Genomic DNA, 56,867 nt, shown 5'->3' with positions numbered 1-56,867 from the left:
CGCCACAGCGCCGCGTGCTCGATCCCGGCGCGCGCCAGGATCTGCGGCATCTGCGCGATGTGGCCGAACATGTCCGGCAGATAGCCGATCGGCATCGCGCCGCCGAGCCGCTCGGCGGCCGCCCATCCCATCTGAAGGTTGCGGACGACGGTCTCGCCGGAGCAGAGGAACTCGTCGAGCAGGATCAGCCACGGCCCGACGGCCAGCCGGCCCTCGCGGACCAGGGCCGCGACCCGGTCACGGTTCTCCGGCCGCATCTCCAGGTAGTCCTCGACGGCGGCCATCTGACCGTCGACGGTGAACCGGAAGTCCGGGTCGGCCTCGGCCGTCTCCAGGACGGTGTCCAGGGCGGCGACGAGCCGGTGCCGGAACACCTGGAACGGCTCGTACCACTCCCGGTCCCAGTGGAAGTGGGGCACGAAGACAGCCGCGTCGGGCATGGTGGAGAACACCTTCTGTGCGTGGGTCACTTGAGGGAGCCGGCGGCGAGGCCGGTGCGCCAGAACCGCTGGAGGAGGACGAAGACGACGATCACCGGCAGGATCGACACCAGCGAGCCGGTGATGATGGACTCCTGGAGCAGCGGGGCGCGCGCCGTCTGGCCGTTCCACTCGTACAGGCCGAGGGTGATCGGGAAGAGGGACTCCTTCTGGAGCATCACCATCGGCAGGAAGAAGTTGTTCCAGATGGCCACGAACTGGAACAGGAAGATGGTCACCAGGGCCGGTGTCATCAGCCGGAACGCCACCGAGAAGAACGTGCGGAACTCCCCGGCCCCGTCCAGCCGCGCCGACTCGATCAGCTCCTGCGGCACGGAGGCGCCTGCGAAGATCCGCGCGAGATAGACGCCGAACGGGCTGACGATGCTGGGCAGGAACACCGCGAGGTAGGTGTTGACGAGCCCGGTCGCCGAGAACAGCAGGAACAGCGGCAGCGCGAGCGCGGTGGTCGGCACCAGGACGCCGCCGAGGATGACGGAGAAGAGGAAGTCCCGGCCGCGGAACCGGAACTTGGCGAGGGCGTAGCCGCACAGCGCGGAGATCAGGGTCCCGGTGGCCGCGCCCAGCACCGCGTAGAGGACGGTGTTGAGGGCCCAGCGGCCGAAGACGCCGTCGCTGCGGGTGAACAGGACACGGAGGTTCTCGAACAGGTCGAAGTGCGAGAAGACCAGCCCGTTGGTGGCGGCGAGGTCGCCCTGCGGCTTGGTCGCCGCGACGACCAGGAAGTACACCGGCAGCAGGAAGTACACGGCCAGGAGCAGCATCAGCCCCATGGCGGCGGTACGGCCGGCCCGGCTTTCGCGAGTGGTGGTCACGTTGCTCACAGTCCCGCCTTCTTCGAGGTCAGCCGCATGAACCCGAAGCTCAGGACGAACGTGATGACGGCGATGACGACGGAGATGGCCGCGGCCTGCTGGTAGTTGTTCCCGGAGGCCACCGTGTAGGCGAGCATGTTCGGGGTGAACGTGCTGGAGATGTTCGAGGAGATCTGCCGCAGCACGGCCGGCTCGGCGTACAGCTGAAGCGTGCCGATGATCGAGAAGACGGTGGTCAGGACGATCGACGGGGCGATGATCGGGACCTTGATCCGCCAGGCGATCGCCCAGTCGGAGGCGCCGTCGATCTTCGCGGCCTCGTAGAGCTCCTGCGGGATCGACTGCAGCGCCGAGAACATGATCAGCATGTTGTAGCCGGTCCACAGCCAGGTGGAGACGTTCGCGGCCGACCAGAGCACGGCACCCGGACCGAGGAAGTCGGGGTGCAGCCCGACGCCGTTCAGCAGGTCGACGACCGGGCTGAGCTGGGGCGAGTAGAGGTACGACCACATGATCGCGGCGATCACGCCGGGCACCGCGTACGGCATGAACGCGACGACACGGAAGAACCCCTTGGCCCGCAGCAGGGGCGTGTCGAGGAGCAGCGCGATGACCAGGGCCACGAACAGCATGACCGGCACCTGCACGATGCCGAACAGCCCGATGCGGCCGATGCTGGACCAGAACTCGGTGTTCCGCAGCACCTGCCCGTACTGCTCGAAGCCGCCGAAGGCCGTGTACGACGTGCCGTACTGGCCGCCGGAGCGGCGCACGACGCGGAAGCTCTGCCAGAGGGCGTAGCCGACCGGCACCAGGTAGAACAGCAGGAACGGCAGGAGGAACGGGGTCACGAAGGCGGCGACGGTGGCCGCCCGTGGGCCGCCGCCGTCGATGCGGCGACGGCGGCGGCCCACGGGCGTGGCTGCCACGCCGGCCGTGCGGGTTGCGAGGTCGGTCATCGAACGGTCACTTGCCCGCCGTCGCCGGGATCGCCTGGTCCTTCATCGACGTCAGCGCGGCGGACTGGGCGGTGGCGAGCGCGTCGGCGAGGGTGCCGTCGCCGGCCGCGGCCTTGGCCATCGCGTCCTGGAGGGCGAGGTTCACGGTCTTCTGCGTGGGGCCCCAGGCGAAGCCGGTGTCGATCTTCTTGGAGGCGTCGGCGAAGACGTCGAAGATCTTCTCGTCGGCGTAGTACGGCACGCCCTGCTTGAGCGCGGGCAGCTCCAGGCCGGCGGTGGCCGCCGGGTAGAGGCCGCCCAGCTTGTTCTCCATCGCCAGGGCGTCCGGGTCGGTGTTCAGCCAGGTGTCGAACTCCACCGACTCGTAGAGGTGCCTGCCGCCCTTCATGAACGCGACGGTCGAGCCGCCCCAGTCACCGGAGGAGCCGTTCGCACCCCACGTCGGCATGGGGACGATCGTCCACTTCCCGGCCTGCTCGGGCAGGTTGTCGCGGAACATGCTGTAACCCCAGGCGGCGCCGACGTAGGTGGCGAGCCGGTCCTTCTGGTACGCGGCGTACATCTGGGTCGAGCCGTGGGCGAGGTCGGTGCGCACGACCTTCTCGGAGATCAGCTTCTGCCAGTAGCCGGCGACCTGCCTGCTCTGCGCCGAGTCGACGGTGACCTGCCACTTGTCGCCGGAGTAGCCGTACATCCTGGCGTCGTTCTGCCAGAGGAGCCCGTTGAACCACTCGGCGTTGTTCGGGTCGAAGAACGTCATGTCCAGGTTCGGGTCCGCCTTGTGCAGCTTCTCGGCGGCCGTCGCGTACTCGTCCCAGGTCGTGGGGACGGCGACGCCGTACTTCTTGAAGAGGTCGCTGCGGACGTAGAGCGCCATCGGGCCGGTGTCCTGCGGGATCGCGAACACGCCGGTGCCGCCGAAGCTGGTCTGCGACCAGGTCCACGGCACGAACTTCGACTTGGCCGCGGTGGCCGCCGTGCAGGCGGAGGCGTCCACGAAGGCGCTCTGGGTGCGCAGGTTGGGCAGTTCGTCGTAGCCGACCTGGGCGAGGTCCGGGGCCTTGCCCGCCTTGAGGGCGTTGCCGAGGGTGCCGTACTGGTCGTTGGAGATGTTCTTCGTCTCGACCTGGACGTCCGGATGCCGCTTGTTCCACAGGGCGACGACCTTGTCCATGCCCGGAACGGTGTTCCAGTACTGGAGGGTGACCTTGCCCTTCGCGGGCTCGCAGGAGGATGCGGAGGCGTTGTCCGACGAGCCGGACGAGGAGCACCCGGCGAGTACGACGATGCCGGCCGTGGCCGCGGCGACGGCGACGCGGGTGCGCGTGACTGTGCTGCTCATATCTTCCGTTCCAGAGAACGCCTGGCGCGGGTGGACAGGCGGGTCGACGTTGACACCTGGAGGCGGCTGCCTGCTGGTTGGAATGAGGTTCCGTGAGCGGTACCGTGAGCGCTCACGGGAGCGGTAACGGGAAGCGATTGGGAGTGTGTGCTTCCGAACGCCGGAGTGTCAAGGTTTCTACGCATCGGGGCATACTCGGTGTCCCTGCGACGCTGCCGCGTCGGCAATTACGCGGAGGTGAGTGATGGCGTCGTCGGGGACCGGACCCCGCAGGGTCACGATCGACGATGTGGCCCAGGCCGCGGGCGTGTCCCGGCAGACCGTGTCACGGGCGCTGAACGACAAGGGCGAGATCGGCGTCGCCACCAAGCAGCGCGTGCTCGACACCGCCCTCGCGCTCGGCTACCGCCCCAGCCGGTTCGCCCGGGGGCTGGTCCGGCAGGACACGGTCAGCGTCGGACTGGTGATCCCCGACCTGCTCAACCCGTTCTTCACCGAGGTCGCCGCAGGCGCGCTGGAGGCGGCCCGGGACCGGAGCTGGCACGTCGTCGTGTACGACACCGGCGACCGGGCCGAGGAGGAGCGGGGCACCCTGGAGGTGATCGCCTCCCAGGTCGACGCCGTCGTGGGCTACCTCAGCCTGCCCGAGGACGAGATCGACAAGCTGACCCGGGGACTGCCCGTCGTGCTCATCGACCGCGAGCACCGCACCCAGCGGTTCAGCTCGATCCGGATCGACGGCGAGAGCGGCGTGCACGCGGCGATCAGGCATCTGGCCGAGGCGGGACACCGGCACATCGGCATGCTCGACCACGCCGAACGGTCCGAACCGAGCATCCGGCACCGGTGGTTCGACGCCGCGATGTCCGCGTGCGGACTGGACGCGAGCTCCATGGCCCGCGCCGACCAGAGTGTCGAGGGCGGCGAGAGCGCGCTCCAGGAACTCCTCGGCCGGTATCCCGGCATCACCGCCGTGTTCACGTTCAACGACATCATCGCCATCGGAGCCCTGCGCGCCGCCCGCCGGGCCGGCCGGCAGGTCCCCCGGGACCTCGCCGTGATCGGCTTCGACGGTCTGCGGCTGGGCACCCTCGTCGAACCCCCGCTGACCACGGTGGCCCTGGACACCCGCCGGCTCGGCGCGCTCGCCGTCGAACAGGCGGCCCGGCTGCTGACCGGCGGCGGCCCGCTGCACACCGACGAGCTGACGGTGGGGACGGAACTGCGGCTTCGCGAGTCGGCGTAGGGGATCGCGCGTCGGCGGCGCCCGAGGAGTCGGCGGCGCTCAAGGACAGGCAGGGAAACCCTTGAGCACCGTTGGACGTCCGGTCCTGCGCCGTGGGCGTTGTGGGCGCCGTGGGCGCCTGGGGTGGTCGTCCCGGGCGTGTCGGTGGTGTCGGTCGTGCCGGGCGTGCGTCCCCTCGTCCTGCGGGAATCTCACCTCCCGCACGCCCTGCTCATCCGTCGCCCCCGCCCACGCGCCCCGGTCGGGCGACGGCGCTCGCGCCGGGGCGCCCTGGCACTCCGGCCGCCGTTGTTGGCAGACTTGGGGCTCCGACGAGATGCCCACGGTGAACGCCGCGTTCGGCGACGCGGAGGCAGGGAAGCCGTTCGCCGGCGAACCGCGGTCCTGGAACGCGCCGGACGGCGGCCTGTCCCTCACCCCGGCCCGGACCCCCTGCTGGAAGGCAGCTGTCTGTGAACGCGTTCCTCTACGTGCTGACCGTGTTGATCTGGGGCTCCACCTGGCTGGCCATCAAGGGCCAGCTCGGGGACGTGCACCCCACGGCGTCGATCGCCTACCGGTTCGCCCTGGCGGCCGTGATCCTGCTCGCCTGGGCGCGGCTGCGCGGGCTGCCGCTGCGGTATCCGGCGCGGGTGCACGGGCAGTTCGTCCTCATGGGGGCGACGATGTTCTCCACGAACTTCGTCTGCTTCTACTTCGCCGAGCAGCATCTGGCCACCGGCCTCACCTCGATCATCTTCGCGATGTCCCTGGTGGTGAACATGGTGTTCGCCCGGCTGTTCTTCAAGCGCGTGATCGCCAGGAAGATGCTCGTCGGCGCGGCGATCGGGCTGCTCGGCATCGTCACCGTGTTCTGGCCCCAGTTCCGGGAGTTCAGCCTCACCTCCGGCTCGGGGCGGGGCATCGCGCTCTCGGCGCTCGGCACCCTGGTCTTCTGCCTGGGCAACGTGGTCTCCGCCAAGACGCAGGCCGCGGGGGTCCCGGTGGTCCAGGGAACCGGGTACTCGATGGCGTACGGGGTGCTGATCATGGCTCCGTTCGCGGCGACCCTCAGCCGTCATGACCTGTTCGACGCCACGCCGAAGTACGCCGGCTCGCTCCTCTATCTGGCGGTCTTCGGGTCGGTGATCGGGTTCGGGGCGTACCTGACCCTGCTGGGCCGGATCGGCGGGGAGCGGGCGGCCTACGCGATGGTGCTCTTCCCCGTCGTCGCGCTGCTGCTGTCCACCGTCTTCGAGGACTTCCACTGGACGGCGCGGGACCTGCTGGGCGTGGTCCTGATCCTGGCCGGCAACGCGGTCATGCTGACCAGCCCCGCCCTCCTGCGCCGCCTCACCGGCCGCGGCCCCGCCGCCCCCACGGAACCGACCGCCGACCACCCGAACCCGACCACCGAACCCGAAGCACGGCGCAGCGGCGGCTGAGCCCGCCGGCACTTCGCCAGGGGGCCGCCTGGACGACGTCATCCACACCGCCGCGCCCAACACCCCGCTCGTCTGATCGCCGGCACCGCGGCGGACGAACCGCACGGCGGCCGACAGCGGCCGGCCGGTACCACCGACATCGCCGACGCCGGCCCCCGCGCTCGTGGAACACCCGGGGCGGAGAACCTCCGGACCTGGTCCGAGGGCCGGCACCAAGTCTTGGCCATGGCCGAACTGTGCCATGCCGCACTGACAGCACCCCCGTTGAGCGTCGGTCAGCATGCCGGCCGCACCCGATGTCCGAGGGCGCTGTTACGTTCCCCCCATGACCGCACCAGACGATCTACTCCGCCGGATCGAGCAGGAGCCTTCCCTTGCCACCGCGCTCGCCTGGCCCGGCGACTTCGACGTCGAGCGCCGGGACCCCCTTGAGGACCTTGCCCTTCCCACCGGCATCCCCCTGCACCCGATAGCCGGCTGCGGCGCCGGCGGCACGTACTTCCTGTGCGGGGAAGCCGGGGCCCAGGAGAGGCCCGTCCTGTACGCCGACTCGGAGGGCCAGGCCACACTGATCGGCGCCGACCTCACAGAGGCCGTCACACTCGTCGTGGTGCTGCCCTTCTGGCGCGACCTGACGAAGGGCTTCGCGATCAGCGAGCTCGGCTCCGACCTCCGGGCCGACCACCCCGACTTCGACGCCGAGCGCGACCGCCTTCTGCACGCCCTCGGGCTTGCCCCCGTCTCCGAGGAGGAGGCTGCCGCTCGCCTGCTGGCGGTGGCCGCACGCACGGCCCCGGACTACCTGCCGCACGTACCGGACGACGAACACCTGCCCTACGAGCTTCTGTTTCCGAACGACCCCGCATAGCTCCGCGACCTGGCTCACGCCGACGTTCGCACCGGGCGAGCGGTTCGGGCCGACGGGGGAAGCAGGCGGCCGGCGCGACACGAGAGCGCGAGAGGAGCCCGCGAGGCCGGGTTCGCGCACGCCTCAGCAGGTGGGACCACCGCGGATTCCGCCGAGACCCGTACGGTTTCCTCGCGATCAGGACCAATCCGCGGCCGCACCGGGATCGGATTACGTCCGGAGATGTCCCAACAGCGGAGGCCCCCGTGAAAGAAGCCGTGCATATCGGCAGAAACCCGTCGGCGGAACCGGATCTTGAGCAGCTGATGGGCCGCGTGGCCCTGGGCGACGAGGACGCGTTCGCCTCCGTCTATGACGCCGTGGCCGGTTCCGTCCTGGGGGTCGCGCGTGCCGTGCTGCGTGATCAGGCGCAGTCGGAGGAGGTGGCGCAGGAGGTGCTGGTGGAGGTGTGGCGGACCGCCCCCCGCTATCGGCCCGACCGCGGGACAGCGGTGAACTGGATCCTCACCCTGGCGCACCGCCGGGCGGTGGACCGGGTCCGCTCCGTGGAGGCCGCGGCCGCCCGCGACCACAAGGCCGCCCTGCTGGAGCGGACACCCGAGTTCGACGAGGTGACCGAGCAGGTCGAGGCCCGGCTGGAGCGGGAACAGGTACGCCGGTGCCTGCGCACACTGACCGAGATCCAGCGCCAGGCCGTCACGCTCGCCTACTACCGCGGGCTGACCTACAGCCAGGTGGCCGAGGCGCTCACGCTTCCGCTGGGCACGGCCAAGACCCGGCTGCGGGACGGGCTCATCCGCCTGCGCGACTGCCTGGGGGTGGCCGCGTGACCGCCACCGCCGATCTGCACCGTATGACGGGGGCCTACGCCCTGCACGCCCTGTCCGACGACGAGCTCGTGATGTTCGAGCGCCACCTGGCGGGCTGCGAACCATGTGCGCAGGAGGCCGCCGAGCTGTCGGCCACCGCGGCCCGGCTGGGGCTGGCCGCCACCGTGGCACCTCCGGCGGCCATGCGCGAGCAGGTACTGCACCGCGTCTCGTCCGTCCGGCAGGAGTCGCCGGGCGGGTTGACGGCGGTGCGCACGGTGCGCACCGCACTGCGTGCCCGGCTGCTGTCCCGCTGGGCACTGGCCGCCTGCCTCGCCGCGGCAGCCGCACTCGGGGGTTCGACCGTCTGGCAGCATCAGCGGGCAGAGGACGCCCTGCGTCAGGCGCGCCGCGCACAGAGCAGCACCGAGGCGATCGCGGCCGTCCTGGCCTCGCCGGACGCCAGGACGCGCTCCGCCGCGCTGGGCGGCGGCGCCACCGGCACGGTCGTGGTCTCCCGGGACCGGGACAGGGCCGTGTTCCTGGTCTCCGGGATGGCCCGTCCCGCCGCGGGCAAGGTCTATCAGCTGTGGTTCGACGACGACGGCACCATGCGCTCCGCCGGTCTGATGGACCCCGGCCGCACCGATCAGGCCGTTCTTCTGCAGGGCTCTGTCGACGGGGCCTCGGGCGTGGGGGTCACCGTGGAACCGGCGAGCGGCTCGAAGAAGCCGACCTCCGCGCCGGTCGCCCTGCTGGGGTTCCCTGCCTGAGGGGGCGACGCAGCGTAGGGCCATGGGCGGCGCCCGGCCACGGCGGCCCATGCCCTCCCCTCCGCGCCGCCGCGACGGCACGACCGGGGCACGTGGCCGAGGTGTTCGGCGTGACGACGGCGGCCGTGCGGTCCTGGGAGGGGCGGCCCGCACAGGTCGTACCGGCGGCCTCGTCCGGGCCGGCGGCTGCCGAGGCGGGCCGCCCGGTGGGAGCCGGGCCGGATCCTGTCGCCCCGGCGCGCCGCCGCAGGCCGCGGGCCCCGGCCCTCGCGGCGGGTGGGTGGACCGTCCTCGTGCACCTCATGACGGCTGTGCCCGGGCCGCGCCCGTAGGCCACGGACAGCGGCTCAGACCTGACCGGTGATCGTCACCGTCACCCGGTTCCCTGGCCGGCCGGGGAACCGGCCGGCCAGGTGTGTGTCGACGGCGGAACGGACGGCACGGGCCACGTCCACCGCTCTGGCCCGGCGCACCGCGACCAGCTGGACGTCGACGTGCCAGCCGGCGGTGCCGTCCGGTCCGGGCGTCAGCCGCACTCCGGCGGTGGGCGCCCGGCCGGTGCCGGGATCCGGCCGGGACAACGCCGAGCGGAGCCGGGCGGCCAGTCCGGGCTTCAGGAAGGCGACGCCCGGCACGCTCTCCACGACCCGACGCCTTCGCCAAGATCCCGAAGGCCACCCTGGACAAGGTCCTGAACGACAAAGCCCAGCTGACGAAGATCCTCACCTACCACGTCGTCGGCCGGAAGCTCACGCCGAAGGACCTGGAGAACGGCTCCTTCGACACCCTGGAGAAGGCGAAGCTCAGCACCTCCGGCTCCGGCGAGTCCTACACCGTCGACGACTCCGCCAAGGTCGTCTGCGGCAACGTCAAGACCGCCAACGCCGACGTCTACATCATCGACACGGTACTGATGCCCACCAGCTGACGGCGCACCGCGCGGGGGCCGGGACCACTGCGGTCCCGGCCCCGTCGGCGTTCTCCCGGACTTTTCCGGGCATCCGCGTCACAGCGGCGGCCACAGCGGGTCGAAACGAGTACAGGCACCTCACGAACGAGTCACGGCAGGAGGGACACCACCATGACCACGCAGACCACGCAGACCGCGGTAGCCACCCAGGACGCCCCCGCGCTCCGGACCGGCGGCAGGACCGAGGGCACCACGGCCGTCTCCGGCGGCGCCACCGGAGCCGACCAGCCGGCCGCGGACCGCGGCCGGACGTCGATCGCCGACCTCGTCGTCGTGAAGGTGGCGGGCATCGCCGCCCGGGAGTTGACCGGCCTCGACGTGCCCACCGCACGGATCAGGGTGACCTCGCTCGCCCCCGTGGCAGGCGGGAGCGGGGAGAGCGGGACGCCACAGGCCCCTCCCGCCGGCCGTACGCCCGGGCGCCTGTGTTCCCGGCGCCGCGTACCGGACGCCGTGCTGGCCGCCGTGGCCGCCGTGGCCTGCGGCGCCCTCGCCCTGGACCTGGTCATGGTGCACGCCGCGCACCGCCCGGCGGCCGTCTGGCGTGTCGAGGCCGTGCGTTGGCTGTCGGAGCACGGCCCGGGCGACCGGTCGGTGGCCGTTGCGGGTGGTCTGACGGCAGTGCTCGGCCTGTGGATGATCGTGCTCGCCGTCACCCCCGGACTGCGCCGGCGACTGACTGTGCGCTCCACTGCCCCGCCGGTCGTCGCGGCGGTGGACCGCTCGGCGGCCGAGGCCCTGGTGCGGGAGGCGGTGGGCGAAGTGGCCGGCGTCGGCACGGTGCGCGTGCGTGGCCGGCGCCGCCGGGTCCCGGTTCGGGCCGAGTTCCTGTGCGGGCAGCGCGCGGAAGTCCGGGCCGAGGTCACCGCCGCGGCTGACGGAGCGCCGGCGTCCTGCGGCCTGCGCGGGCCCCGTAGACTGCGGTTGCGCGTCACCCCCTCGGCTGGCCGGCAGCCTCCGGCACCGGACGCGGAGACGGCCGGTGACCGGCCGCTACCGCCCTCGACCCGCCGGCGGCCACCGGCACCCGACACCGCGACGACACGTCCACCGGCCACTTGGGCCCTCGGCACCGTCCCGGAAGGAGAGGCGTGATGCGGCAGCCCCGTACCGCCGTCAACCGGTTCGCCCTCGGCGGCACCGGCCTGGTGCTTCTGCTCGCGGGCGGCTGGCTCGCGGTCACCGGCACCGCCCGCGAGGAGCGGCTGCCGACCTGGTGGCCCGAGCCCGCCGCCGGACACCGCGTCCTGCTGGACACGGACCGACTGGCACGGCTGCGCGGCGAGGGCTGGTGGACGCCCTCCGTCACGGCGGCAGCGATCGCGCTGAGCGTGCTCTTCGGGTACTGGTTCCTCGCACGGTTCCGTTCCGGGCCGGCCCGACCACTGTCACGGGCCGCACCGGGTGCCACCGTTCGGGCGCGGGCGCTCGCCAAGGCACTTGCCCTGCGCGCGAGCGCCGTGCCAGGCGCCGCCCGCAGCCGCGCCCGCGTCCTGCCCCGCTCCCGGCGCCGCCTGGAGGTGCGGCTGCGGGTCCGGCTCGCGCCGGGCACCTCCCCGCGCCCCGTGCTGCCCGCCCTGTGCGCGGTGGCCGCCGAGGCCGAGAAGTCCGCCGCGCCGTACAGCGCTCACGCCCGCCTGCGCCTCAGCGCCGTATCGCATCGCACACCGCATGTCCGCTGACCCGTACCCCGGCGACGCCCACCCCGCCGTCCCCCATGCCGTCCGTCCACGGCCGGCCAGCTCCTGGTGGCCGGCGCTGCGACGCACCCCGGTGTCGCTGTGGAACGACGACATATCGGACTACGCGGCGGCCCTGACGTACTACGCCATCCTCTCGGTGCTCCCCGCACTGCTGGTGACGGTCCTGGCGTTCGGCCTGATCAGCCCGGGCACCGCAGAGGAGTTCGTCGCCCATGTCACCGCGTACGCGCCCGCCGAGTCGGCAGGCGAGCTGCACGCCGCCCTGTCCCGGATGCTGGGCGCGGACAGCGGCGCGTGGCCGCTGCTGGTGGCCGGTACGGTGAGCGCGCTGTGGTCCGCCTCCAGCTATCTCGCCGTCTTCCGCCGTGCCCTGCACCGCATGCACCGGGTCGAGGACCGGCGTTCGCCCTGGCGCCGGGCCCCTCGCATCGTGCTCACCGCGCTCGTGCTGCTCGTCCTGCTGCTGACCGGCTCGCTGGCCCTGCTGCTGACCGGGCCGCTGGCCGAGGAACTGGGCCGGGTGCTCGGGCTCGGCACCACGGCGGCCTGGGGCTGGAGCGTGCTGCGCTGGCCGCTGCTGCTGTGCCTGGTGGTACTGCTGGTCATCGTCGTCTTCCACACCGGCCCGGACGGGGCACGTCGGCGCGCGCACAGTCTGCCCGGCGGCGTCCTGGCTGCCGTGCTGTGGCTGGCCGTCTCCACCGGTTTCGCGTTGTACGCCTCCACCCTGAGCGCGTACAGCAGGCTCTACGGCTCCCTCGCCGGCGCCGTCGTCTTCCTGGTCTGGCTGTGGCTGTCCAACCTCGCGCTGCTCACCGGCGCGCAGTTCACCGCAGAGCTGGGGAAGGGCCCCATCGCTCACGGCACCGGGACCGGCCCCGCCTCGTGACACTCAGGCGGCAGGGGGCCCGGGCCACGACGGCGGCCACGGTGTCGTGCCGGAAGCGGTGTCGGCGCACCATCGCGTGAGCACCGTCGCGGACCAGGGCCATCACCGTGCCGGGGCTCACCGGGGCCCCGGCGGGCGGGGGAAGAAGCCGCTGGTGCGCGCCGCGTACGCCGCGTAGCCCGGCCGGTCGGCCATGTGCCTCTCCAGCAGCCGCTTCCCGCTGCCCTTGATCAGCAGCAGGCTCATCACCACAGGGGACACGGCGGACACGACGGCCGCCGCCGGGGCGTCGCAGACGAGCAGGAACAGGCCCCACCAGACACAGAAGTCGCCGAAGTAGTTGGGATGCCGGGTCCAGGACCACAGGCCCCGGTCCATGATCCTTCCCCGGTTGGCGGGATCGGCCTTGAAACGGGCGAGCTGGGCGTCGCCGACCGCCTCGAAGCCGAGGCCGACCGCCCACAGCGCGGTGCCGGCCCAGGTGACCGCGGACGGCGGGCCCGGCACGTACTGCGCGGCCTGGACGGGCAGCGACACCAGCCACACCAGGGCGCCCTGTAGCAGGTAGACCATCCGCAAGGCGTACGCGTTCCGGTTGCCCGGTGCCTTCGCGAGCAGCGCCTCGTAGCGCGGGTCCTCGCCGTGTCCCTGCCCCCGGCGGGCGATGTGCACCGCGAGCCGCAGCCCCCAGACCGCGGTCAGCGCGGTCACCAGCAGCCGTCGCACGAGATCGCCCTCCCCGGCGGAGGCGGCGAAGGTCACCACGGCCACGGCGGTGAAACCGATCCCCCAGGCGACGTCCACGATCCGGTGGAGGCCCGAGCGCACCGCGACCGCGAAGGTGACCAGCATGACCGCGAGCGCCGCGCCGGCGGCCCAGGCGAGGTTGAGCGCGAACGCGCCCCAGGCGAACCCGTTCACTGCTGCTCCAGCCCCTCGTACCACTGATGCGTGGTCGTCGGCATGCCGCTGTCGCCGCCGGGGCCCGGCCGGACGCCCAGGATCTGGTCGACGCCCATGCGCCCCTCCTCGAAGGCCAGCGCCCCGCCGACCAGGTAGAGCCGCCACACCCGGCTGGTCTCCTCGCCCTCGGTGGGCGCGGTGGTGCTCATCGGGCGGGGTTCTCCTTCGTGAACAGGTACTGCTGGACGTCGAGGTAACCGGCCCGGAAACCGGCCTCGGAGTAGGCCAGATAGAAGGTCCACAAGCGGCGGAAGGTCTCGTCGAAGCCCAGGGCCTCGACGTCGTCGGCGCGTTCGGTGAAACGCTCCCGCCACAGGCGCAGGGTCTCGGCGTAGTGGGCGCCGAACGCGTCGCGGCGGGCGAGACGGAGACGGGTGTGGTCGCGCGCGGTCTCCTCGATCGCCCGGGTGGAGGGGATGAGGCCGCCGGGGAAGACGTACTTGTGGATCCAGGTGAAGGTGTCCCGGGAGGCGAGCATCCGCTCGTGCGGCATGGTGATGGCCTGGAGCGCGACCCGGCCGCCTGGTGCCAGCCGTTCGTCGAGCCCACGGAAGTACGTCGGCCAGAACTCCGCGCCGACCGCCTCGATCATCTCCACGCTGACCACGGCGTCGTACGTGCCGCGTGCCTCGCGGTAGTCGCACAGCTCGACCGAGACCCGGTCGCCGAGTCCCGCAGCGCGTATCCGCTCCCGGGCCAGGGCGCGCTGCTCCCGGGAGAGGGTGAGGGAGGTGACGCGGGCGCCGCGGGCGGCGGCCCGCAGGGCCAGTTCGCCCCAGCCGGTGCCGATCTCCAGCAGCCGGGTGCCCGCCCCGACGCCGGCCAGGTCGAGCAGCCGGTCGATCTTGCGGTGCTGAGCCGCGGCGAGCCGGTCCCAGCGTGCCGGGAAGCCCCGGAAGACGGCCGAGGAGTAGGTGAGCGTGTCGTCGAGGAAGAGCGCGAACAGGTCGTTGGACAGGTCGTAGTGGCGGCTGATGTTGGAGCGGGATCCGTCGGGGGTGTTGCGCTCGTCGTGCGGGTGGCGCGGCGCCCACAGGCGGCGCAGCCGCTGTAGCGGGGCGGGCACCAGGTCGGCGGCGTGCGCGGCGAGCACGGTCAGGACGGCGACCGGGTCGGGGGCGTCCCACTCGCCGGCCATGTAGGACTCGCCGAACCCGACCAGGCCGCCGGTCCCGATCCGGGTGTGGAAGGCGGTCGGGTCGCGTACCTCCAGCAGCGGGCCGCCCAGCCCCAGGGTGTCCCCGCCGGCGAACCGGGCTCGCACGGGCAGCCCGCGCAGGGCCCGCCGTACCAGGGTCCGGGTCGCGGTCCTGCGCGCCCACGACGCCGGCGGCACCACGGCGACGTCCGGCCAGCGGACGGGGTCCACGGTGACGGGCCCGGAGCCGGTGTCCACGGCGACGGCGGGCTCAGGGGCGTCGAGGCGGGCGGGAGCTGTCTTCATGGCGCTTTCTCCGGGGTGCGGTGGTTGTCGGGGCGGCGCTGGACGGGCAGTCCCCGCAGGTAGAGGCGTACGCCATGAGCGCGGATCGCGGCCGACACGGCGAGGGTGGAGCCGGGGTGGCGCAGCGCCTGCCGGAGCAGCGCGGGGGCGGTGGCCTCCCGCCGGTCGCCGCGTACCGTCGCCGTGAAGGCCCGTCCGCCCTCGCGGTCCAGGTGCACGGTGAGATCGAGCCGCCGACCGGGGCGCGGAAGGCGCATGCGGTAGTCGCCGTCGACCGGGAAGAACGGCGAGACGTAGAACTCCTTCTCGGTACGCGCGTTCCCGGTGGCGTCCGGGGTCAGCAGATAGGAGTGGCGGCCGCCGTACGTGTTGTGGACCTCGGCGACCACACAGCGCAACTCGCCGTCGGGGCCGTGGCACCAGTACAGGGTGAGCGGGTTGAAGACGTACCCGAACACTCGGGCGTGGGTGAGCATCAGGACGTGTCCGCCGTCCAGAAAGACACCGTGTGCGGCGAGGAAGTCCTCCAGCCCGGCGCGGATCGAGGGCCGGTCGCCGGTGAAGTGGTCGCGGGGGTCGAAGCGGGCCAGCGGTCGCAGCAGCGGAGGGAGCCGGGGCAGGCGGTCGGGGTCGACGAGCCACAGGTACGTGCGGTGGCGCAGCGCGTACCGGAGCGGGGTGGTCCGTACGTGGGTGATCACGCAGGAGTAGAGGGCGGGTACGGCGGTCACCAGGGCGCTCCCAGCGCGGCGGCGGCCTCGACGCCGGAGCGGCAGCCGTCCTCGTGGAACCCCCAGCCGTGGTAGGCGCCCGCGAACGCGCAGACGGGGCTGTTCAGTTCGGGCAGGTGGCGCTGTGCGGCCACCGACTCGGGGGTGTAGACGGGGTGTTCGTAGACCATGCGGGCCAGTACCCGGCCGGGGTCGACGCGCTCCTCGCCGCCCAGGGTGACCACGAACGTCTCGGCGGCGTCGAGGCGTTGGAGCCGGTTCATGTCGTAGCTGACGCGCACCCGGTCGGCGTCGGCCCCGCACGAGGGCATCAGGTAGTTCCAGGAGGCGCGGGCTCCTCGGGCACGCGGCAGCAGCCGGGTGTCGGTGTGCAGGAGAGTGGTGTTGCGGGAGTAGCGGAAGGCGCCCAGCACCTCGCGCTCCCGCTCCGTCGGGTCGGTGAGCAGCCGCAGGGCCTGGTCCGGATGGACGGCGATCACGACGGCGTCGTACGACTCGGTCGTGCCGTCCTCGGCGGTGACGTCGGCCCCGTCGGCGTGCCGCCGGACGGCCCGTACGGGTGAGCCGGTGCGGATCTCGGGGATGTGCTTGGCGATCCGGTCGACGTACTCCCGCGAACCGCCGGTGACCGTGCGCCATGTCGGGGAGCCGCCCACCGACAGCATCCCGTGGTGCGCGAGGAAGCGGAACAGGTAGCCGGCCGGGTACCGCAGGGCGGTGACCGGGTCGCAGGACCACACCGCCGAGACCACCGGGGTCATGAAGTGGGTGCGGAAGTAGGGGGAGAAGCCCTCCCGGTCGAGGAACCCGCGCAGGGTGAGGCCCTGTTCGCCCTCTCGTGCCAGCAGCCGACGGGCCGCGCGGTGGAAGAGCGGCACCTCGGCCAGCAGCCGCGGATAGGCGCCGCCGAGCAGGTTGCGGGGCCGGGCGAGCAGTCCGGCCGGGCCGCGGGCACCGGCGTACTCCAGGCCGCAGCCCTCGCACCGCACAGACATGCTCATCTCCGACTCCTGCGTGGCGACGCCGAGTTCGTCGAACAGCCGCAGCAGGTTCGGGTAGGTGCGGCGGTTGTGCACGATGAACCCGGAGTCGACGCGGTGCACTCGCCCGTCGTACGAGGACGTCAGTTCATGCGTGTGCGCGTGTCCACCGAGCCGGTCGTCGGCCTCGTACAGGGTGACGTGACGGCTTCGGCCCAGGACGTACGCGGCGGTCAGTCCCGCGACCCCGGAGCCCACCACCGCCGTGCCGCGGAGACGGCCGACCGGGCCCTCCGTATCGTGTCCGGCACGTGCCGACGTCCGCTCCATCGTCTTCCTCCCGCCCTCGGCGATCAGGGTCCGCCCGTAATCCGGAGCAGCTCGGGAGATGGATTGGCCATATCGCCGTTCGTTCGGCAGGGAAGCGGGGCACCGTCGCCGCGCGCCCGGCGCCGCACGCCGAGAGCGGACGACAAGGCCGGCGGGCCAGCCGCAGCTCCGCCGCAGCCATGGCCGGGTCACCGCACGGGCCTCCTCGCCCATGGCCGGACATCGCGGCAGCACCCCGCGACAGCCTGGGAGTCCGGAGCCGGCACGGGTTCAGGCAGGGTGATCCTCCGGCGGTGGGCCTCCCAGCGGGGTACGGACCGGTTCCGCACGCGGCGGGTCACGTGGCGCGGATCGCACCCCGCGCGACCGGTCCGCGGATGCACGCGGTGCGACGCCGGGCGGGAGCGGCCTTTTCGAGTCGGCGAGATCGCCTACCGGGTCAAGCGCAGGGAACTGCGAAGAGTCGACGGGACCGTCGTTCTCGACGACCTGCCGCTGAGCGGGGGTGACGACAGGTGACCAGAGGTCAGCGAAGATCCGCGGCCCCTCGTGCAGGACCGCGAAGCGTGCTTTCAGGCACTGCGGCAGGGCGGCGTTCCGGCGGGCCCGTGATCAGCTCGGGTTCGGTGGCCGCCCGGACCTCGGCCTCGGTGACCCCGGGCGCGCACTCGACCAGGCGCAGCCCGCGGTCGGTGACGTCCAGCACGGCGAGGTCGGTGATGATCCGCTGGACCACGCGTTCGCCGGTGAGCGGCAGCGAGCAGTCATTGACGATCTTGAAGGTGCCGTCCCGGGCCACGTGCTCCATCAGGACGATCACCTTGCGCGCGCCGTGGACCAGGTCCATCGCGCCGCCCATCCCTTTGACCATCTTCCCCGGAATCATCCAGTTGGCGATGTCGCCCCGGGCCGACACCTGCATCGCCCCCAGGATCGCCGCGTCGATCCGGCCCGAGCGGATCATCCCGAAGCTGGCGCCGGAGTCGAAGAAGCTGGCGCCGGGGCGTACCGTGACGGTCTCTTTCCCGGCGTTGATCAGGTCGGGGTCCTCGTCTCCGTCGTACGGGTACGGGCCGGTGCCGAGAATGCCGTTCTCGGACTGCAGCACCAACTCCACGGAGGCGTCTACGTGGTTGGGCACCAGGGTCGGCAGTCCGATGCCCAGGTTGACGTAGTCGCCGTCCCTCAGTTCCCGGGCGGCGCGGGCAGCCATCTGGTCTCTGGTCAGTGCCATGGTCACGCTCCTCGTCCCGCGCCCCCGCGGGGCTTGACGGTCAACCGTTCGATGCCCTTGTGCGCGACCTGCCCGGGCGTCAGCGGCAGAACGCGATCGATGTAGATGCCGGGGAGGTGGACCGCGTCCGGGTCGAGTTCGCCGGGTTCGACGAGGTGCTCGACCTCGGCGACGGAGATCCGGCCGGCCATGGCGCAGACCGGGTTGAAGTTGCGGGCGGCCTTGCGGAACACCAGGTTGCCGTGCCGGTCGCCCTTCCATGCGCGTACCAGTGCGAAGTCCGCCGGCAGGGCCCGCTCCAGCACGAAGGACGTGCCGTCGAACTCGGCGGTCGGCTTGGGCGGCGAGGCGACCGCGACCCGGCCGTCGGAGGTGTACCGCCACGGCAGGCCGCCGGAGGCGACCGCCGTGCCGGTGCCGGTCCTCGTGTAGAACGCGGGGACGCCGACGCCGGCCGCGCGCAGCCGCTCGGCGAGGGTGCCCTGCGGGGTGAGCTCGACCTCCAGTTCGCCGCCGAGGTACTGGCGGGCGAACTCCTTGTTCTCCCCCACGTAGGAGGCGACGATCCTGCGGATCCGGCCGCGGTCGAGCAGCTTGCCGAGACCCACGCCGTCGGTTCCGCAGTTGTTCGAGAAGATCTCCAACCGCTCCACGCCGGCCTCGACGACCGCGTCGATGAGCACGGCGGGGATGCCGCAGATCCCGAAGCCGCCCGAGGCGATCGACGCCCCGTCCCGGATACCCACCACGGCCTCGGCCGCGGTGGCGACCACTTTGTCCACCGTTGCTTCCTTCCTGGTCAGTTGAGCTTGGCGAGCTGGGCGAGGACGGTCTCCGGCGCGGCGTCCGCGGGGATGTCGGCGAGGAGGAAGTCACCGGACGGCAGCGCCACGCCGTCACCGCGCCAGAACTCCTGCGGGATCCGCGGTCCGGTCAGCCCGGAGCCGACGACCTTGACGCCCTGCCCGGTCCGGCGGCCCAGCGCCCAGCGGTAGTGGTCGGTCATGTTGACGACCGGTGCGTAGACGCTGTCGTCGAGCTGCGGCCACTGACCCGCGCGCGGGTCGCGTTCGTCGAGCAGCAGCATCGAGACCGGTGGCGCCGCCAGCCGCCGCAGCCAGTCCGCGACGTACATCGCGGCGGTCTCCGCGTGGTCGGCGGTCAGGTCCGTGAGCAGACCGGCGCCGCTGAGCTCGTGGGTCCGCGCCAGCCACAGCATCGGGGAGGGAATCTGCACCACGAGCGGCGCGGCCGAGGCCCGCGCGACGACCTCGGCCAGCTCGGCGGCGGCGACGGCGGTGGGCTCGTGGGCCAGCAGCGTGCGCAGGGCGTACCCGGTCCGCGGCCGGGCGGACAGGCCGGTGCGCAACGCGTCCTCGCGGGCGAGGACGTCGTCGTAGTAAGCGCCCAGATCCAGCAGGGTGGTGTCGGATCGGAGCAGCCCCTGGACCTGCCCGGTGTACTGCGCGAAGGCGACCGGGTCGGTCCACGGGACGGGGCGGCCCTGGAGGACGACCGCTCGGGCGTAGTGCTGGTGGTCGACGATCAGCGCGGTCCGTCGACCGGAGGGCGGGGCGGAGAGGAGGGTGGTGAAGTCCATGGCCATGGGCGTTCCCGGGGGCGAGGAGAGGCTGGGACGAGGGGTGGGGAGCGGTGCTACGGCTCCCCACCGGGTGGGGGCGGCCGGCTCAGCCGTTGAGGACGACCTTGAGGGCGTTCGTCTTGGCAGCGTCCGCGAACGTGTCGTACGCGTCGAGGATCCGGTCGAGGGGGAAGTGGTGGCTGGCGAACCGGTCCACGGGCAGTCGCCCGTCGCGCACCAGCCGGAGCAGCATCGGCAGTGTGTCGGTGTTCACCAGGCCCATGGAGATCGCGATGTTCTTGATCCACAGGTCCTGGAGCGGTAGCTCGACCGACGTGCCGTGGACTCCGACGTTGGCGACGTTCCCGCCCGGACGCACCAGGTCGAGCGCCATCGTGAAGGTGTGCGGGATCCCGACCGCCTCCACCGCGACGTCCACGCCGTCGCCGTCGGTGAGCGCGAGGACCTCGTCCCGCCAGCCGCTGCTGCCGGAGTTCACGGCGTGCGTGGCGCCGAAGGAGAGGGACTGCTGAGCGCGGTGGTCGTCGATGTCGATCGCGATGATCCGCGCGGCGCCCTGGAGCCCCGCCGTGGCCGTCACCGCCAGGCCCACCGGCCCGGCGCCGATGACCGCCACGGTGTCGCCGGGCTTGACCCGCCCGTAGCGAACGCCCATCTCGAAGCCGGTGGGGAGGATGTCCGAGAGCATCACTCCCTGCGCGGGGGTGACCCCCTCGGGCAGCTTGTGCAGTGAGGTCTCCGCGTACGGCACGCGGACGTACTCGGCCTGGGTGCCGTGGATCAGGTGTCCGAGGATCCACCCCATGCCGGACGCCCCTTCGTCGCCGGCGCAGTGGGAGTGGAGCCCGCGGCGGCAGTAGGCGCACCGCCCGCAGTTCTTGATGCAGGCGATGATCACCTGGTCCCCCTCGGCCAGGGTGGTGACGGCGCTCCCGGTCGCCACGACCGTCCCGACGCCCTCGTGCCCGAGGACCCGGCCCTCGGCGACCGAGGGCACGTCGCCCTTGAGGATGTGCAGGTCACTACCGCAGATGGTGGTGGCGTCGATCTTGACGATCACGTCCGTGGGCGCCTCGATCGCCGGGTCCGGGACGGTGTCCCACGACTTCTGGCCTACGCCGTGGTGGACGAGAGCCTTCATGGCTTTCTCCTTGTGCGTTGCAAAGCGGGCGGGTTCTCGGCAGGTCAGGACTTGCGGCTCACCTCTTCGCCGTGCCTGTCCTCCAGTTCGCGGACCCGCTCCTCCAGCTGGGCGATCTTGACCTCGCGCCGGTCGGGGACCATGACGATCGGGAGTTCCTTCAGCGGAGCCGTCACCCGCTGCGGGCCGTCGATGGTGAAGACGGTTGCCGTGATGTCGTCGGTGTCCGAACCCCAGGAGCCGTAGTAGTGCAGGTTCTTCGGCGGCTCGGGGGTGACGAACTCGGCGCAGAACTCGGCATAGGGCCTGCCTCGCCGGAGCCTGGCCTCGCGGGCGGCGTCGCGCGCCGCCCGCGTGCCCTCGACGTCCAGGCGGAAGGTCTCCGGGTCGTAGCGCACCCCGAAGATCTCCTCGGCGACCTTCTGGCTGATCCGGCCGAGTTCGGCGTCCTGGACGACCGATTCGGGGAGCCGCTCCAGCGGGTCGCCGTAGCCGCCGCCGGCCCCCTGACTGATCATGTAGAGCTCGCCGTCCTTGGCGATGTCGAACTGCAGGCCCATGTGGTAGGTCGAGTAGCGGCCGTCCTCGAAGGGACGCTCGTTCATGACCTTCTCGATCGACAGGTCGAACTTCTTGCTGTCCCGGCGGATGTGCTCGTAGACGTTGGTGCCCTTGACCATGGCGAGCGGGTAGGTGCCGCAGCCGTAGCCGCCGTACATGCCGTAGATGGAGGAGAACTTCGCCCCCGACGTCACCGTCATGAAGCCCCACTGCGGGGTGCCCTCGGCGGCGACGATCATCTCGTAGCCCATTCCGCCGGTGAACTTCCCGAAGCCCATGTTGTCGCGGACCAGTCGCTTGGACACGAGCTGCATGAAGGGGACTTCCTCCTCCATGACCTCCTGTTCGGCGGTGTCGGCCATCGCGCAGAAGAGCGGGGAGACCGCGTCCTCGCCGTCCCGGAAGGGCTTGGCGCCGCCCGGCATGCCGTTGAGGTCCGCGCAGAGGTTTCCGACCATGTCGCCGTGCTGGGTGATCCCGCCCCACAGGAACGTGTTGATCTGGTTGAACCAGTTCGCGACGACGTTGCTGTACTTCTCCGGGGTGGAGAAGGACATCCGGCTGTAGAGCGCCTGCGCGGCGGAGAAGCCGCGGAACGAGGCCTGGAGCGACTGCCCCATCGGCGCGTCGTAGGAGGCGTCGGCCCAGGTGCCCTCGTCCGAGATGATCTCGATGCAGCTCATGGCCGAGGTGCAGCGCGGCAGGTCGGGCCACCAGAAGGCCAGGATCGCCTGCATGATCATGGATTTGACCGAGCAGAGCGGGCTGTTGATGGCGCGGTTGAGGATCTCCGGGCCCGTGCCGCGCAGGTCGATGGTCATCCTCTCGCCCTTGACGGTCACCTTGCAGGCGAACTTGATGAGGATGTTCTCCTTGAGGGTCGAGTCCATGAACTGGTCGAAACGGTAGGTGCCGTCGGGCAGTTCGCTGATCCGCCGGCGCACCTCCACCTCGACGTCCTCGACCGTGGTGCGCAGGGCCGCGACGAAGGTGTCCGCCCCGACCTCGTCGATGATCTTGTCGACCCGTTCCATGATCTTGCGTACGGCGGTGATCTTGACCTTGAGGTCGGCGAGCTGGAGCTTGGGGTCACGCACGGAGTGCTGGAGGAAGGTGAGCAGGTCGCGGCGGAGCCGCCCGCGCTCGACGATCTTGAAAGGGCTCATCCGCAGTCCGTCGTCGAAGGGCGTCTCCGAACCTGAGGGCATTCCGCCCGGCTCGCAGGCGCCGTTCTCGCCCTCGTGGATGGTCGCGGCGACCCAGGCGATGATCTCGCCGTCCCTGATGACCGGCATGATCATCGACTGGTCGGTGTTGTGGATGTTCCCGAACCGCGCGTCGTTGTGGATGAACCCGTCGCCCTCGTGGATCCCGACGGTGGGCTCGTCCTTCCAGTACTTCATGATGTAGCGGATCGGGTGGTGCAGGATCGCGCTGAACGCGATGACGCCGTGGCAGGAGAGGTAGGAGACGTCCCCGGCAGCGGTGTAGATGGCGGTCGTGAGGTCGCCCCACTTCGCGCCGGGCGCCGCTCCCTGCGCCTCGCACATCTCGTAGCCCTCGTCGAGGGCGCCGGCGATGCGCTTGCGGATGCGCTCGACCTGGAGCCGGTCGACACCGGCCGCGATCGCCCGCTCCTCGTGGGTGGACCTGGGGGCGATGCCGTGGTCGCGCATGATGGCCGGGTCGGGGCCGAGGAAGAGGGTCGTCTCGTCCATGAACTTGTCGACCCACTCCTGCTCCTGGGGAGTCAGGGGTGTCAACGGCCTGTCCGACGGCCTGTCGTCGATGGTGGTCATTCAGGGGCTCCTTCTGTTTCGCGTGGCGGGTCGGCGGTCGGTGCCGGGTCAGTCCTGAAGGAACCAGACCGCCCCCTGGCGCGTCGGTTCGAGCCGCCAGCCGGGCTCGACGAGGTACGTCGTGTTCTCCGTGGTGACGATCGCCGGACCGGGGACGACGTGTTCGTGGGTGAGCGCGCTGTGGTCGTGGACGGGCGTGCTGATCGGTTCGTCGTGGCCGATGAAGACGACGTCGCGGCGGGAGGCCTCGGCCGGGACCGTGCGCTCTCCCCCGGCTTCCAGGGACTCGAAGCTCACGACGTCCCCGTCGACGTACGAGGCGACCCGGACGGTGTTGCAGCGGATCCCGGCCTCCGGAGCGGCGCTCGCCGCCCCGAAGCGGTGACTGTAGACGTCACCGAAGATCTTGATCATGGTGAGGACGTCGGCCACGCCGTTCATGCGGTTGATGTCCTCCAGTGCCACCGCCTGGGTGAGCAGCTGGTTGCCGTAGCGCATGTCGAGTTCGAGCCGGTACTTCACGTCCTCGGCGGCGAAGCCCTGACGGACCAGGTCTTCGCGTCCGCGGGCCTCCAGTTCCTCGACCACGGCGTTGAACTCGTCGTAGCTGTCGTAGAGCTGCCGCGTCGTCGGGTTGTACATCGTCACGTGGACGCCGCGCTCGTGGAAGTGGAGCTGCTTCATGTTCCCGGCGCCGCAGGCGGAGAACACCGAGGAGAACGGCGGGGCCAGCACGCGCCTGATCCCCGCGTGGCGGGCGATACCGCAGGCGTGGAGCGGGCCGTTGCCGCCGTAGGCGAGCATCGTGAAGTCCTCCGGCAGGTAGCCGCGGACCCGCAGCTCCTTGCCGATGCCGATCGCCATCTGCTCGTCCACGCCGTCCTTGATCGCTCGCGCGATGTCGAGGACGTCCATGTCGAGCGGGTCGCAGAGGGTCTCCTCGACGGCGAACCGGGAGCGCTTCGGGTTGAGTCTGATGTAGCCGTTGGCGTAGTTGTCCGGGTCGAGGTAGCCGAGGAGGAGGTCGGCGTCGGTCACGGTCGGGCGCAGACCACCGCGGTCGTAGCAGGCCGGACCGGGGGTCGAGCCGGCCGACTCCGGGCCGATCTTGATCGAGTCGTGGATACGGTCGTACGTGGCGATCGAGCCGCCCCCCGCACCGAGGGTGTCGAGGTGGACCATCGGCACGGAGACGAGCCAGCGGTCGATCGTGGGCAGGAAGTCGTAGTGCTTGACGCCGCCCTCGGGCACGAGGCCGATGTCGAACGACGTGCCGCCCATGTCGGTCGAGATGACGTGCCCGAGCCCCGTCTCGTTCGAGAGGTGCTCGGCGGCTCCGACACCGGCGATCGGGCCGGAGTGGATCGTCTGGAGGGCGTCGGTCGAGTTCATCTGCGCCATGCCGCCGGAGTTGTGGATCACCAGCATCGGCTTGTCGTAGCCGGAGTCGCGCAGGTTGTTCGACAGCTGTGACAGCGCGTGGAACATGATCTCGTGGAGGAAGCCGTCGATGATCGTCGACGTCGCCCGGACGTACTCGCCCTTGCGGCCCGAGACCTGGTGGCCGAGCAGGACGGGGATGGCGCCCAGCTCATGGGCGGGGAACTCCTCGAGGACGATCTCCTGGATCGCGAGTTCGTGGACCGGGTTCTCGGTCGCGTTGACGAGGGTGACGACGAGCGCCTCCGCCCCGGCGTCGACGAGTTCGCGCACGACCGTGCGGACGTCCTCGGGGTCGAGCGGGGCGACGACCTTGCCCGCCGAGTTGATGCGCTCCTTGACCGAACGGATCATGTGGCGCGGCACGATCGGCTCCGGCCGCTCGGCCGCGGGCAGGTTCTGCTGCATCGAGTAGTCCAGGCCTTCGCCGTAACCGCGGCCCCGGGAGAGCGGGATCGTGTCCTCGAAGCCGTGGGTGACGATCGCGGCGACCTTGGGGCCCTTGCGCTCGATGAGCGCGTTGGTGCCGAGGGTCGTCGCGTAGCGGACCGAGTCGACCTCCTTCAGGACGGTGCCGCGGTCGAGCCCCGCCAGCCGGCACGCCAGGTCGAGGGCCTCGTTGAAGCCAAGGGCGAGGTTGTGATGGGTGGTCAGGGCCTTGGCCTCGACGTACTGGTCGTCCCAGACGAAGAAGCAGTCGGTGAACGTGCCGCCGATGTCGACGGAGATGCGCTTCATGGGTGTCCCTGGGGTGTCGTGTGCGCGGTGCGGTCAGCGGACGTGGCCGATGGCCCGGAGGGCCGCGGTGTACTTCTGGGCGTCGTCGCCGGGGCCGTAGGCGTGGACCTCCTCGGGATCCACACCGCGCTGCTCCCACTGCGCCCGGAGCGCGGCGACGTCGATGAGCATGTCGACCGTCGGGGGGTGGCCCGGCGGGATGTACTCGGTCTCGATCTGGGTGCCGCAGCCGGGGCAGTAGTACTCGAGGATCCGGCAGTACTCCGGGTCCGGGGAGAAGGTGAACTCGTACCGCTCGGGGTCGATGATCGACTGGTGGATCTCACGGGGGTCCCGGTCGTGAACCAGGGTGCCCTCCTTGTAGTTGCCGTGCGCGCTGCCCATGTCCTGGTCGCAGACCCGGCACACCCAGCGTTCGGCGTCGAGGTCGATGACGAGGTACTCGGTCATGGGGACTCGCATGGGAGTCCTCCTTCGAGGTCGGAAGATCAAGGGGGTGAGGGTCGAGGGGTCAGAGGGTGTCGTGGAGCAGGAGGTCGCCGGCCGAGGTGACCCGGAAGGTCCAGCCGGGCAGGACCCGGGCGGTGAAGAACGGGCCCTCGACGATCGCCGGGCCCGCGGCCGTGTCCCCGGGGCTGAGTTCGGTCAGGACGTGGACCGGCACCTCGTCGACCCGGTCGGCCGCCGAGCGCACCGAGCGGGTGCCGGCGGCCGGGGCCGGCCGGGTCCCGGTCTCCTGCTCGGAGATCACTTCGGGATGGGGCAGCGGGGCGGTGACGGTGAGCCGGAGGGAGACCTCCCGGCCCGGGTGGTCGACCGGGTCGCCGGGGCGGTAGGCGGAGCGCGACACCGGCGTCCCGTCCTCCTCCTCGACGCTCAGCTCCCAGGTGGTCTCGCAGTCGGCGAGCGCGTAGCCCTCCTGGAACATGTCCCGCTCGGCCCGGACGAGGAGTTCGTCGTACGTCTGCCGCGCCGACTCGGTCGTCGGCTTGGGGGCACCGACCTCGTAGGTCTTGCCGACGTCGGAGAAGGAGATCCCGAAGGCGGAGAAGACCGCCGCCGTACGCGGGACGAGGACCTGCCGCACCCCCGCGGGCCGGGCGGCGCCGGTCGCGCTCATCGGCCCGGCCCCGCCGAACGCGGCCAGGGTCGTGTCCTCGGTCACCAGGTGCGCGAACGACGAGGACAGCGCCTCGAAGTACGCCTGCTCCATCCGGACCAGGGCCTCCTCGAGACCGATCCCGAGCGGGGCCGCGATGGTGTCGGTGACGACGGCCCGGGAGCGCTCCGCGTCCAGCCTGAACGTGCCGTCGAGATAGGTGTCCGGGTCGAGGACGCCGAGGAGCAGATTGACATCGGTGATCGTCGCCTGCTTGCCGCCGAAGCCGAAGCAGGCCGGCCCGGGGGCCGCCCCGACGGACGCGGGGCCGACCGTGATCCGCCCGTCCTCGACGGCGATGACGGAGGACCCGCCGACCCCCTTGGAGTGGACGTCGCTCATCGGGTAGGAGACCGGGACGCCCTTGATCGTGCCCCGCTCGTTCGCCGCGACCCGGTCGCCGACGACCACGCCGACGTCGGTCGTGGTGCCCCCGATGTCGATCATGAGGGTGTGTGCGAGCCCGTACGCCCGGGCCAGCGCCGCCGTGCCCTCCAGCCCGCCGCGGGGACCGGAGGAGTAGGTCTTGAGCGCGACCGACTTGGCGACCCGCGAGGAAGCGCCGTCGTTGCGGTAGACGAGCAGCGGATTGAGGACCTTGTAGGACTTCAGGCGCCGTTCGGCGCTGTAGAGGAATCGCTCCATCGTCGGGTGGAGGAAGGAGTTGATGACGCACGACCAGACCCGGCGGGGGTCGTTGCGGTCGCCCGCCAGGTCCCAGCTGTAGATGACCGGGATGGACCCGAGCAGATGCCGGGGGAACTTGCGGAGAAGCACCGTCCGCAGTCGGCGCTCCTGCTCCGGGTCGCCGCCCGCCACGACCACGCGGGCGGCTCCGAGCGTGGCCAGCCGGTTGACCTGCTGGACGACCTCGAAGTCGATCGTCTCGTGGTCGGCGTCCATGTCGATCGTGAGGAGGCGGTCGCCGACGAGGCTCTCGAAGAGTTCCTTCTCCGCGGCCGTGGCCCGCATCGCCGGTCCCAGGTCGGGCAGGGGCGTGAGGATGCCGATCATCGGGCCGCGGCGCTCGACGAGCGCGTTCGTCCCCTGGGTGGTCGAATACCGGATGTGCTGGGTCGCGTGCAGCAGCCGCTCGGTGTCGGGCGTGCCGTACAGGGCCGCCGAAGCCTTCTCGACGCCGGTGAAGAGGCACTCGGAGAGGTCGTGGGGCGTGGTGAGCGTCTTGGTGAAGGTGAAGCCGGTGCCGTCCCAGACGCAGATGTCGGTGAGGGTCCCACCGTTGTCGATGTTGATGAGGGTTTCCATGCCACTCCTTGGGCTGCAACTCGGGCTGCAACGGATCCGCAGGAGCGACGCGGCCGCCGCCCGGAGGTGAACCCCCGCTGTCCGGCCCGGCCGTCGCCCTCGACGGTGAGATCCAAGGTGCTGGCGTCCCACGGTCCGCGGCCGTCCCAACTTGGGACATGCACGCCGGTTGGTTCGGGCCACCTGCCCGGGCATCATGAGGGTCCGGTGCGTGAGGGCCGCACGCGCCGGTGGCCGCGACAAGGAGGCCGTATGCCGGACAGGAACAGCAGGCTGCTGCGTATGGCGGCGGCCCGGGCCGACTTCCTGGAATACGGACGGCAGGGCGCCGCGGGTGTTCCCGACGTCCTCGCCGCGTCATGGGTGCGCAGCCAGCAGGCCGGGGTCGACATCACCCGTCCGCCGACGGACTTCAGTGACGACATCGACACCAGCTCCCGCCTGGTGCGCTGCGCGGAGCCGGTCCTCGACCAGCTCGGCAACGACACCGCCGACCTGCCGCTGGTCATCGCTCTCACCGACAGCCAGGCCCGCCTGGTGCAGCGCCGGGACTCCTCCTCGGCGGTCGGGCGGCTGCTCGACCGGGTCGACTTCGCCCCGGGATACAACTACGCCGAGGGGAAGAAGGGCACCAACGGGGTCGGGACCGTCCTGGAGGCGGGGCAGGCCGTGTCCGTGGTCGGCCCCGAGCACTTCACGGAGGAGTTGCAGGCCTTCGCCTGTACCGGCGCGCCGGTCATCGACCCGTTGACCGGGCGCATCGAGGGCATCCTCGACGTCTCCACGCTGGCCGATGCGTGGAGCCCGCTCGTGCACACGCTCGTCAAGTCGGCGGCCAAGGACATCGGGCGCAACCTCCTGCTCGACCGGAACCAGGCCCAGCAGGCACTCTTCGAGACCTATCTGAGGGCCGACGCCCGCTCGACCCGGCAGGCGGTGTTCGCCTTCGCGGACTCGGTGTTCATGGCCAATGCCGCAGCCCAGGCCCTGTTCGACCCGGTCGAGCAGCTGGCCGTCCGGGAGCACGCCACCTTCCTCATGACCCGCCGCGACCGCGTCAGCGAGACGATGACCCTGCAGTCCGGCCGGATGATCCGGATACGCGGGACCCGGCTCGTCTCCGGCTCCGACACGGCGGGCATCGTGGTCATCGCCGAGGCGGTGACCGACCAGCCGTCGCGTCCCTGGCCCTCCGCCCCCGGCACGGGGTTCGACGACCGTGTCCTGCCACGGGTGGCGACGGCGGGCGCCGAGACCAGAGAGCTCGTCGGCGACCTGCGCCGGCCGCACGTGCCGATCGCCTCCGGCTCGTCCCCGGCATGGATCCGCGCCTGCTCGGAACTGCGCGACGCTCTCGCCGCGAAGGCCCCGACGATCGTCCTCGGCGAGACGGGGGCGGGGAAGTTCACCCTCGTCGCCGAGCTCTTCCACGCCGACCATCCCGGCGGCCGCAGCGTCGCCGTCGACGCGAGCCAGCTGCACTCCGGTGCGGAGAGTGACCTCGACGCGCTGCTGGGCAGCACCCGTGAGCAGACCTTGTGCATCGTCCGGAACATCGACCAGGCGAGCACAGAGGGAGTCGAGCGCATCGACAAGCTGTTCACGACCCTCGGCTCGACGACGGCTCCCGTCACCTTCGCCGCGACGGTCTCGGACTCGAGCCTCGACTCCGACCTTCCGTTCCACGCGCTCCTCGGGCACTTCGAGGTCGCCGTGACCGTCCCGGCACTCCGGCACCGCACCGAGGACCTGACGCTCATCGTCAGCCGGGTCCTGGAGGAGATCGCGCCGGGCCGGCGGGTGCGCCTCTCCCCCACGGCCACGCGAACCGTCGCCCAGTACACCTGGCCCCGCAATGTCTCACAGCTGCGCGAGGCACTGGCCCATGCGCTGCGTGCGCGGCCGGTGGGGGAGATCCAGGACCAGGACCTGCCGAACTACTGCCAGACCCATTCCCACAAGATCCTCACCCGCATCGAGGCCGCCGAACGCGACGCGATCATCGAGGCGCTACGGGACAAGGGCGGGAACCGCGTCGCCGCCGCGACGCACCTCGGCATGTCCCGCAGCAGCCTGTACCGGAAACTGCGGTCGTACGGGATCACGGCTTGAGAGGCAGCGGGGACTGTCCCACATTGGGACGTCCGGCGTGCCGCCGCTCTCCCTATCGTCGAGGGCATGGAAAGCCCGCAGACCTTCGCCGACCTCTGGGACCGGGCCGTCAGGAACCACGCAGACCACACGTTCCTTCTCTTCCGTGCCGACAGCGGAGCGGTGTCCACCTGGACCTACGCCGAGTTCGATGCCCTCGTCGAGGACGTGGCGGCCCGGCTGTCGGCGTGCGGTGTGCGCCCGGGCAGTCCGGTCCATGTCGTCCTGCGCAACTGCCCGGCCTTCGTCGCGCTGTGGCTGGCGACGAGCCGGCTCGGCGCATGGATGGTGCCGGTGGACCCGGCATCGTCGGCCCGGGACGTGGCCCGCCACGTCACCCGTACCCGTCCCGTCGTGACGGTGTGCGCCGCCGCCCGGCAGGCCGCGGTGCGCGAGGGCGCCGACGGCCGCGTCCCGTACGTCCTCCCGCTCACCGAGACGGCCGCCGACCTGGCACCGGGCTCTCCGCTCCGCGCGGCTCCGCGTTCCCGCCCCGAACGTTCCGCACGTCCTCGCCCCGAGGACCGGATCGCGGTCATGTTCACCTCCGGAACGACGTCGGAGCCGAAGGCAGTGGAACTCACCCAGCGGAACTACCTCCATGTCGCCACCGTCATGGCGGACCTCTCGGGTCTCGGTCCCACGGATCGCTGGTACGTCTGCCTGCCGCTCTTCCACGCGAACGCGCAGTACTACTGCTTCGCGTCGGCCATCGCCGTCGGCGCGTCGGTGGGGCTGACCGCCCGGTTCACCGCGAGCCGGTGGCCTCATGAGGTCACCGAGCTGGGCGCGACGCACGCGAGTCTCTTCGCCGCGCCGATCCGGATGATCCTGGCGCGGCGACGCGCCGACGCACCGGCCCTCGCGCTGCGACACGTGTGGTTCGCGCAGAACCTCGCCCGCGGGCAGTGGGCCGCGCTGGCCGAGCTGTGCGGTGTCGACCCCCGGCAGATCTACGGGATGACCGAGACCCTCGCCGTCGTCACGGCCGCCCCGCCCGACGACCCGGACCCGGCGCGCATCGGCGCCGTGGTCCCGGGACGCCACGTCGTCCTCCTGGACCCGGTCACCGGCCGGGCGGTGCCGGACGGGGAACCGGGGGTGCTCACGCTGGCCGGGCGCCGCGGCAGGGATCTGTTCCAGGGATATCTCGACGATCCGGCCGCGAACACCCATGCCTTCCCCGACCTCGGATTCTCCGTGCCGGAGAGCGGACAGGTGTGGTTCAGCACCGGGGATCTCGTCCGCCGGGAGGCGGATGGTCAGCTGAGCTTCGTGGGCAGGACCGACGACGTCATCAAGGTCGCCGGCGAGAACGTCTCCCTGACCGAGGTCGAGGCCGCTCTCGCCGAAGCTCCCGGGGTGCTGGAGGCCGCGGTGGTGGCCGCCCCGGACCCCGTGCGCGATCACGTGCCGGTCGCCTACGTCGTCCCGAGCGACCCTGAGCACCCGCCGACCGAGGTCGGGCTCGACGCCTGGGCGGCCGAACACCTCGCTCCCGCCTCGCGGCCCCGGACCTGGACCGTCATGGACGCACTGCCGCGCACCTCGGTCGGGAAGATCCGCCGTTTCCGCCTCGCCTCGAAGCCCGAGGGGGCTCCCCCGTGCTGATGCCGGGTGTGCCGTGCCGCAGTGCCGCCGTGCCGCCGTGCCGCAGGCAAGACACCCATGTCCAGAGCCCCGCCGGCGCCACCGATCCTACGAACGGCCGTTCAGACCCGCATCAAGAAAGTAGGACACCGTGACCGCGGTTTCGCCCCTGCCCGCCCGCATCGGCATCGTCGGTGTGGCCCATACGCCTTTCGGCAGACTGCCGACGGAGACGGTGGGGAGTCTCGTCGAGACGGTGACCTCCCAGGCTCTGATCGACGCGGGTGTCGAACCCGAAGAGGTCGACGAGGTCTTTGTCGCACAGTTCAACAGCGGCCTCACACCGTTCGCGTTCCCGTCCTCGCTCCCGATCGAGGCGGCCGACGAGCTCTGGGGGCGGCCGATGACGCGGGTCGAGAACGCGTGCGCCTCCGGCTCGGCCGCCGTGCACCAGGGCATTCGGGCCATCCTCTCCGGGCTCGCCGACACCGTGCTCGTCGTCGGCGTCGAGAAGATGACCCACGCCACGGGTGCCGCGGTGGCCCAGGCTCTGCTGGGAGCCGACCCTCGGCTCGCCGGAACGAACTCGCCCACCGGCTTCGCCGGTCTCTTCGCGGACGTCGCACAGGACTACGCCAAGCGGTACGCCGCTGACGACTGGCTTGGCGATGTCCTCGCGGCGATCGCCGCGAAGAACCACCACAACGGGTGCTCGAACCCGTGGGCGCAGATACGCAAAGACCTCGGCGTCGAGTTCTGCTCGACTGTCTCCGACAGCAATCCCCTGGTGGCCGGGCCGCTTCGACGCACCGACTGCTCACCCGTCAGTGACGGAGCCGCCGCCCTCGTCCTGCGCCGGGACCCGGCCGACCCGCTCGCCCTCATCACGGGGGTGGGGCACGCCAACGACCACCTCGACACCGCCCGACGTGACGTCCTCGAATTCGCCGCGGGCCGACTCGCCGTCCAACGTGCCCTGGGTATGGCCGGGATCGACGTGGACGACCTCGATCTCGCCGAGGTGCACGACTGCTTCACGATCGCCGAACTCCTCGTCTACGAGATGCTGGGACTCACGCCCCGGGGACAGGGCCGACGTGCCGTGGAGGAGGGCTGGGTACACCGGGACGGCCGACTCCCCGTCAACGTCTCAGGGGGGCTCAAGGCCAAGGGACACCCTGTCGGAGCGACCGGGGTGTCGCAGCACGCCCTCGTGGCTCTCCAACTCTCCGGCAAAGCAGGCGAGATGCAGCTCGACGGGCCTCGCGTCGGCCTCGTGCACAACATGGGCGGCGTCGCGGTCGCCAACTACGCGACGGTGCTCCGCGGGTAGCCGGAGGACTGCTGCTGCAGTGGTCGCGCAACTGGGTGGAACTCGTCATCCCGCCCCCCGAGCCACGCCATCTCGTCGCCCAGCAACTGTCGGCCCTCTGTCTTCAGGAGCACCGGGTCGGCGAGAACCTGTGGCAGCAGTGGTGGGGCGGCATCGGCTCCTTCGGCGCCGGAGCGGCACCTGTCGTCCGGCATCTGGTCGAACAGGGCTGCCTGGACCAGGACTCGGGCATGCTGTTCATCGGCCCGGAGGCTGAACGGTGCTACGGACACCGCCATTTCATGAACCTGACGGCCGTCTTCACCGCCCCGCCCGAGTTCACCGTCCTCAACGGCCGCAACGAGATCGGCCGCACCGACCCCGACCTGCTCACCGAGCAGGTCCAGGGTCCCCGCAGACTCCTGCTGGCCGGACGCAGCCGGCAGGTCACCCACATCGACTTCAGCCGCCGCCGCTGCGTCCCCCCGGTCGACGAGGGCGGACGGGCCCGATCGGCGGGCTTCGGCGCCGAGTGGATCCTTTCCTTCGAACTGACCCGCGCCGCACGCGGCGTACTGCTCGGAGAGGACCCTCCCGTACGTCTCACCGGGCGGGCTTCGGCACGCCTCGCTCAGGCCGGGGTGGCGTACCTGGACACCGTGCACCCCGGGGGTACCGTCATCGCCCGCCACCCCGACGGGGACGTTCGGTGGTGGACCTGGGCCGGCCACCGCGCCAACGCCACCCTGCTGCCCGCCGTGTCACCCCACCGGCGCGCTCATGCCCACTGGATCCGGCTGAGGGACGACCTCACTCGGGAGGACTGGGCGAACGCCACGGCACAGGCAGCGGAAGGCCTCAGCCTGCCCGAGATCGACGGACATGCCGTGTGTGCGTGGCCTCAAGTGCGCCGAGGCGCTGCCCGCCAGGCTCGCCGAGGCAACGCTGGCCGCCCGGACGGTGGACGAGGCGGGCGCCCGCCTGGCCCTCGCGGAACGGGTCCGGTTCACCATGCTTCAGGCGGGATTACGGCAAGCCGGCTGATCGACCCGGCACGGGCCGACGCGCGAACTGCCGCGGGGGATGGCGATCGCGTCAACCGTGACCAGGTGGACAAGGCGGATCGAGTCCCATCTGGACTCAGCCACTCCGCACAGGAGGAACAGTGAGGGGGCGGGCCCCGTTCGCAGTCCCGCGGACAGGCGGCCGAGCGCTGACCGTCTCGTGGCCCGGGTCTCGCCGAGTGGCTACGGTTGAGCCATGACCGCACTGCCCGACTGGATGCGCCCGCCGCGCGAGGAAGGCTGGCTCGCGGAGGACCTGGACCGCCTCCCCGAGGCACCACGCCACACCGAGCTGATCGACGGAGCGCTTGTCTTCATGATGTCGCCGCAGAGGTGGTGGCACGGCCACCTCGTCACCATGCTCACCGTCGCTCTCATGGAGCAGGCGCCCGGCGATGTCAGGGTCGGCCGTGAGATGACCATAAAGCTCGACGAGCGTAACCGGCCTGAGCCGGACCTGCTGCTGACGACGGCCGACTACGACGGAGACCGTACCTGGTTCGCGCCGGACGAGGTGCGGCTCGTCATCGAGGTCGTCTCACCCGAGTCCGCGCACCGGGACCGCACGGTCAAGCTGCGCAAGTACGCGGAGGCCGGCATCCCGCACTACTGGTGCATCGAGGACGAAGACGGGGCCCCCGTCGTGCACGCCTACGAACTCGACGAACCGACTGGCGTCTACGCACCCGCAGGCATCTTCCGGGGCACCCTCAAGCGTCCTGTGCCCTTCGAAATCAGCCTGGATCTCGACAAGCTCACCCCACCGCGGAACGACTGAAGTCAGCACCAAGTCAGCGCAGGCACACGGAAGGGGCCGGGCTTCCGAGAGACCGGCCCCTTTTGACCTGCACTCTTGGCGAATCGCCTAGCGCACGGTAACGCGAGGGTCAGACGTTGAAGCGGAATGCTTGACGCCCGATCCTGACCTGCGGCGGAGCCCTGCGCAGGGCTCTGACCTGGGATTTTCTCGCTGGCAGGCGTTGGCACCCGACGGCCGTTTACGGGTGTCCCGCGGACTGGCTGCGGACTGGCTGGGTACGCCGAGGCAGAGAAATCCATGGGACACCGGCGGGACCTGCAACGAGACTGCACGGGTGAGCGACTCCTACCCCTGCCCCTGCTGCGGACACCGCGTGCTGGACGCGATGCCCGGCTCGTACGAGATCTGCCCCGTCTGCTTCTGGGAGGACGACGGGGTCCAGTTCCGCTGGCCGACCATGGGCGGCGGCGCGAACAAGGTCTCCCTGATCGAGGCCCAGCGCAACTACCAGGACTTCGGGGCCTGCGACCAACACGGCCGGCAGTACGTCCGCCCGCCGGCCGCGGACGAGCCGCTCGACCCTGCCTGGCGCCCCATCGACCTGACGCGCGACTCCTTCGAGGACTGGGACGCGGACGAACGCGCCCCGTGGCCCGACGACCGCTCGGTGCTCTGCTGGTGGCTCCCCACTTTCTGGCGCCGGGACCACCCATGACCGCCCACATCGAGAGACTCATCCAGCAGCTCGATGACTCGACCGGCCCGTCGTACGACGCCCGCGCAGAACTGATCGACATCGGCTCCGACGCCATCCCCGCCATCATCGACGGACTGCCCTCCCTCGGCGGCTTCGGGCAGCTGACCGCCATCGAAGTCTTCGAGGAGGTGGGCGACCCCCACTGCGGTCCCGCCCTCATCGGGCTACTGAAAAGCGACAACCCGACCGTCCGCGAATGGGCGGCCATGGCCTTGGCAAGCCTGGATATCGACGGTGCGGTCGAGCCCCTGCGCCGCACCTACCGCGCATGCCTGGAACGAGCGACCCCGCCCGACTGGACCGAGCCGGGCGGCATCCGCTGGGCCCTGACCGAACTCGGCGCACGCACCCCCGTCGTCCCACCGCTCACCGTTCACCTACGAGCCACCGCGGCGGACGACGCCCCCGGCTGGCCCTCGGCCCGCTTCCCCGAGATCATCAACGACCTGGCCGACCACGCCCAGGTCATCCTCTACTCCCAGTTCTGGCGCGTGGACGCCGGCCGCACGTACGGCGTCTCCGGCACCGGCCTGGACTGGGAACTCGACTGGAGTGCGCCCTGGGAGCACCTGGTCGAAGAGTCCCGCACCTGGTCCCTGCTGGAAGCCTCCGAAGCCCCCGTCGGCGACAACATCTTCGTCGCTCCCACCTGGATCGACCGTACCGACCTATACCCCGAGAGGTGACCGATGCCATTCCAGCACCCCGAGGAGATCGGCTACGGCCACGTGATCGAGCGCTACGTGACGAGGAAGGACTCGGACCACCCGCGCTACCGCGAACTGAAAAGCGGTCGTGTCCTGCGGCCCGGGTGGCCACACACCGAACGCTTCACCCGTCACCTCATCGACGACGCGGCCACGATCACCGACGCCGAACTGGATGCCCTCCTCGGCTACGAGTGGCGCTCACGCCTCACCGCTGCGTGGCTGATCGGCGTAGGCCGACGCGCCACCTTCCGCGAACGCATCGGCGACCTGCTCCTGGTCAGCGAGTTCTGCTTCTCCGGCAGCGCCTACTGTTTCGCCCTGGCCCGCTTCGGCACGCACGCGGACGCCGAGATCCTCAGCGCCTACTTGGACCACTACCTCCCCCGCGCGGCCTGCGCTACGGCCAGCCTGCGGCCCTCGGCCCCCTCCTCCACCTCGACGCCCACCTCGGCACCCACCAAGCCGGCCGCTTCACCCAGCTCGACGGCCTCTGGGACCAGTGGGCCAATGCCCTCGTCCACCTCCGCGACCAACCCAGTTACACAGCCCACGAGCAGCGCCACTGGGCCGACCTACACTGCGACTTCGCCAACAGCTGGACCCGACCGTAGCCGCAGCCGCCTGACTGCGGCTACGTGAAGTCCGCGTACGCCATGTATCGGCCGCAAGTGCGACACATGAAGAGGCAGCCGGTGGGCTGACTGCCCTTGTCCAGAGCACCCAGATAGCTCTCGACTGCCTCGGCAGACCACCTGGGGCGAGCCTCCGGCCCGTTTCCGGGCTGGAGGGTTCCGGCTCGCTCACGGGTTTGAGTAGGACATCCGACTCACTACCGCGCGGGACGCGGCAATCCGACGCGAAGGCAGGTGAGCACCCGACTCCGCTCTGTAGCATCATCTGACCAGGCGTTAGCAGCCCCACACAGAGACTGGGAGATCGGACGAGGGATGACGAGCACGCCGAAACCAGCGCAGCCGATCAGCCCAGCCGCCTACGGAGCCCTGGCCGGCGCGCTTAAGTCGATCTTCTGGTACAAGCGTGACCTCGAACGATTCATCCGCTTGTGGGCCACAGACCACCCTTCACTGCTGGCCCACATGGACTTCAGCGGCTACAAGTGGGCTACCGCAGATGAGTTCGTGGACCGGTTGATGGCAAATGAGCGCCAATACCGCGACCTTTCGCTTCGGATGATGGCGGAAGTTTCTCAGCACGAGCTTCCCTGCACTGAAGCGGCACGAGAACGCCGAAGCCCTGATCGCCGAGGCAAAGGAATCAGTCGACCATCTCAGGGGGCTGGTGGACCGCCAGCGCGTTGCCCACGACCAACAGTCGAAGTTCGATGACGAACTTCTCACGTACCGCGCCGTGGTAGAGGCCCAGCATAGCTTTGAAGCTAAGCTTGCCGCCCTTAAAGAACGCTTCCTCGAACTGGTGCGTATGGATAATCGCCAGAAGGCTGGCAGGCTTTTCGAGCCATTCCTGAATGACATCTTCAGGCTGTTCGACATGGAACCTCGCCTGTCATACAGCCTGGAGTACGAGCAAATCGACGGCTCGCTTACTTTCGACACGGACGACTACATCGTTGAGGCCAAGTGGTGGCAGGAGGCGATCCAGCCCCATCACCTCTACAGCTTCAATGAGAAGGTGAGACGGAAGGGGAAAAATTCGCTTGGGATCTTTATCAGCGTAAATGGATTCACTAGCGGAGCCCGAGAAGCATACAGGGAGAGTACGCCGTTCCTCACGATGGAGGGCCTCGATTTCTTCTATGTTCTAGACGGGCGCCTCACGCTCGACGAACTTTTGCGACGCAAGAAGCGTCATGCAAATGAGACCGGAAGCTGCTACTTTCCAGCCACGATGTTCCCGGGTGAGTAGCCTAACCAGCCCGTCGCCATCAAGCCGGCGGAAGGCGCTGCACCCACACTCAGGACGCGCAACTAACGCCACCCGTTAAGTGACACCTGAGAGCTGCCACGCAGGTACTGATGGAGAGCACTGGCAGTCGTGTCGACAAAGGCGTCGGGGATGGAGTTGGCATCAACCCAGCAGACCTGGGAGTGCTTGCGGGGTTCGCGGTTTTCGGGTTCGCCGGTCCATTCGTGGGCGGCGAACACGACCGTGAGGAAGCCGTTGGGGGCCTCCACGCCCCAGGCGCCGTGGATGATGTGGGCGACCTTGAGGGACTCGGGCTTCACCGTGAGGCCGGTCTCCTCGTACAGCTCGCGGACGGCCGTCTCGGTGATCGGTTCGCCCGGTTCGCTCTTGCCGACGGGGAGGTCCCACATGCCCTGGGCGAACTTGGCGTTCTCGCTGCGCTGGAGGAGGACGACGCGGTTGGTGGCCTTGTCGTGGACGATAACCGCAGCGACCAGCAGGGTCATCGATTCGAGCGCCGGCTTGAGGGCCTTCGGCTGGTCTTCGGTCTGCTGGGTCACGGTGTTCCCTTCGTCGGGCGGGTGTTGGGCATGTTAGGCGAGAGCCTCGCGGGCGCGGCGGGCGAGATCGGCGGCGCCAGGGACACGGCGGCGCTGGTAGACCGCGAGGGTGGAGCGGATCGAGGTGATCGCCTTGCGGGTGCGGTCGGAGGTCATGCCCTCCATGAGAACCAGGGCTTGGGTCCAGGCGGCGACGGCTTCGTCGGCACGGGCCTGGGCGGCGAGGCTGTCGCCGAGGTCGGCGTGGGTGAGGGCGTGGACGCGCTTGTACTTTTCAGGGTCCCAGCGGGTGAGGGCGTCGCGGTGCTGTTGTTCGGTGCCGATGTGGTCGGCGAGGTCGGTCAGGGTGCGGGCGGTGTGGCTGGCCACGGTGCCAGCGGCCGGGCCGCTCACGCGGGAGTAGCTGGGCTGGGGGCCGTCGTCCCGTAGGAGGGCGTCCTCGGCGGCGAGGAGGGCGCGTGCGGCCGACGGGTTCTCGTCGGTGGCCGCGTAGGCGCGGGCGTGGGTGATGTGGAGGAGGGCCTCGGTCTGGCCGTCGACGTGGCCGAGACCTGTGCGTAGGGCGCCTTCGACGAGGTCGACGCAGTGGTGGGGCTGCTTGAGGCTCAGGGCCTGGTGGGCGAGGGCGCGCATCATCCAGGCGGCGTGGCCGTGGGGGTCGGCTTCGCAGGCGAGCTTGTAGCCGACCTGGTAGTAGCGCTGGGCGGCGCCTTCCTGGCCGAGGTCGTGGTGCTTCCACCCTGCGAGGTAGGCGAGTTCGGCGACGGCGCCGAAGGCGGCCCAGCGTAAGGCATCGCTGGGGAAGCGTCCGCGCAGCATGGGGGCCGCTGTGTCGGCGAGGTACGCGGTGACGGTGGTCAGTCCGTGCCCGCCGCCGAGGCGTTCGTCGGCGGCGCTGAAGGCCGCGGTGATCTGACGTACGACGTCCACGTCCTCCGCCCCGACCAGGGACGTGCCGGTGCGGGCGCGGAGCATGCGGGCGGTGGCCTCGTGGTCGTATCCGAGCGGCATGGCGACGCCGGCGGTGGTGAAGGCCGCGATGGCGAGGAAGCGGCGGCGCTCGACGTCGGCCCGGCCCAGGTCGGTGACGGCGAGGACGGGGTCGGATTCCGCCGACTCTTCGTCATCACTGGTCTGGAGGCCGATCTCGGTCTGGGTGATCGTGCGCCCCGCTCGACGGGACAGCGCTTCGGCGAGGTACTGGCCTACTCGGCCCGACGGGGCACGAGTGCCGTTCACCCAGTGCGAGATGGCCGACTTGTTGGTCTGGAGGATCTCGCCGTTCTCGGCGGCGATGCGCCGCACGTCTCGGGCGAGGGCCTCGTAGGTGCAGCCGACCGCGTCGATGGCGTCGCGCAGACGGGAGTTGGGTTCTCTCTGCGCCGCCACGATCGCCTCCGCCCTGGAGCTGTAAACCGCGTATACCGCTTCAACTGCCTTCCACCGTACCCACTGAGCGTGACCACCGGTTCACTTATCAGCAGCCGCCCGGAACGGCGCGACCGTGATCCAGGCTCCCCCTTGGTCCGGGCGGCACCCCGAAGTTCCGTACGCCCACACCGGGCTCGGGCATTCCTGTGCCCGAACCTGGCCGATCAGAGACGGAGACACGGTGACCACCATCGACACCACGGCCATCACGGTCGAGCTGCCCGAGGCGTTCGACCCGCGCTGGAGCCGGCTGCCCGGCATCCAGGTCGACGGCCGACGCATCACGATCGACCCGGCCGAGTACTTCTTCCGCTTCGAGTCGAGCACGTGGCTCGTCGCCGACTGGGAGCTGGTCAAGGCCCAGCTCCTGGAGGTGGACGAGACGACCGAGAGCGCGGTCGAGCAGTTCGCGCTCGACTTCATCAAGCAGCACAGCGAGTCCACCTCCGATGCGGCCCGCGTTCTGGCCACCGCGTACGAGGTGTACGCGTATCTCTTCCGCGACGAGCACCTGGCCGGCCTCGGCCTGCCGCAGATCACCGCCGATCATCTGCGGATGCTCCGCGAGGCGGCCACGCTCATGGCGCTCAACAAGGTCGAGGTGGACGGGCACATCTCCAACGTCGGCCCGTGCTGGTTCTTCCCTGCCGCCACGTCCGTCGTCTTCGACCTGGACGACGAGACGGGCGGGATGCTCGACGAGGTCTACCACGGCGGCTGGTTCAACGAGCACCGCCGGATCGAGTCCATCAAGGCCCACACGGCGCTCGGTGGCCGGCTCGTGCACGGGTGCCAGTCCGTGCCGGACCAGTCCGGCGGCGTGGTCGCGCCCTACGGTGCCTCGATGGCGAACTTCCGCGACGACCTCGCCGCGTTCAAGGCGGGCTGGATCGAGCAGGTCTACGCCCACCACGTGAACCCCGCCGCGTAACCCACCATCCGATCAGGCTCCGGGGCGGGCCGGCATCCCTCGCCCGCCCCGGAAGCCACCATCCCCCGGAGCCCTCCCGTGACCACAAACCCCAGCGCCGAACTCCTCGACAACCTGCTCACCGCGACCGGCCAAACCACCGCCGTACGGGAGGAGGTACGCGTGTGGTCCATGTCCGGCGTCGAGCGCGTGACCTTCCCCGACGGCTCCACGGCCATCTTCAAGTACGCCAAGAAGCCGTTCGACAGCGAGGACCAGGCCCTCCGCCTGGCCCATACCCTCGGCGTACCCGTCCCCCAGGTCCACGCCTCCGCCGTCCTGGACGGCTGGCTCGGCATGCTCATGGAGGACCTCGGACCGTCCGTCCGCGAGGCCGACGACCTCGACGGTGTCGCTGCGGCTGTGGTCCTGCACGGCACCCGTACGGCTCCGCCCCTGCCCGTCCTCGGCCAGGAGCGCCTGCGCGCACTTCCGGCCCGGGCGCTGGAACACCTCGAACGGCTGCGCAAGGCCGACCGGTGGCAGGACGCCGACGACGTCGAGGACGCGATCGACCGGATCGCCAAGGCCGCCGAAGCCCGCTCGGCCGGAGCGACGCTGGAACCGTTCGGCTGGGTGCACTCCGAGTTCCACCCCACCAGCCTCCACATCGGCGAGCGCGGCTGGCGGCTGCTCGACTTCGCCCGCGCCTTCACCGGTCCCGGGCTGCTCGACCTCGCCAGCTGGCACGGCACCATCGAGCCCCCGCAACCCGTGCGCCTGCGCATCTTCCTGGAGCAGTACGTCACCGCCGGCGGCACCCCCGACGCCCTTGCCCCGCGCGGCGGGCTCACCGCCGAGAACTGGGCCCTGGGCTGGCACCGCATGTGGGCCGTCGAGTGGTTCATGGAGCAGTCCATCCGCTGGATCGACGACCCGGCCACCGACCCCGCCTACATCAAGGCCGTCCGCCGCCACCTCACCGACGTCCTCCGCCTCCTGGAGATCTGACGTGCTCGCCCAGGAATCCCCATGGCACACCCACGCCCTCCAGCGCACCGCCGCCGGACTCGCCGAACCCCTATCCGTACCCGCCCGGATGGAATGGACCACGAGACCCGGCCAAGGACCCGGCGCCGAGATCCTCGGCTCCGACCTGCGAGGCAAGCGACTCCTGGAACTCGGCTGCGGCCCCGGCCACAACGCCGCCCACCTCGCCACCCGCCACGGCGCTCACGTCACCGGCGTCGACCTGGTCGGCCTCCAGGTCCGCCGCGCCCGCTCCCACTACGGACGGCTGAACAACCTCACCTTCGTCGCCGGGCACGCCCTGCACTACTTGCACGCCTCCGACGAGCAGTTCGACGCGATCTACTCCGTCTTCGGCGCCGTAGGGCTCGTCGCCCCTGAGCTCCTGCTGCCGGCCATCGCCCAGCGCCTCACTCCCGGCAGGGTGCTCGTCTTCTCCATCCCTCACCCGCAGCGCGGCGGCCGAAGCCCCGCCAGTGACGACCGGCCCCGCCGCGACTTCGTCACCCTGCCCGACCACACCCGGCTCCCCATCGCGCGCTGGGAGTTCGCCACCGACCGCTGGGAGAAGCACCTCAGCCGGGCGGGCTTCTTGCTCACCTCGGCCCAGGAGTTCCACGACCCCCGCATGGGCCACTGGCCCACCACCCTGCTGATCCGCGCCCGCAAGCTCTGACAGCCGCCTTCGCCCCGCCTCTGGAGGACCGATGCGCCCGCCCTATCTGCTCCTCGACATTGACGGCGTCTTCATACCCTTCCCCGACGCGGACGGCTCGACCCCGGCCACCCACGCCCGCCACGTCGTCGTCCCCACCGACCGAAGCGCCGACAACCCGGTCACCGTCTGGCTCCACCCCGACCACGGCCGCCTGCTCATGGACGTAATCCGTACCGGCCTGGTCACCCCCGTCTGGTGCACCAGTTGGCGGCAGGACACCACTACTCTCATCGGCCCCCTTCTGGGCCTTCCGCCGCTGCCGTACGTCGACCTGCCGCGCCCCCAGATCACCACCAGCCACCCCAACGGCTACCTCTGGAAGCGCGACCACGTCGACGCCTGGCTGGCAGACGCCCCCGCCGTCTGGATCGACGACGACTTCACCGGTCTCGACCACGCCTGGGCGGCGGAGCGCACCGCCAAGGGAACGGCGACCCTCCTCGTTCAGCCCGACCCACACCTCGGGCTGCAGCCCGAGCACCTGACCGAGGTCACGACGTGGGCCTCGCAGTTACCCACAGCCCGCCCCGCCTGACGACTGATGCCTTCGCTGTCCCGAGCAGCGAGGGCGCAGGAGTAACGGAGCCTGGGGACTGGCGGAACATGCTGATCAACGCTCATGTAAGCGCTGAGCGAGGCTTGTTCCAAGGTTGTACGTGATCGTTGCCCGCACCCTGCGGAAGCGTCTTCAACGGGACATCCCGGCTGGCTGGCCACGGCGTGCTGTCTGTGCCGACTGGCATGATCAGTTGCATGATTCTGCTCCGTCTTTCAGCACCGCGCCGCCGGGCCGTAGGAGCCGTCGTGGAGGTTGCTGGGTGAATTCGTGGGAGAGCGACCAGGCGTACCGGGCGGTGGTGCGGGCGTTCGTAGACGGGGATCCGCTCGACCAAGTGGGGGGTCCCCTCGACGTTCGCGCGGTGGTGGCGGGTATCCGTCCGGGAGCCAAGGACGGGCTTCTGCTTGAGGAGGTGCCATGGGACCGCTTCCCGGAGGGTGCCAGGGTCCAGGAGGCCATGGAACGGTTGCGCTCGGGCGACGCCGCCGCCGTTGATGGTGCGCTCGGCACGCTGATCGGCCTGTGTGCCAGCGATATGAGGGCGGCGGCCGCGCCGACAGTGCCTTTCCTGATTCGAATCGGTACCGGTCCGGAGGACCGCCACCATGCCGAGGCCCTGACCGTGGTGGGCGAGGTGGCGCGCATGCGGCACCAGGGCGTGTGCACGCGTGCCGACATGCTGCGGTTCCGCAGCGATGACGAATGGTCCTTCGAGGTCACCGGCTACCTGCAGAACTGGTCAGTGCAGGCCGCCCGCGAAGCGATCGCCGCGGACACCGATCTTCTTCTGGCCCGGCTCGACGACCCCGCCCCCACAGTGCGCATCGCCACCGCATACGCCCTGGCGGCTGCATCTGGCCGCGCGCAGGACATCCTCACTGCGCTCCACTCCCGCCTGCCCACCGAGCACAACCCGGCCGCACGCGCAGGCTTGGTCCTGGCGATCGCGCAGCTGGCCCGGGCGCACCAAGGCCAGGGGACGGTGGTGTGGATGCGGGCCCGCTGGTCCGACCCCGCACGACCGCCCGAGGTACGCGTGAGCGCCGCGCTGGGGTGGATGTGCCTCACCGACCTGCCGGTCCCGGACGAACTGCGCGCCATGCTGGACAACCTCGCTTCCGACGAGACAGCTCGGTTGATGGCACCGTTGCCGTGGATGCGCGCCGTCGAGACCGCCAGGGGCAGCGGCCTTCACCGTTGCCTGCGCGCAATGCTGCACCCCGGCATAGCTGACGTCGAAGACTGCGATGACCCGTGGTCCTGACACCGAGTCGGGCGTTCCCTGAGGGAACACGTTCGCTGTTCCCTCGGAGAACATGTCGCACGAGGGCGCGTCGGTCTCCGCGTTACCGGCCCCTTCGTAGAGATTCTGGCCGGGATCGATCGGCCACTGGTGTGGCCGACGGGTGTGGCGTGGTGGACATGGACGATGCGCCGCTGATCTGGCCCGCGCCGCCGCCAAGTGGCACGAGCAGCGCGGCCACGAACAGCGCACTTCATGGACGGGTCCTGGCGGCCCGCCTGCGCGAAGGCCGGCATAGCGAAGGGCACCGGACCTCATGCCCTGCGGCATCACTACGCCAGCCTGCTGATCAAGCACGGCGATTCGGTGAAGACCGTCTCCGAGCGCCTCGGCCACACCAACGCGGCCATGACGCTGAACATCTACACCCACCTGTGGCCCGACTCCGAGGAGCGGACCCGGGCCGCCGTCGACAAGGCGTACACGGACCGGTCCGCCGATGCACAGCCGCAGGTCGACGAAGCGGCGTAGCCGCTCCCCCGCGCGCCGGACTCATCCAGCACGCTGCGGACTCCGTGCGGACCGCAAAGGCCGCCCAACCCGCTCCGCCGCAGGTCAGACGGCCTTTCGCCATACGTATTAGACGTTGAAGCGGAACTCCACCACGTCCCCGTCCTGCATCACGTAGTCCTTGCCCTCCATGCGGGCCTTGCCCTTGGCGCGGGCCTCGGCCACCGAGCCGGTGGCGACCAGGTCGTCGAAGGAGATGACCTCGGCCTTGATGAAGCCCTTCTGGAAGTCGGTGTGGATGACGCCTGCCGCCTCGGGGGCCGTGGCGCCCTTCCTGATGGTCCAGGCGCGGGATTCCTTGGGGCCGGCCGTGAGGTAGGTCTGGAGTCCGAGGGTCTTGAAGCCGACGCGGGCGAGGGTGGCGAGGCCGGGCTCCTCGGCGCCGACCGACTCCAGGAGTTCCAGGGCGTCCTCCTCGTCGAGTTCGGCGAGGTCCGCCTCCAGCTTGGCGTTGAGGAAGATCGCCTCGGCGGGGACGACCAGGGCGCGCTGCTCGGTCTTGAAGTCCTCGTCGAGCAGTTCGTCCTCGTCGACGTTGAAGACGTAGAGGAACGGCTTGGTGGTGAGGAGGTGCAGGTCGTGCAGGAGTTCGGCGCGGTCCGAGCCCTGGACGATGCCGTGGGCGAACAGCGTGTCGCCCTTCTCCAGGATCTCCTTGGCCTCCTCGACGGCCTTGACCTTGGGGGCCACGTCCTTCTTGATGCGCGACTCCTTCTGGAGGCGCGGCAGGACCTTCTCGATGGTCTGGAGGTCGGCGAGGATCAGCTCGGTGTTGATCGTCTCGATGTCGTCCTTCGGCGAGACCTTGCCGTCGACGTGCACGACGTTCTCGTCCTTGAAGGCGCGGATGACCTGGCAGATCGCGTCGGACTCACGGATGTTCGCGAGGAACTTGTTGCCCAGGCCCTCACCCTCGGAGGCGCCGCGCACGATGCCCGCGATGTCCACGAAGTCGACCGTCGCGGGGAGGATGCGCTCCGACCTGAAGATCGACGCCAGCTTGGCCAGGCGGCCGTCGGGGACGCCGACGACACCCACGTTGGGCTCGATCGTGGCGAACGGGTAGTTGGCCGCCAGCACGTCGTTCTTGGTCAGGGCGTTGAACAGGGTCGACTTGCCGACATTGGGCAGGCCGACGATTCCGATCGTGAGCGACACGTTGCGACTTCCCGTAGTGAGAGGGTGAGCGGGCCAGGGGCTGCCCGAGCCGGCGGGCCGGCCGATCCACCAGTTTACGGGGTTCGGGCCACCGGCCGGCTGCCGCGTCGAACACGTGGACAAGCTCAGTTCTTCGGCTTGGTTTCGGCGTGTCTGGGCCACGATCGGGCACATAAACCGACCTAGGTTGGTCCGATGGAGCAACGCAGGACCCGACCCCGTCAGCACGGCCCGAGCCGCGGTGCCCCTCTCGGGCCACTGCCGCCGCAGGCGAGACGGCGGCCGGCGACGGCCGAGCGCCGGCCCGCTCCGGGAAGGCCGCGTCCGGCACCCGCGGCGGGGCCCGCGCGGCTGCCGAACCCACGGCTCACGGGGCTCGGCTGCGGCCTCTTCTGCATGGCCGTGATGTTCCTGCTCGGCTTCCTGGACGACCTGGTCCTCGGGGCGTCCCTGACCGCGTACGGCGTGCTGTTCCTGCCGGTGTCCGCGCTGACCGCGCTGTGGGTGCGCGGGGGCGATCTGCTGACCGCCCCCGTCGTCGTCCCCATCGCCTTCGCCGTCGGCCTGCCGACCGTCGCCGACGGCGGTGGCGGCGGTTTCCTGGGCGTGGTGATGGGCCTGGTGACAGCCCTGTCCACACAGGCCGGCTGGCTCTACGGCGGGACGCTGATCGCCGGGGTGATCGTCATCGTCCGCCGGACGCGGCTGGTCCGGCGGCGCCGCAGGGCCTGACCTCGCCGGTTATTGCACGTGGTGCGCCGCGCGCATCGCCGCGCCCACGATCCCCGCGTTGTTCTGCAGCTGGGCCGGGACGATCTCGGCCTTGACGCCCTCGATGTACGGCAGGAACTTGTCGGCCTTGCGGCTCACCCCGCCGCCGATGATGAACAGGCTCGGGGTGAAGAGCATCTCGACGTGCGCCAGGTACTTGTTGACCCGGCGGGCCCAGTGCTCCCAGCTCAGGTCGCCGTCCTCCTTGGCCTTGCTGGAGGCCTTCTTCTCGGCGTCGTGGCCGTCCAGCTCCAGGTGGCCCAGCTCGGTGTTGGGGACCAGCTCGCCGTCGACGAACAGGGCGCTGCCGATGCCGGTGCCGAAGGTGAGCAGGATGACGACACCCTTGCGGTACCGGCCGGCGCCGAACTCCATCTCGGCCACGCCCGCCGCGTCCGCGTCGTTGACCACGGTCACCGGGAGTCCGCCGAGCCGCTCGCTGAACAGCTTGCGCGCGTCGGTGTCGATCCAGCTCCTGTCGACGTTCGCCGCCGTACGGATGTGGGTGCCGTCGCTGATCACCCCGGGGAAGGTGAGGCCGACCGGGCCGCTCCACCTGAAGTGGTCGACGACCTGCTTGACCCCGTCGGCGACGCTGTCGGGCGTCGCCGGTTGCGGGGTGAGCACCTTGCACCGCTCCTGGGCCAGGTCGCCCTTGTCCAGGTCCACGGGAGCGCCCTTGATCCCGGAACCACCGATGTCCACACCGAAGATCTGCATGGCTCCACGTTACGTCGTACGACTGACAGTCACGACGTCGGGCGACCCCGCGGTCACACAGCCGTACGGAGGCGGCTCACGCCTCGGCGCCGCTGCCGCCGCGCTCGGCGACCAGGGTCGCCGCCTCTTCGCGCAGGTCACGGCGGAGTTCCTTGGGGAGCGAGAAGGTGATGGACTCCTCGGCCGCCTTGACGATCTCGACGTCGCCGTAGCCGCGCTCGGCGAGCCACTCCAGGACCTGCTCGACCAGCACCTCGGGCACGGAGGCGCCGGAGGTGACGCCGACGGTGGTCACGCCTTCCAGCCACGCCTCGTCGATCTCTGCGGCGAAGTCGACCAGGCGGGCGTCCCGGGAGCCGGCCAGCTTGGCGACCTCCACCAGCCGCTTGGAGTTGGAGGAGTTGCGGGAGCCGACCACGATGACCAGCTCGGCCTCGGCGCCCATCTGCTTCACGGCGAGCTGACGGTTCTGCGTGGCGTAGCAGATGTCGTCGCTGGGCGGGGAGATGAGCTGGGGGAACTTCTCCTTGAGCGCGTCGACGGTCTCCATGGTCTCGTCGACGCTCAGCGTGGTCTGGGAGAGCCAGACGACCTTGGACTCGTCGCGGACCTCGACCTTGGCCACGTCCGCCGGGCCGTCGACCAGCTGGATGTGGTCGGGGGCCTCGCCGGAGGTGCCGATGACCTCCTCGTGGCCCTCGTGGCCGATCAGGAGGATGTCGTAGTCCTCCTTGGCGAAGCGGACGGCTTCCTTGTGGACCTTGGTGACCAGCGGGCAGGTGGCGTCGATGGTGGCGAGGCGGCCGCGCTCGGCCTCCTCGTGGACGACGGGGGCGACGCCGTGTGCGGAGAACATCACGATGTTCCCCGGCGGGACCTCCTCGGTCCGCTCGACGAAGATCGCGCCCTTCTTCTCCAGGGTCTGCACGACGTACTTGTTGTGGACGATCTCGTGCCGGACATAGATCGGGGCCCCGTACTGTTCCAGGGCCTTCTCGACGGCGATCACGGCGCGGTCCACACCCGCGCAGTAGCCACGGGGGGCGGCGAGCAGGACACGGCGGCCAGGCGAAGCGGTCATGGCACCCATCGTAAGGCCGCGTTCGGGGGGCGAAGATCGTGTCCGGGTGACGATCCCGGGGAGACCGGGGAGACCGGGGGGCGGCGGGCACGCGCGCGGGGGTGTTCGCCCCCGCCGCCCCTACCCGTCCCGTCCTCCAGGGGGTGCCCCCCCTTCGACCGCCCGCTCCGGGGGCTGCCGCCCCCGAACCCCCGCATCGGCCTGAACGGCCTCGTCCTCAAACGCCGGACAGGCTGGTGGGCGGGGGTGCGGGCCTGCCTTCGCCCTCGAACGCCGGACAAGCTGGTGGGCGGGGGTGCGGACCGGCCTTCGCCCTCGAACGCCGGACAAGCTGGTGGGCGGGGGTGCGGGCCTGCCTTCGTCCTCGGACGCCCGACGGGCCGGGGGCGTGAGGGTCGGCCTTCGTCGTCAACGGACGACGGGCTGGTGGTGGGGGTGCCGACCGGCTTCGTCGTCAAACGCCAGAGGGGCTGGTGCGGCGTGCGGGCCGGCCTTCGTCCTCAAGCGCAGGACCAGGTGGGGGTGCGGACCTGGCTCTCGTCCTCGAACGCCCGACAGGCTGGTGGGATGCCAGACGGAGTGGTGGGGGTGGCGGACGCCGGGCGGGGTGAGGGGGGCTGTCGGTCCGCGCCGTTACTCTCGCGGCATGGCTTTGAACACGTCCGCTGAGGTTCCCGTGCCCGTTGGTGAGGTTTCCCGGCTCATCGGTGGGTGGATCGACCGGCTGGGGGCCGTGTGGGTCGAGGGGCAGATCACGCAGCTCTCGCGGCGGCCGGGGGCGGGGGTGGTGTTTCTGACGTTGCGGGATCCGTCGTACGACATCTCGATCGGGGTCACCTGTTATCGGCAGGTGTTCGACGCCGTGGCCGACATGGTCGGCGAGGGGGCGCGGGTCGTCGTCCACGCGAAGCCGGAGTGGTACGCGCCGCGTGGGCAGCTGTCCTTGCGGGCGGCCGAGATAAGGCCGGTCGGGGTCGGGGAGCTGCTGGCGCGGCTGGAGATGCTCAAGAAGACGCTGGCCGCGGAGGGGCTGTTCGCGGCCGGGCGGAAGAAGCCGTTGCCGTTTCTGCCTCAGTTGATCGGGCTGGTGTGCGGGCGGGCCTCGGCTGCCGAGCGGGACGTGCTGGAGAACGCCCGGCACCGGTGGCCGGCGGTGCGGTTCGAGGTGCGGAATGTGCCGGTGCAGGGCGTGCACGCGGTGCCGCAGGTGGTGCAGGCCGTGAAGGAGCTCGACGCGATGGAGGAGGTGGATGTGATCATCGTCGCGCGCGGCGGCGGCAGCGTGGAGGATCTGCTGCCGTTCTCCGACGAGCAGCTGGTGCGGGCGGTCGCCGAGTGCCGTACGCCGGTCGTCTCCGCGATCGGGCACGAGCCCGACAATCCGCTGCTCGACTACGTCGCCGACCTGCGTGCCTCCACTCCTACCGACGCCGCCAAGAAGGTCGTCCCCGATGTGGGGGAAGAGGCGGAGCGGGTGCGGATGCTGCGGGACCGGGGGCGGCGGTGTGTGGAGGCGCTGGTGGCGCGGGAGGAGCGGGGACTGGCGCACGCGCTCGCGCGGCCGGCCATGGAGGATCCGCACCGGATGGTCGACGAGAGGGCCGATCACGTCGTCTCGCTGGTCGATCGTTCGCGGCGCTGCCTCGGGCATCTGCTCGACCGCGCCGACTCCGAGCTGACGCACACGCACGCGCGCGTGGTGGCTCTCTCCCCCGCCGCCACGCTGCAGCGCGGTTACGCCGTGCTGCAGAAGGGCGACGGTCACGTGGTGCGCGACGGCGCGGAGGTCGAGCCGGGCGAGGCACTGCGGGCGCGCGTCGCGGAGGGGGAGTTCACGGTGCGGGTGGACGGCTAGAGCCATGCCCTACGGGCGGATGAGATGAGAGAGGCAGCAAGCGTATGAGCAGCAGCAAGGCGGAGGAAGCGCTCTCCTACGAGCAGGCGCGGGACGAGCTGATCGAGACCGTGCGGCGCCTGGAGGCCGGCGGGACGAGCCTGGAGGAGTCCCTCGCGCTCTGGGAGCGGGGAGAGGAGCTGGCCAAGGTGTGCCGGCGCTGGCTGGAGGGGGCGCGGGCCCGGCTGGACGCGGCGCTGGCCGAGGAGGAGGAAGAGGAGGAAGGGGGCGAAGAGGAGGACTGAGCTGGGCGGTCGCTGTGAGGGGGGTCACCACGGTCGGGTTTTTGTTGAAGCTTGAATCTTTCCTGTCGTATGGTCGTGCCGTCAGCCTATCCGGACCGCGGTCCGGATTCGACCGGGATGCGACCTCTAGGAAGATCAACCATGTCTCTCGTTCTCGACCCCACCGCTCAGGACCTGCTGTTCCGCGAGGCCCGCACCGCCAACACCTTCACCGACGAGCCGGTGACCGACGAGCAGGTGCAGGCCATCTACGACCTGGTCAAGTACGGCCCGACCTCCATGAACCAGTCGCCGCTGCGCGTGGTCCTGGTCCGCTCCCCCGAGGCCCGCGAGCGCCTGGTCCCGCACATGGCGGAGGGCAACCAGAAGAAGACCGCCACCGCCCCGCTGGTCGCGATCCTCGCCGCGGACAACGAGTTCCACGAGGAGCTGCCGCAGCTGTTCCCGCACTTCCCACAGGCCAAGGACGCCGTCTTCGGCGACCGCGCGGTGCGCGAGGGCAGCGCCTCCCTGAACGCCGCCCTCCAGGCCGCGTACTTCATCATCGGCGTCCGCGCCGCCGGTCTCGCCGCCGGCCCGATGACCGGCGTCGACTTCGCGGGCATCCAGAAGGAGTTCCTGGACGACGACCACACCCCGCTGATGGTCGTCAACATCGGGCGTCCGGGTCCCGAAGCCTGGTTCCCGCGCTCCCCGCGCCTGGCGTACGACGACGTCGTCACGACCGTCTGAGCCACCCCGCGCAGAGGCCCTTGGCGACCGCGCCGCGCCGGGGGCCTCTCTCGCGTGCGCGTCGTGACACCCGGGCCACTCGGGTCACCCGGGTCACCCGGGTCAGGACGTCTTCAGTGCCGCCGCCATCTTCGCCAGCTCGGTGAAGGAGGCCGTGCCGGCCACCACCGTGGTGGAGCCGGTGGTGCCGTCCAGCACCAGCGCGTCGTAGCGGCCGCCGGTGTAGTGCGTCCAGGTGCGGTCGCCGATCTTCTCGGTCGTCTTCGTGGCCGACGCGCCCTGGGTGGCGTCGTCGATGAAGTCGGCGCGCTTCTGAGTGGACTGCTCGACCTGGACGTACTGACCGTCGGGGGTCTGGTAGCCGAGGTGCCAGCGGTCGCCGCTCTCGCCCTGGAAGCGGACCGAGGTGGCCTTCCAGGTGCCGGGCAGGCCCTGCGGCGCGGCCACCGGGTAGCTCGCCGCGCGCCGTGCCGTCAGCAGTTCGACCCGGTAGTCGACCCGCTGGATGTCGGGAGCGTGATCGTCGTGCGGTACGAGCAGGTAGATGAAGCCCGCCGCGAGGCCGATCAGGGCCAGGGAGAGGATCATGTCCCGGACCGTCTTCTGCTTGCCGTTCGTGCCTGCCACGTCCCCTATCGTCGCAGGTGCCCCTCGTGCTCATCCGTGGGGTCCCCTGCTCATTTTGTCAGCCTGGCGATAGAGTCGACGGGAAAACCCTCATCCGGCCGTCGTCGTATCAGAAAGGTGCGCTCCGATGACCGAGAATCATCATCATCTGCCGTCCGAACTCGATGTTCCCTCCGAAGCCCCCGACCGTAACCTCGCCCTGGAGCTCGTCCGGGTGACCGAAGCCGCCGCGATGGCCGCGGGGCGCTGGGTGGGCCGCGGCGACAAGAACGGCGCCGACGGCGCCGCGGTGCGTGCCATGCGGACCCTCGTCTCCACCGTGTCGATGAACGGCGTGGTCGTCATCGGCGAGGGCGAGAAGGACGAGGCCCCGATGCTCTTCAACGGAGAGCGCATCGGGGACGGCACCGGGCCCGAGGTCGACATCGCCGTCGACCCGATCGACGGGACGACGCTCACCGCCAAGGGCATGCCCAACGCGATCGCCGTGCTGGCCGCGGCCGAGCGCGGGGCGATGTTCGACCCATCCGCCGTGTTCTACATGGACAAGCTGGTCACGGGACCGGAGGCGGCGGACTTCGTCGACATCGACGCGCCCGTCTCCGTGAACATCCGCCGGGTCGCCAAAGCGAAGCGGGCCACCCCGGAGGACGTGACCGTCGTCATCCTCGACCGGCCTCGGCACGAAGGGATCATCAAGGAGATCCGGGAGGCCGGCGCGCGCATCAAGCTGATCTCCGACGGTGACGTCGCCGGGTCGATCTACGCGCTGCGCGAGGGCACGGGCGTCGACATGCTGCTCGGGATCGGCGGCACGCCCGAGGGCATCATCTCGGCGTGCGCGGTGAAGTGCCTGGGCGGGACCATCCAGGGCAAGCTGTGGCCCAAGGACGACGAGGAGCGGCAGCGAGCCGTCGACGCCGGGCACGACCTGGACCGGGTACTGACGACCGAGGACCTGGTGACCGGGGAGAACGTGTTCTTCGTCGCCACCGGGATCACGGACGGCGAGCTGCTGCGGGGCGTGCGGTACCGGTCGGAGACCGCGCTGACCGAGTCCATCGTGATGCGGTCGAAGTCGGGGACGGTGCGGCGGATCGACTCCGAGCACCGGCTGCGCAAGCTGCGGGCCTACAGCACGGTTGATTTCGACAAGCCGAAGTAACGCCTGAGCCTCGGGAGCAGGGGCGCAGGGGCTGCGGGCCGTCGGCGGCCGCGGATGCGTCGTGGCCGGTCGCGCCCACGCGGCGGAAGCCGCATACCGACTGCGGCCCCACGCCCCTGGGGGTGCACCTGCGGCGCTGCGAGATGCCGTCGGTCGCGCTCGCGCGGCGGCAGGCGTGCATCGGCGCGGTCCCCCGCCTCCGAGGGGCACGGTGCCCCCGGTCGAACAGAAAGGCGCCCTCGGTGCGGAGAGGGCGCCTTTTCGTCACCCTGCCTGGGCTATGCGGTTCGCTGCCGCTGCCCTCGCCGCCTTCTTCAGTTCCATGTCGCGCCGCCTGCGGCGGGCCAGGACCACGCGGCGCTCCGCTGCGGTGAGGCCGCCCCAGACGCCGTAGGGTTCGGGCTGGAGCAGCGCGTGTTCGCGGCACTCGACCATCACGGGACAACGGGCACAGACCCGTTTGGCCGCCTCCTCCCGGGACAGCCGGGCAGCGGTGGGTTCCTTGGAGGGTGCGAAGAACAGGCCTGCCTCGTCGCGCCGGCACACCGCCTCGGTGTGCCAGGGTGCGTCTTGGTCCCTGTCCCGCACTGGCACCCGCTGGGCCGGAACGGCAGCTACCTGCAGGGACGAATGCGGCGGTTGCAGCACGGGTCTACTCCTGACGACGGCTTCGCGAGCGAGAGACGATGCAGCAAGGCCTACCCGCTGTGCGCGGGCCTATGCACAGCGTCCCCAACAGCCGTACCACGGCGGCCAGTTCACGACCCCTGGTGCAGCTGGGCCGGGAGTGGTTCGCAAGCGTCAACGGTCCAGGTGTTTGCGCAACTTCCTGTCGACCTTGTCCTGAACCCGGTCCAGGATGTCCTCGATGAGCTTTCCGCGCTTCGGCCGCGCCTCCACGTTGCCGAGGACGGCCCAGCCGTCGACGTAGACGACCGGGGCGTCGGAGTCGACCGAATCCAGTGTGTCCGCCTCGAAGTTGCCCAGCACGCCACCGCCGGTGCCGCGCAGCGACACGTTCTCCGGGACGCGGATCTGAACGTCGCCGAAGACCGAGACCGCCTTGATGACGACCTGCTGGTACTCGAAGATCGCCTCGGTCAGGTCGAGCTCGATGGAGCCGAAGACCGCGTAGGCGTGCAGCCGGCGGCCGGCCCGCCAGCGGCCCCGGCGGCGGGCGCTGCTGAAGACGGCCACCACGTTGCTGTCCGCCTCCACGGGGATCGCGCCGGGCGTCGGCCGGGGCGGCACCGGTGTGTAGGCCGGGCCGGCCGGGCGGGCGTGGGCCGCGGGCAGGTCCCGTATGAAGACCTCCAGCTCGCCCACCGTCTTGGCATTCAGCACCCCCTCCACGCGCTCGGCGTGCTCGTCGGCGGTCAGGCGCCCCTCGGCGAGGGCCTCCCGCAGGATGTCGGCGATGCGGTCACGGTCGGCGTCCGAGGCGCGCAGCTCGGCCACCGGCGCTCCGGCGTGCTCCTGAGGGGTCTGCTTCTGAAGGTCCACGGCAGCAGAGTACCGAAACGCGATAGATCGCGACTACCCTTCGTCGCGACCTGTGGAAAACCCGTACGGTTCCCGAACTGAGCCTTACCTCACAGGTTCCGTGTCGGTGGCAGGTTCTACGCTGGTGAGGCCCGCCAGCGTCGGCGGGCAGCCGTCCGTCAGAGTGAGGAATGGGCTGAGATGCCTGAGTTCGCGTACACCGATCTGCTCCCCCAGGGCGAGGACACCACCCCGTACCGGCTGGTGACCTCGGAGGGTGTGTCCACCGTCGAGGGACCGGACGGGCGGACGTTCCTCAAGGTGGAGCCGGAGGCGCTGCGCAAGCTGGCCGAGGAGGCGATCCACGACATCCAGCACTACCTGCGGCCCGCCCACCTCGCCCAGCTGCGGCGCATCATCGACGATCCCGAGGCGTCGAACAACGACAAGTTCGTCGCGCTCGACCTGCTGAAGAACGCGAACATCGCGGCGGCCGGCGTGCTGCCCATGTGCCAGGACACCGGCACGGCGATCGTCATGGGCAAGCGCGGGCAGAACGTCCTCACGGAGGGCGGTGACGAGGCGGCCCTCTCCCGCGGCATCTACGACGCCTACAAGAACCTCAACCTGCGCTACTCGCAGATGGCTCCGCTCACCATGTGGGAGGAGAAGAACACCGGGTCGAACCTGCCGGCCCAGATCGAGCTCTACGCCGCCGACGGCGGCGCCTACAAGTTCCTCTTCATGGCGAAGGGCGGCGGCTCGGCCAACAAGTCGTTCCTGTACCAGGAGACGAAGGCCGTCCTCAACGAGGCCTCCATGATGAAGTTCCTGGAGGAGAAGATCCGTTCGCTCGGCACGGCCGCCTGCCCGCCGTACCACCTGGCGATCGTCGTCGGCGGCACGAGTGCCGAGTACGCCCTGAAGACCGCCAAGTACGCCTCCGCGCACTACCTGGACGAGATCCCGGCCGAGGGCTCGGAGCTCGGACACGGGTTCCGGGACAAGGACCTGGAGCAGAAGGTCTTCGAGCTGACGCAGAAGATCGGCATCGGCGCGCAGTTCGGCGGCAAGTACTTCTGCCACGACGTGCGCGTGGTGCGGCTGCCGCGGCACGGCGCCTCCTGCCCCGTCGCCATCGCCGTGTCCTGCTCCGCGGACCGGCAGGCCGTCGCGAAGATCACCGCCGAGGGCGTCTTCCTGGAGCAGCTGGAGACGGACCCGGCGCGGTTCCTGCCGGAGACCACGGACGAGCACCTGGACGAGTCCTCGGACGTGGTGAAGATCGACCTGAACCAGCCGATGGACACGATCCTCGCCGAGCTGACCAAGTACCCGGTCAAGACCCGGCTCTCCCTCACCGGGCCGCTGGTCGTGGCCCGTGACATCGCGCACGCCAAGATCAAGGAGCGGCTGGACGCGGGCGAGGAGATGCCGCAGTACCTGAAGGACCACCCGGTGTACTACGCCGGTCCGGCGAAGACCCCCGAGGGGTACGCCTCGGGTTCCTTCGGGCCGACCACGGCCGGCCGCATGGACTCCTACGTCGAGCAGTTCCAGGCCGCGGGCGGGTCCAAGGTGATGCTGGCCAAGGGCAACCGCAGCAGGCAGGTCACCGACGCGTGCGAGGCGCACGGCGGCTTCTACCTCGGCTCCATCGGCGGTCCGGCCGCGCGTCTCGCCCAGGACTGCATCAAGAAGGTGGAGGTCGTCGAGTACGAGGAGCTCGGCATGGAGGCCGTCTGGAGGATCGAGGTCGAGGACTTCCCGGCGTTCGTCGTCGTCGACGACAAGGGCAACGACTTCTTCCAGGACCCTGCCCCGGCTCCGACGTTCACCACGATCCCGGTCCGGGGTCCCGGGCTGGCGTAGCGCGCCGCGCGGGGCGGCGGGGGACGGGTGTTCGCCCCCGCCGCCCCTACCCGTCCCGTCCTCCAGGGGGTGCACCCCCTTCGACCGCCCGCTCCGGGGGCTGCCGCCCCGAACCCCCGCATCGGCCTGAACGGCCTCGTCCTCAAACGCCGGACGGGCTGGTGGGCGGGGGTGCGGACCGGCCC

At 70.6% G+C, this 56,867-nt stretch carries 52 protein-coding genes and 4 pseudogenes (1 of these 56 running past the window's edge); 30 read left to right on the top strand and 26 right to left on the bottom strand.

The window, feature by feature from the left end:
* The 4 genes in view from AB0P24_RS23285 to AB0P24_RS23270 are tightly spaced (at most 47 nt apart) and all read right to left on the bottom strand, a layout consistent with a single transcriptional unit that may run on beyond the window.
* Positions 1-440, bottom strand: partial view of an alpha-mannosidase gene (locus AB0P24_RS23285; RefSeq protein WP_365797098.1) — the beginning only. 2,287 nt of this gene lie to the left of the window's left edge; 440 of the gene's 2,727 nt are visible here — the first part of the coding sequence; its start codon is at positions 438-440; the stop codon falls past the left edge of the window.
* A gap of 26 nt (positions 441-466) precedes the next feature.
* Positions 467-1,273 carry a carbohydrate ABC transporter permease gene (locus tag AB0P24_RS23280; protein ID WP_365797096.1) on the bottom strand — a complete coding sequence of 269 codons (807 nt, stop codon included), beginning with the start codon at positions 1,271-1,273 and terminating at the stop codon, positions 467-469.
* A 47-nt stretch (positions 1,274-1,320) separates the two neighbouring features.
* Positions 1,321-2,274, bottom strand: coding sequence for a sugar ABC transporter permease (locus AB0P24_RS23275; RefSeq protein WP_365796935.1), 954 nt, complete (start codon positions 2,272-2,274; stop codon positions 1,321-1,323).
* A gap of 7 nt (positions 2,275-2,281) precedes the next feature.
* Positions 2,282-3,616, bottom strand: a complete 1,335-nt coding sequence (locus AB0P24_RS23270) for an ABC transporter substrate-binding protein (RefSeq protein ID WP_365796933.1) — start codon at positions 3,614-3,616, stop codon at positions 2,282-2,284.
* 244 nt (positions 3,617-3,860) lie between these two features.
* On the opposite strand from AB0P24_RS23270, the gene AB0P24_RS23265 reads away from it, so the two are divergent.
* From AB0P24_RS23265 to AB0P24_RS23245, 5 genes are all read left to right on the top strand, one after another.
* Positions 3,861-4,862 carry a LacI family DNA-binding transcriptional regulator gene (locus AB0P24_RS23265; protein WP_365796931.1) on the top strand — a complete coding sequence of 334 codons (1,002 nt, stop codon included), beginning with the start codon at positions 3,861-3,863 and terminating at the stop codon, positions 4,860-4,862.
* Between the two features lie 452 nt (positions 4,863-5,314).
* On the top strand, positions 5,315-6,286 hold the full coding sequence (locus tag AB0P24_RS23260) for an EamA family transporter (protein ID WP_365796929.1): 972 nt from the start codon (positions 5,315-5,317) through the stop codon (positions 6,284-6,286).
* 325 nt (positions 6,287-6,611) lie between these two features.
* On the top strand, positions 6,612-7,154 hold the full coding sequence (locus AB0P24_RS23255; RefSeq protein WP_365796927.1) for a hypothetical protein: 543 nt from the start codon (positions 6,612-6,614) through the stop codon (positions 7,152-7,154).
* Positions 7,155-7,399: 245 nt separating this feature from the next.
* Positions 7,400-7,984: a sigma-70 family RNA polymerase sigma factor gene (locus AB0P24_RS23250; RefSeq protein WP_365796925.1), complete on the top strand. Its 585-nt coding sequence runs from the start codon at positions 7,400-7,402 to the stop codon at positions 7,982-7,984.
* 23 nt (positions 7,985-8,007) lie between these two features.
* Positions 8,008-8,736: an anti-sigma factor gene (locus tag AB0P24_RS23245; protein ID WP_365797094.1), complete on the top strand. Its 729-nt coding sequence runs from the start codon at positions 8,008-8,010 to the stop codon at positions 8,734-8,736.
* A gap of 347 nt (positions 8,737-9,083) precedes the next feature.
* Here AB0P24_RS23245 and AB0P24_RS23240 read toward each other — a convergent pair whose 3' ends face one another.
* Positions 9,084-9,380 carry a hypothetical protein gene (locus AB0P24_RS23240; protein ID WP_365796924.1) on the bottom strand — a complete coding sequence of 99 codons (297 nt, stop codon included), beginning with the start codon at positions 9,378-9,380 and terminating at the stop codon, positions 9,084-9,086.
* A 5-nt stretch (positions 9,381-9,385) separates the two neighbouring features.
* Between AB0P24_RS23240 and AB0P24_RS23235 the strand changes: the two are divergent.
* The 4 genes and pseudogenes from AB0P24_RS23235 to AB0P24_RS23220 all read left to right on the top strand — a co-directional run.
* Positions 9,386-9,664, top strand: a pseudogene (locus AB0P24_RS23235) (fasciclin domain-containing protein); the annotation flags it as partial.
* 153 nt (positions 9,665-9,817) lie between these two features.
* Positions 9,818-10,801 carry a DUF6286 domain-containing protein gene (locus AB0P24_RS23230; protein ID WP_365796922.1) on the top strand — a complete coding sequence of 328 codons (984 nt, stop codon included), beginning with the start codon at positions 9,818-9,820 and terminating at the stop codon, positions 10,799-10,801.
* Positions 10,801-11,388 carry a hypothetical protein gene (locus AB0P24_RS23225; RefSeq protein WP_365796920.1) on the top strand — a complete coding sequence of 196 codons (588 nt, stop codon included), beginning with the start codon at positions 10,801-10,803 and terminating at the stop codon, positions 11,386-11,388. Before AB0P24_RS23230 ends, AB0P24_RS23225 begins: the two co-directional genes overlap by 1 nt.
* Complete coding sequence (locus tag AB0P24_RS23220; protein WP_365796918.1) at positions 11,378-12,298, top strand: YihY/virulence factor BrkB family protein; 921 nt, start codon at positions 11,378-11,380, stop codon at positions 12,296-12,298. The genes AB0P24_RS23225 and AB0P24_RS23220 overlap by 11 nt, the downstream gene beginning before the upstream one ends.
* Before the next feature lie 117 nt (positions 12,299-12,415).
* Here AB0P24_RS23220 and AB0P24_RS23215 read toward each other — a convergent pair whose 3' ends face one another.
* The 13 genes and pseudogenes from AB0P24_RS23215 to AB0P24_RS23155 all read right to left on the bottom strand — a co-directional run bounded on the left by AB0P24_RS23215 (position 12,416) and on the right by AB0P24_RS23155 (position 27,687).
* On the bottom strand, positions 12,416-13,219 hold the full coding sequence (locus AB0P24_RS23215) for a DUF1295 domain-containing protein (protein ID WP_365796916.1): 804 nt from the start codon (positions 13,217-13,219) through the stop codon (positions 12,416-12,418).
* Positions 13,216-13,386, bottom strand: a pseudogene (locus AB0P24_RS23210) (SAM-dependent methyltransferase); the annotation flags it as partial. The pseudogene AB0P24_RS23210 and the gene AB0P24_RS23215, both read right to left, overlap by 4 nt.
* A 20-nt stretch (positions 13,387-13,406) precedes the next feature.
* Positions 13,407-14,705, bottom strand: a complete 1,299-nt coding sequence (locus tag AB0P24_RS23205) for a class I SAM-dependent methyltransferase (protein ID WP_365796914.1) — start codon at positions 14,703-14,705, stop codon at positions 13,407-13,409.
* Positions 14,702-15,436 (bottom strand): DUF1365 domain-containing protein, encoded by a 735-nt coding sequence (locus tag AB0P24_RS23200; RefSeq protein ID WP_365796912.1) that lies wholly within the window; start codon positions 15,434-15,436, stop codon positions 14,702-14,704. The genes AB0P24_RS23205 and AB0P24_RS23200 overlap by 4 nt, the downstream gene beginning before the upstream one ends.
* Positions 15,433-16,746, bottom strand: a complete 1,314-nt coding sequence (locus AB0P24_RS23195; RefSeq protein ID WP_365796910.1) for an FAD-dependent oxidoreductase — start codon at positions 16,744-16,746, stop codon at positions 15,433-15,435. The genes AB0P24_RS23200 and AB0P24_RS23195 overlap by 4 nt, the downstream gene beginning before the upstream one ends.
* A 526-nt stretch (positions 16,747-17,272) precedes the next feature.
* Entirely contained in the window at positions 17,273-17,980 is a 708-nt protein-coding gene (locus AB0P24_RS23190; RefSeq protein WP_365796908.1) for a CoA transferase subunit B, read from the bottom strand.
* 2 nt (positions 17,981-17,982) lie between these two features.
* Positions 17,983-18,762: a CoA transferase subunit A gene (locus AB0P24_RS23185; protein ID WP_365796906.1), complete on the bottom strand. Its 780-nt coding sequence runs from the start codon at positions 18,760-18,762 to the stop codon at positions 17,983-17,985.
* Positions 18,763-18,779: 17 nt separating this feature from the next.
* On the bottom strand, positions 18,780-19,586 hold the full coding sequence (locus AB0P24_RS23180; protein WP_365796904.1) for a hypothetical protein: 807 nt from the start codon (positions 19,584-19,586) through the stop codon (positions 18,780-18,782).
* 82 nt (positions 19,587-19,668) lie between these two features.
* Positions 19,669-20,724: a zinc-dependent alcohol dehydrogenase family protein gene (locus AB0P24_RS23175; RefSeq protein ID WP_365796902.1), complete on the bottom strand. Its 1,056-nt coding sequence runs from the start codon at positions 20,722-20,724 to the stop codon at positions 19,669-19,671.
* 44 nt (positions 20,725-20,768) lie between these two features.
* A complete protein-coding gene (locus tag AB0P24_RS23170) occupies positions 20,769-23,084 on the bottom strand; it encodes a hydantoinase B/oxoprolinase family protein (RefSeq protein ID WP_365796900.1) in 2,316 nt (771 codons plus the stop codon).
* Between the two features lie 48 nt (positions 23,085-23,132).
* Entirely contained in the window at positions 23,133-25,262 is a 2,130-nt protein-coding gene (locus tag AB0P24_RS23165; RefSeq protein WP_365796898.1) for a hydantoinase/oxoprolinase family protein, read from the bottom strand.
* A 33-nt stretch (positions 25,263-25,295) separates the two neighbouring features.
* Entirely contained in the window at positions 25,296-25,724 is a 429-nt protein-coding gene (locus AB0P24_RS23160) for an acetone carboxylase subunit gamma (protein WP_365796896.1), read from the bottom strand.
* Positions 25,725-25,773: 49 nt separating this feature from the next.
* Entirely contained in the window at positions 25,774-27,687 is a 1,914-nt protein-coding gene (locus AB0P24_RS23155; RefSeq protein WP_365796894.1) for a hydantoinase/oxoprolinase family protein, read from the bottom strand.
* Between the two features lie 252 nt (positions 27,688-27,939).
* Here AB0P24_RS23155 and AB0P24_RS23150 point away from each other — a divergent pair, with 252 nt between their 5' ends.
* The 9 genes and pseudogenes from AB0P24_RS23150 (at position 27,940) to AB0P24_RS23110 (ending at position 37,915) form a co-directional block, all read left to right on the top strand.
* Positions 27,940-29,799 carry a helix-turn-helix domain-containing protein gene (locus AB0P24_RS23150; RefSeq protein WP_365796892.1) on the top strand — a complete coding sequence of 620 codons (1,860 nt, stop codon included), beginning with the start codon at positions 27,940-27,942 and terminating at the stop codon, positions 29,797-29,799.
* 66 nt (positions 29,800-29,865) lie between these two features.
* Positions 29,866-31,449 (top strand): class I adenylate-forming enzyme family protein, encoded by a 1,584-nt coding sequence (locus AB0P24_RS23145; RefSeq protein WP_365796890.1) that lies wholly within the window; start codon positions 29,866-29,868, stop codon positions 31,447-31,449.
* 130 nt (positions 31,450-31,579) lie between these two features.
* The gene (locus tag AB0P24_RS23140; RefSeq protein ID WP_365796888.1) at positions 31,580-32,761 is read left to right on the top strand and encodes a thiolase domain-containing protein; all 1,182 of its coding nucleotides are present in this window, start codon (positions 31,580-31,582) and stop codon (positions 32,759-32,761) included.
* Positions 32,762-32,769: 8 nt separating this feature from the next.
* A pseudogene (locus tag AB0P24_RS23135) lies at positions 32,770-33,784 on the top strand (ATP-dependent helicase); the annotation flags it as partial.
* Between the two features lie 216 nt (positions 33,785-34,000).
* Positions 34,001-34,582, top strand: a complete 582-nt coding sequence (locus AB0P24_RS23130) for a Uma2 family endonuclease (protein WP_365796886.1) — start codon at positions 34,001-34,003, stop codon at positions 34,580-34,582.
* A gap of 316 nt (positions 34,583-34,898) precedes the next feature.
* A complete protein-coding gene (locus AB0P24_RS23125; RefSeq protein ID WP_365796884.1) occupies positions 34,899-35,279 on the top strand; it encodes a CPCC family cysteine-rich protein in 381 nt (126 codons plus the stop codon).
* Complete coding sequence (locus tag AB0P24_RS23120; protein WP_365796882.1) at positions 35,276-36,007, top strand: HEAT repeat domain-containing protein; 732 nt, start codon at positions 35,276-35,278, stop codon at positions 36,005-36,007. Before AB0P24_RS23125 ends, AB0P24_RS23120 begins: the two co-directional genes overlap by 4 nt.
* Before the next feature lie 3 nt (positions 36,008-36,010).
* Positions 36,011-36,642 (top strand): annotated as a pseudogene (locus AB0P24_RS23115) (DUF6000 family protein).
* A gap of 688 nt (positions 36,643-37,330) precedes the next feature.
* The gene (locus AB0P24_RS23110; protein WP_365796880.1) at positions 37,331-37,915 is read left to right on the top strand and encodes a restriction endonuclease; all 585 of its coding nucleotides are present in this window, start codon (positions 37,331-37,333) and stop codon (positions 37,913-37,915) included.
* Positions 37,916-37,977: 62 nt separating this feature from the next.
* On the opposite strand, the gene AB0P24_RS23105 is transcribed toward AB0P24_RS23110, so the two are convergent.
* A complete protein-coding gene (locus tag AB0P24_RS23105) occupies positions 37,978-38,475 on the bottom strand; it encodes an NUDIX domain-containing protein (protein WP_365796878.1) in 498 nt (165 codons plus the stop codon).
* A 33-nt stretch (positions 38,476-38,508) separates the two neighbouring features.
* Positions 38,509-39,864, bottom strand: coding sequence for a tetratricopeptide repeat protein (locus AB0P24_RS23100; RefSeq protein WP_365796876.1), 1,356 nt, complete (start codon positions 39,862-39,864; stop codon positions 38,509-38,511).
* A gap of 223 nt (positions 39,865-40,087) precedes the next feature.
* Here AB0P24_RS23100 and AB0P24_RS23095 point away from each other — a divergent pair, with 223 nt between their 5' ends.
* The 6 genes from AB0P24_RS23095 to AB0P24_RS23070 all read left to right on the top strand — a co-directional run bounded on the left by AB0P24_RS23095 (position 40,088) and on the right by AB0P24_RS23070 (position 44,896).
* On the top strand, positions 40,088-40,837 hold the full coding sequence (locus tag AB0P24_RS23095; RefSeq protein ID WP_365796874.1) for a hypothetical protein: 750 nt from the start codon (positions 40,088-40,090) through the stop codon (positions 40,835-40,837).
* 78 nt (positions 40,838-40,915) lie between these two features.
* Entirely contained in the window at positions 40,916-41,827 is a 912-nt protein-coding gene (locus tag AB0P24_RS23090) for an aminoglycoside phosphotransferase family protein (protein ID WP_365796872.1), read from the top strand.
* Between the two features lies 1 nt (position 41,828).
* Positions 41,829-42,521: a class I SAM-dependent methyltransferase gene (locus AB0P24_RS23085; protein ID WP_365796870.1), complete on the top strand. Its 693-nt coding sequence runs from the start codon at positions 41,829-41,831 to the stop codon at positions 42,519-42,521.
* A gap of 31 nt (positions 42,522-42,552) precedes the next feature.
* On the top strand, positions 42,553-43,098 hold the full coding sequence (locus AB0P24_RS23080) for an HAD domain-containing protein (protein ID WP_365796868.1): 546 nt from the start codon (positions 42,553-42,555) through the stop codon (positions 43,096-43,098).
* Positions 43,099-43,381: 283 nt separating this feature from the next.
* Positions 43,382-44,386 (top strand): hypothetical protein, encoded by a 1,005-nt coding sequence (locus tag AB0P24_RS23075; protein WP_365796866.1) that lies wholly within the window; start codon positions 43,382-43,384, stop codon positions 44,384-44,386.
* A gap of 198 nt (positions 44,387-44,584) precedes the next feature.
* Positions 44,585-44,896, top strand: a complete 312-nt coding sequence (locus AB0P24_RS23070) for a tyrosine-type recombinase/integrase (RefSeq protein WP_365796864.1) — start codon at positions 44,585-44,587, stop codon at positions 44,894-44,896.
* Between the two features lie 108 nt (positions 44,897-45,004).
* Here the strand turns inward: AB0P24_RS23070 and ychF are convergent, their stop codons facing one another.
* A complete protein-coding gene (ychF, locus tag AB0P24_RS23065) occupies positions 45,005-46,093 on the bottom strand; it encodes a redox-regulated ATPase YchF (protein ID WP_365796862.1) in 1,089 nt (362 codons plus the stop codon).
* A gap of 195 nt (positions 46,094-46,288) precedes the next feature.
* Between ychF and AB0P24_RS23060 the strand changes: the two genes are divergently transcribed.
* A complete protein-coding gene (locus AB0P24_RS23060; protein ID WP_365796860.1) occupies positions 46,289-46,825 on the top strand; it encodes a DUF6542 domain-containing protein in 537 nt (178 codons plus the stop codon).
* A 9-nt stretch (positions 46,826-46,834) separates the two neighbouring features.
* Here the strand turns inward: AB0P24_RS23060 and ppgK are convergent, their stop codons facing one another.
* Positions 46,835-47,584: a polyphosphate--glucose phosphotransferase gene (ppgK, locus tag AB0P24_RS23055; RefSeq protein WP_365796858.1), complete on the bottom strand. Its 750-nt coding sequence runs from the start codon at positions 47,582-47,584 to the stop codon at positions 46,835-46,837.
* Between the two features lie 76 nt (positions 47,585-47,660).
* Entirely contained in the window at positions 47,661-48,674 is a 1,014-nt protein-coding gene (locus AB0P24_RS23050) for a 4-hydroxy-3-methylbut-2-enyl diphosphate reductase (RefSeq protein ID WP_365796856.1), read from the bottom strand.
* A 637-nt stretch (positions 48,675-49,311) separates the two neighbouring features.
* On the opposite strand from AB0P24_RS23050, the gene xseA reads away from it, so the two are divergent.
* From xseA to AB0P24_RS23035, 3 genes are all read left to right on the top strand, one after another.
* Positions 49,312-50,520 (top strand): exodeoxyribonuclease VII large subunit, encoded by a 1,209-nt coding sequence (gene xseA / locus AB0P24_RS23045; protein WP_365796854.1) that lies wholly within the window; start codon positions 49,312-49,314, stop codon positions 50,518-50,520.
* A gap of 44 nt (positions 50,521-50,564) precedes the next feature.
* A complete protein-coding gene (locus tag AB0P24_RS23040) occupies positions 50,565-50,804 on the top strand; it encodes an exodeoxyribonuclease VII small subunit (RefSeq protein ID WP_365796852.1) in 240 nt (79 codons plus the stop codon).
* Positions 50,805-50,945: 141 nt separating this feature from the next.
* A complete protein-coding gene (locus tag AB0P24_RS23035) occupies positions 50,946-51,536 on the top strand; it encodes a malonic semialdehyde reductase (RefSeq protein WP_365796850.1) in 591 nt (196 codons plus the stop codon).
* Positions 51,537-51,638: 102 nt separating this feature from the next.
* Here AB0P24_RS23035 and AB0P24_RS23030 read toward each other — a convergent pair whose 3' ends face one another.
* Positions 51,639-52,163 carry a DUF4245 domain-containing protein gene (locus AB0P24_RS23030; protein WP_365796848.1) on the bottom strand — a complete coding sequence of 175 codons (525 nt, stop codon included), beginning with the start codon at positions 52,161-52,163 and terminating at the stop codon, positions 51,639-51,641.
* Positions 52,164-52,290: 127 nt separating this feature from the next.
* On the opposite strand from AB0P24_RS23030, the gene glpX reads away from it, so the two are divergent.
* On the top strand, positions 52,291-53,328 hold the full coding sequence (glpX, locus tag AB0P24_RS23025) for a class II fructose-bisphosphatase (RefSeq protein WP_365796846.1): 1,038 nt from the start codon (positions 52,291-52,293) through the stop codon (positions 53,326-53,328).
* 264 nt (positions 53,329-53,592) lie between these two features.
* Here the strand turns inward: glpX and AB0P24_RS23020 are convergent, their stop codons facing one another.
* Positions 53,593-53,976 (bottom strand): WhiB family transcriptional regulator, encoded by a 384-nt coding sequence (locus tag AB0P24_RS23020; protein ID WP_089099070.1) that lies wholly within the window; start codon positions 53,974-53,976, stop codon positions 53,593-53,595.
* A 153-nt stretch (positions 53,977-54,129) separates the two neighbouring features.
* Complete coding sequence (locus tag AB0P24_RS23015; RefSeq protein WP_365796844.1) at positions 54,130-54,831, bottom strand: DUF1707 domain-containing protein; 702 nt, start codon at positions 54,829-54,831, stop codon at positions 54,130-54,132.
* A 180-nt stretch (positions 54,832-55,011) separates the two neighbouring features.
* Here AB0P24_RS23015 and AB0P24_RS23010 point away from each other — a divergent pair, with 180 nt between their 5' ends.
* The gene (locus tag AB0P24_RS23010) at positions 55,012-56,682 is read left to right on the top strand and encodes a fumarate hydratase (protein ID WP_365796842.1); all 1,671 of its coding nucleotides are present in this window, start codon (positions 55,012-55,014) and stop codon (positions 56,680-56,682) included.
* Positions 56,683-56,867: the final 185 nt, after the last annotated feature.

This window comes from Streptomyces sp. NPDC086519, from assembly GCF_040686075.1.
GTDB lineage: Bacteria > Actinomycetota > Actinomycetes > Streptomycetales > Streptomycetaceae > Streptomyces > Streptomyces shenzhenensis.
This window is presented reverse-complemented; position numbering and strand designations above follow the sequence as displayed.

Coding starts and splice junctions, on each gene's coding strand:
- AB0P24_RS23280 (WP_365797096.1), bottom strand. CDS start 1,273: ATGGGGCTGATGCTGCTCCTGGCCGTGTACTTCCTGCTGCCGGTGTAC.
- AB0P24_RS23275 (WP_365796935.1), bottom strand. CDS start 2,274: ATGACCGACCTCGCAACCCGCACGGCCGGCGTGGCAGCCACGCCCGTG.
- AB0P24_RS23270 (WP_365796933.1), bottom strand. CDS start 3,616: ATGAGCAGCACAGTCACGCGCACCCGCGTCGCCGTCGCCGCGGCCACG.
- AB0P24_RS23265 (WP_365796931.1), top strand. CDS start 3,861: ATGGCGTCGTCGGGGACCGGACCCCGCAGGGTCACGATCGACGATGTG.
- AB0P24_RS23255 (WP_365796927.1), top strand. CDS start 6,612: ATGACCGCACCAGACGATCTACTCCGCCGGATCGAGCAGGAGCCTTCC.
- AB0P24_RS23245 (WP_365797094.1), top strand. CDS start 8,008: ATGACGGGGGCCTACGCCCTGCACGCCCTGTCCGACGACGAGCTCGTG.
- AB0P24_RS23230 (WP_365796922.1), top strand. CDS start 9,818: ATGACCACGCAGACCACGCAGACCGCGGTAGCCACCCAGGACGCCCCC.
- AB0P24_RS23225 (WP_365796920.1), top strand. CDS start 10,801: ATGCGGCAGCCCCGTACCGCCGTCAACCGGTTCGCCCTCGGCGGCACC.
- AB0P24_RS23220 (WP_365796918.1), top strand. CDS start 11,378: ATGTCCGCTGACCCGTACCCCGGCGACGCCCACCCCGCCGTCCCCCAT.
- AB0P24_RS23205 (WP_365796914.1), bottom strand. CDS start 14,705: ATGAAGACAGCTCCCGCCCGCCTCGACGCCCCTGAGCCCGCCGTCGCC.
- AB0P24_RS23195 (WP_365796910.1), bottom strand. CDS start 16,746: ATGGAGCGGACGTCGGCACGTGCCGGACACGATACGGAGGGCCCGGTC.
- AB0P24_RS23190 (WP_365796908.1), bottom strand. CDS start 17,980: ATGGCACTGACCAGAGACCAGATGGCTGCCCGCGCCGCCCGGGAACTG.
- AB0P24_RS23180 (WP_365796904.1), bottom strand. CDS start 19,586: ATGGCCATGGACTTCACCACCCTCCTCTCCGCCCCGCCCTCCGGTCGA.
- AB0P24_RS23175 (WP_365796902.1), bottom strand. CDS start 20,724: ATGAAGGCTCTCGTCCACCACGGCGTAGGCCAGAAGTCGTGGGACACC.
- AB0P24_RS23170 (WP_365796900.1), bottom strand. CDS start 23,084: ATGACCACCATCGACGACAGGCCGTCGGACAGGCCGTTGACACCCCTG.
- AB0P24_RS23165 (WP_365796898.1), bottom strand. CDS start 25,262: ATGAAGCGCATCTCCGTCGACATCGGCGGCACGTTCACCGACTGCTTC.
- AB0P24_RS23160 (WP_365796896.1), bottom strand. CDS start 25,724: ATGCGAGTCCCCATGACCGAGTACCTCGTCATCGACCTCGACGCCGAA.
- AB0P24_RS23155 (WP_365796894.1), bottom strand. CDS start 27,687: ATGGAAACCCTCATCAACATCGACAACGGTGGGACCCTCACCGACATC.
- AB0P24_RS23150 (WP_365796892.1), top strand. CDS start 27,940: ATGCCGGACAGGAACAGCAGGCTGCTGCGTATGGCGGCGGCCCGGGCC.
- AB0P24_RS23145 (WP_365796890.1), top strand. CDS start 29,866: ATGGAAAGCCCGCAGACCTTCGCCGACCTCTGGGACCGGGCCGTCAGG.
- AB0P24_RS23130 (WP_365796886.1), top strand. CDS start 34,001: ATGACCGCACTGCCCGACTGGATGCGCCCGCCGCGCGAGGAAGGCTGG.
- AB0P24_RS23120 (WP_365796882.1), top strand. CDS start 35,276: ATGACCGCCCACATCGAGAGACTCATCCAGCAGCTCGATGACTCGACC.
- AB0P24_RS23080 (WP_365796868.1), top strand. CDS start 42,553: ATGCGCCCGCCCTATCTGCTCCTCGACATTGACGGCGTCTTCATACCC.
- AB0P24_RS23060 (WP_365796860.1), top strand. CDS start 46,289: ATGGAGCAACGCAGGACCCGACCCCGTCAGCACGGCCCGAGCCGCGGT.
- ppgK (WP_365796858.1), bottom strand. CDS start 47,584: ATGCAGATCTTCGGTGTGGACATCGGTGGTTCCGGGATCAAGGGCGCT.
- AB0P24_RS23050 (WP_365796856.1), bottom strand. CDS start 48,674: ATGGGTGCCATGACCGCTTCGCCTGGCCGCCGTGTCCTGCTCGCCGCC.
- xseA (WP_365796854.1), top strand. CDS start 49,312: ATGGCTTTGAACACGTCCGCTGAGGTTCCCGTGCCCGTTGGTGAGGTT.
- AB0P24_RS23040 (WP_365796852.1), top strand. CDS start 50,565: ATGAGCAGCAGCAAGGCGGAGGAAGCGCTCTCCTACGAGCAGGCGCGG.
- AB0P24_RS23035 (WP_365796850.1), top strand. CDS start 50,946: ATGTCTCTCGTTCTCGACCCCACCGCTCAGGACCTGCTGTTCCGCGAG.
- glpX (WP_365796846.1), top strand. CDS start 52,291: ATGACCGAGAATCATCATCATCTGCCGTCCGAACTCGATGTTCCCTCC.
- AB0P24_RS23010 (WP_365796842.1), top strand. CDS start 55,012: ATGCCTGAGTTCGCGTACACCGATCTGCTCCCCCAGGGCGAGGACACC.